Annotated in this window: 52 protein-coding genes and 1 pseudogene; 20 read left to right on the top strand and 33 right to left on the bottom strand. The window is 74.8% G+C overall.

The features are described 5' to 3' along the window. Positions 1 to 11 precede the first annotated feature (11 nt). The gene (locus ACFVVA_RS34665; RefSeq protein WP_359902610.1) at positions 12 to 218 is read left to right on the top strand and encodes an antitoxin; all 207 of its coding nucleotides are present in this window, start codon (positions 12 to 14) and stop codon (positions 216 to 218) included. Between the two features lie 71 nt (positions 219 to 289). Continuing rightward, complete coding sequence (locus ACFVVA_RS34660) at positions 290 to 982, top strand: lytic transglycosylase domain-containing protein (protein WP_387694709.1); 693 nt, start codon at positions 290 to 292, stop codon at positions 980 to 982. Positions 983 to 995: 13 nt separating this feature from the next. On the opposite strand, the gene galE is transcribed toward ACFVVA_RS34660, so the two are convergent. The 4 genes from galE to ACFVVA_RS34640 all read right to left on the bottom strand — a co-directional run bounded on the left by galE (position 996) and on the right by ACFVVA_RS34640 (position 4,916). Further along, the gene (galE, locus tag ACFVVA_RS34655; protein ID WP_359902616.1) at positions 996 to 2,012 is read right to left on the bottom strand and encodes a UDP-glucose 4-epimerase GalE; all 1,017 of its coding nucleotides are present in this window, start codon (positions 2,010 to 2,012) and stop codon (positions 996 to 998) included. A gap of 129 nt (positions 2,013 to 2,141) precedes the next feature. Continuing rightward, a complete protein-coding gene (locus ACFVVA_RS34650) occupies positions 2,142 to 2,765 on the bottom strand; it encodes a hypothetical protein (protein WP_387694708.1) in 624 nt (207 codons plus the stop codon). 848 nt (positions 2,766 to 3,613) lie between these two features. Beyond that, positions 3,614 to 4,099 carry a hypothetical protein gene (locus ACFVVA_RS34645; RefSeq protein ID WP_387694707.1) on the bottom strand — a complete coding sequence of 162 codons (486 nt, stop codon included), beginning with the start codon at positions 4,097 to 4,099 and terminating at the stop codon, positions 3,614 to 3,616. 52 nt (positions 4,100 to 4,151) lie between these two features. Continuing rightward, positions 4,152 to 4,916, bottom strand: coding sequence for a sigma 54 modulation/S30EA ribosomal C-terminal domain-containing protein (locus tag ACFVVA_RS34640; protein WP_387694706.1), 765 nt, complete (start codon positions 4,914 to 4,916; stop codon positions 4,152 to 4,154). A 342-nt stretch (positions 4,917 to 5,258) separates the two neighbouring features. On the opposite strand from ACFVVA_RS34640, the gene ACFVVA_RS34635 reads away from it, so the two are divergent. Beyond that, positions 5,259 to 7,853: a cytochrome P450 gene (locus ACFVVA_RS34635; protein WP_387694705.1), complete on the top strand. Its 2,595-nt coding sequence runs from the start codon at positions 5,259 to 5,261 to the stop codon at positions 7,851 to 7,853. A gap of 19 nt (positions 7,854 to 7,872) precedes the next feature. Here ACFVVA_RS34635 and ACFVVA_RS34630 read toward each other — a convergent pair whose 3' ends face one another. The 3 genes from ACFVVA_RS34630 to ACFVVA_RS34620 all read right to left on the bottom strand — a co-directional run bounded on the left by ACFVVA_RS34630 (position 7,873) and on the right by ACFVVA_RS34620 (position 9,136). Continuing rightward, a complete protein-coding gene (locus ACFVVA_RS34630; protein WP_387694704.1) occupies positions 7,873 to 8,004 on the bottom strand; it encodes a DUF6126 family protein in 132 nt (43 codons plus the stop codon). Positions 8,005 to 8,047: 43 nt separating this feature from the next. Continuing rightward, positions 8,048 to 8,389: an ArsR/SmtB family transcription factor gene (locus tag ACFVVA_RS34625; RefSeq protein WP_387694703.1), complete on the bottom strand. Its 342-nt coding sequence runs from the start codon at positions 8,387 to 8,389 to the stop codon at positions 8,048 to 8,050. Positions 8,390 to 8,674: 285 nt separating this feature from the next. Then, positions 8,675 to 9,136 (bottom strand): hypothetical protein, encoded by a 462-nt coding sequence (locus tag ACFVVA_RS34620; RefSeq protein WP_359902635.1) that lies wholly within the window; start codon positions 9,134 to 9,136, stop codon positions 8,675 to 8,677. Between the two features lie 221 nt (positions 9,137 to 9,357). Here ACFVVA_RS34620 and ACFVVA_RS34615 point away from each other — a divergent pair, with 221 nt between their 5' ends. Further along, the gene (locus tag ACFVVA_RS34615) at positions 9,358 to 10,086 is read left to right on the top strand and encodes a polysaccharide deacetylase family protein (RefSeq protein ID WP_387694702.1); all 729 of its coding nucleotides are present in this window, start codon (positions 9,358 to 9,360) and stop codon (positions 10,084 to 10,086) included. 135 nt (positions 10,087 to 10,221) lie between these two features. Here ACFVVA_RS34615 and ACFVVA_RS34610 read toward each other — a convergent pair whose 3' ends face one another. Next, positions 10,222 to 11,406, bottom strand: a complete 1,185-nt coding sequence (locus ACFVVA_RS34610) for a glycoside hydrolase family 3 N-terminal domain-containing protein (protein WP_387694701.1) — start codon at positions 11,404 to 11,406, stop codon at positions 10,222 to 10,224. A 115-nt stretch (positions 11,407 to 11,521) separates the two neighbouring features. Further along, on the bottom strand, positions 11,522 to 13,018 hold the full coding sequence (locus ACFVVA_RS34605; protein WP_387694700.1) for a PLP-dependent aminotransferase family protein: 1,497 nt from the start codon (positions 13,016 to 13,018) through the stop codon (positions 11,522 to 11,524). Between the two features lie 47 nt (positions 13,019 to 13,065). Here ACFVVA_RS34605 and ACFVVA_RS34600 point away from each other — a divergent pair, with 47 nt between their 5' ends. Next, positions 13,066 to 13,953: a methyltransferase domain-containing protein gene (locus tag ACFVVA_RS34600; RefSeq protein WP_387694699.1), complete on the top strand. Its 888-nt coding sequence runs from the start codon at positions 13,066 to 13,068 to the stop codon at positions 13,951 to 13,953. Between the two features lie 194 nt (positions 13,954 to 14,147). Here the strand turns inward: ACFVVA_RS34600 and ACFVVA_RS34595 are convergent, their stop codons facing one another. Further along, on the bottom strand, positions 14,148 to 14,645 hold the full coding sequence (locus ACFVVA_RS34595; RefSeq protein ID WP_387694698.1) for a MarR family winged helix-turn-helix transcriptional regulator: 498 nt from the start codon (positions 14,643 to 14,645) through the stop codon (positions 14,148 to 14,150). A 111-nt stretch (positions 14,646 to 14,756) separates the two neighbouring features. On the opposite strand from ACFVVA_RS34595, the gene ACFVVA_RS34590 reads away from it, so the two are divergent. From ACFVVA_RS34590 to ACFVVA_RS34580, 3 genes are all read left to right on the top strand, one after another. After that, positions 14,757 to 15,680 carry an EamA family transporter gene (locus ACFVVA_RS34590; protein ID WP_387694697.1) on the top strand — a complete coding sequence of 308 codons (924 nt, stop codon included), beginning with the start codon at positions 14,757 to 14,759 and terminating at the stop codon, positions 15,678 to 15,680. 86 nt (positions 15,681 to 15,766) lie between these two features. Beyond that, a complete protein-coding gene (locus ACFVVA_RS34585; RefSeq protein ID WP_387694696.1) occupies positions 15,767 to 16,408 on the top strand; it encodes an NAD(P)-dependent oxidoreductase in 642 nt (213 codons plus the stop codon). Positions 16,409 to 16,518: 110 nt separating this feature from the next. Then, entirely contained in the window at positions 16,519 to 18,126 is a 1,608-nt protein-coding gene (locus tag ACFVVA_RS34580; RefSeq protein WP_387694695.1) for an alpha/beta hydrolase, read from the top strand. 12 nt (positions 18,127 to 18,138) lie between these two features. Here the strand turns inward: ACFVVA_RS34580 and ACFVVA_RS34575 are convergent, their stop codons facing one another. Next, positions 18,139 to 18,447: a hypothetical protein gene (locus ACFVVA_RS34575; RefSeq protein ID WP_387694694.1), complete on the bottom strand. Its 309-nt coding sequence runs from the start codon at positions 18,445 to 18,447 to the stop codon at positions 18,139 to 18,141. A 16-nt stretch (positions 18,448 to 18,463) separates the two neighbouring features. Then, a complete protein-coding gene (locus tag ACFVVA_RS34570) occupies positions 18,464 to 18,847 on the bottom strand; it encodes a hypothetical protein (protein WP_359902661.1) in 384 nt (127 codons plus the stop codon). Positions 18,848 to 19,420: 573 nt separating this feature from the next. Here ACFVVA_RS34570 and ACFVVA_RS34565 point away from each other — a divergent pair. Then, a complete protein-coding gene (locus tag ACFVVA_RS34565) occupies positions 19,421 to 20,803 on the top strand; it encodes a lytic transglycosylase domain-containing protein (RefSeq protein ID WP_387694693.1) in 1,383 nt (460 codons plus the stop codon). Positions 20,804 to 21,075: 272 nt separating this feature from the next. On the opposite strand, the gene ACFVVA_RS34560 is transcribed toward ACFVVA_RS34565, so the two are convergent. Then, positions 21,076 to 21,585 carry a GbsR/MarR family transcriptional regulator gene (locus tag ACFVVA_RS34560; protein ID WP_387694692.1) on the bottom strand — a complete coding sequence of 170 codons (510 nt, stop codon included), beginning with the start codon at positions 21,583 to 21,585 and terminating at the stop codon, positions 21,076 to 21,078. A gap of 92 nt (positions 21,586 to 21,677) precedes the next feature. Between ACFVVA_RS34560 and ACFVVA_RS34555 the strand changes: the two genes are divergently transcribed. Further along, positions 21,678 to 22,622 carry an ABC transporter ATP-binding protein gene (locus ACFVVA_RS34555; protein WP_387694691.1) on the top strand — a complete coding sequence of 315 codons (945 nt, stop codon included), beginning with the start codon at positions 21,678 to 21,680 and terminating at the stop codon, positions 22,620 to 22,622. Further along, complete coding sequence (locus ACFVVA_RS34550) at positions 22,619 to 24,277, top strand: ABC transporter permease (RefSeq protein ID WP_387694690.1); 1,659 nt, start codon at positions 22,619 to 22,621, stop codon at positions 24,275 to 24,277. The genes ACFVVA_RS34555 and ACFVVA_RS34550 overlap by 4 nt, the downstream gene beginning before the upstream one ends. A gap of 89 nt (positions 24,278 to 24,366) precedes the next feature. Here the strand turns inward: ACFVVA_RS34550 and ACFVVA_RS34545 are convergent, their stop codons facing one another. After that, on the bottom strand, positions 24,367 to 24,954 hold the full coding sequence (locus ACFVVA_RS34545; RefSeq protein ID WP_359902675.1) for a TerD family protein: 588 nt from the start codon (positions 24,952 to 24,954) through the stop codon (positions 24,367 to 24,369). Between the two features lie 379 nt (positions 24,955 to 25,333). Between ACFVVA_RS34545 and ACFVVA_RS34540 the strand changes: the two genes are divergently transcribed. Beyond that, positions 25,334 to 27,589, top strand: coding sequence for a hypothetical protein (locus ACFVVA_RS34540; RefSeq protein ID WP_387694689.1), 2,256 nt, complete (start codon positions 25,334 to 25,336; stop codon positions 27,587 to 27,589). Here ACFVVA_RS34540 and ACFVVA_RS34535 read toward each other — a convergent pair. Further along, positions 27,586 to 28,701, bottom strand: coding sequence for a hypothetical protein (locus ACFVVA_RS34535; protein WP_387694688.1), 1,116 nt, complete (start codon positions 28,699 to 28,701; stop codon positions 27,586 to 27,588). The genes ACFVVA_RS34540 and ACFVVA_RS34535 overlap by 4 nt on opposite strands. A gap of 107 nt (positions 28,702 to 28,808) precedes the next feature. After that, on the bottom strand, positions 28,809 to 29,456 hold the full coding sequence (locus tag ACFVVA_RS34530; protein WP_387694687.1) for a class I SAM-dependent methyltransferase: 648 nt from the start codon (positions 29,454 to 29,456) through the stop codon (positions 28,809 to 28,811). Positions 29,457 to 29,794: 338 nt separating this feature from the next. On the opposite strand from ACFVVA_RS34530, the gene ACFVVA_RS34525 reads away from it, so the two are divergent. Continuing rightward, positions 29,795 to 32,155, top strand: coding sequence for a glycosyl hydrolase family 18 protein (locus ACFVVA_RS34525; protein ID WP_387694686.1), 2,361 nt, complete (start codon positions 29,795 to 29,797; stop codon positions 32,153 to 32,155). A 115-nt stretch (positions 32,156 to 32,270) separates the two neighbouring features. On the opposite strand, the gene yidD is transcribed toward ACFVVA_RS34525, so the two are convergent. Both yidD and ACFVVA_RS34515 read right to left on the bottom strand, forming a co-directional pair. Then, positions 32,271 to 32,816 carry a membrane protein insertion efficiency factor YidD gene (yidD, locus tag ACFVVA_RS34520; RefSeq protein WP_387694685.1) on the bottom strand — a complete coding sequence of 182 codons (546 nt, stop codon included), beginning with the start codon at positions 32,814 to 32,816 and terminating at the stop codon, positions 32,271 to 32,273. A gap of 146 nt (positions 32,817 to 32,962) precedes the next feature. Continuing rightward, the gene (locus tag ACFVVA_RS34515; protein WP_359902690.1) at positions 32,963 to 33,730 is read right to left on the bottom strand and encodes a hypothetical protein; all 768 of its coding nucleotides are present in this window, start codon (positions 33,728 to 33,730) and stop codon (positions 32,963 to 32,965) included. A gap of 224 nt (positions 33,731 to 33,954) precedes the next feature. Between ACFVVA_RS34515 and ACFVVA_RS34510 the strand changes: the two genes are divergently transcribed. After that, entirely contained in the window at positions 33,955 to 34,716 is a 762-nt protein-coding gene (locus ACFVVA_RS34510; RefSeq protein WP_387694684.1) for a hypothetical protein, read from the top strand. A 934-nt stretch (positions 34,717 to 35,650) separates the two neighbouring features. On the opposite strand, the gene ACFVVA_RS34505 is transcribed toward ACFVVA_RS34510, so the two are convergent. From ACFVVA_RS34505 to ACFVVA_RS34490, 4 genes are all read right to left on the bottom strand, one after another. Next, positions 35,651 to 37,057 carry a family 2B encapsulin nanocompartment shell protein gene (locus ACFVVA_RS34505; protein WP_387694683.1) on the bottom strand — a complete coding sequence of 469 codons (1,407 nt, stop codon included), beginning with the start codon at positions 37,055 to 37,057 and terminating at the stop codon, positions 35,651 to 35,653. Between the two features lie 579 nt (positions 37,058 to 37,636). Further along, entirely contained in the window at positions 37,637 to 38,152 is a 516-nt protein-coding gene (locus tag ACFVVA_RS34500; protein WP_387694682.1) for a hypothetical protein, read from the bottom strand. A gap of 160 nt (positions 38,153 to 38,312) precedes the next feature. Then, positions 38,313 to 39,767, bottom strand: a complete 1,455-nt coding sequence (locus ACFVVA_RS34495) for a PLP-dependent aminotransferase family protein (protein WP_387694681.1) — start codon at positions 39,765 to 39,767, stop codon at positions 38,313 to 38,315. 119 nt (positions 39,768 to 39,886) lie between these two features. Further along, positions 39,887 to 40,480: a universal stress protein gene (locus ACFVVA_RS34490; protein WP_380549216.1), complete on the bottom strand. Its 594-nt coding sequence runs from the start codon at positions 40,478 to 40,480 to the stop codon at positions 39,887 to 39,889. A 482-nt stretch (positions 40,481 to 40,962) separates the two neighbouring features. On the opposite strand from ACFVVA_RS34490, the gene ACFVVA_RS34485 reads away from it, so the two are divergent. Continuing rightward, positions 40,963 to 41,358, top strand: a complete 396-nt coding sequence (locus ACFVVA_RS34485) for a transglycosylase family protein (protein ID WP_387694680.1) — start codon at positions 40,963 to 40,965, stop codon at positions 41,356 to 41,358. Between the two features lie 122 nt (positions 41,359 to 41,480). On the opposite strand, the gene ACFVVA_RS34480 is transcribed toward ACFVVA_RS34485, so the two are convergent. Next, entirely contained in the window at positions 41,481 to 42,065 is a 585-nt protein-coding gene (locus tag ACFVVA_RS34480; protein ID WP_380549213.1) for a pyridoxamine 5'-phosphate oxidase family protein, read from the bottom strand. A 183-nt stretch (positions 42,066 to 42,248) separates the two neighbouring features. Here ACFVVA_RS34480 and ACFVVA_RS34475 point away from each other — a divergent pair, with 183 nt between their 5' ends. Next, positions 42,249 to 43,169, top strand: a complete 921-nt coding sequence (locus tag ACFVVA_RS34475) for a helix-turn-helix domain-containing protein (RefSeq protein WP_387694679.1) — start codon at positions 42,249 to 42,251, stop codon at positions 43,167 to 43,169. Between the two features lie 172 nt (positions 43,170 to 43,341). On the opposite strand, the gene ACFVVA_RS34470 is transcribed toward ACFVVA_RS34475, so the two are convergent. Beyond that, a complete protein-coding gene (locus ACFVVA_RS34470; RefSeq protein ID WP_380549250.1) occupies positions 43,342 to 43,755 on the bottom strand; it encodes a CBS domain-containing protein in 414 nt (137 codons plus the stop codon). Between the two features lie 274 nt (positions 43,756 to 44,029). Here ACFVVA_RS34470 and ACFVVA_RS34465 point away from each other — a divergent pair, with 274 nt between their 5' ends. From ACFVVA_RS34465 to ACFVVA_RS34455, 3 genes and pseudogenes are all read left to right on the top strand, one after another. After that, positions 44,030 to 44,470, top strand: a complete 441-nt coding sequence (locus ACFVVA_RS34465) for a VOC family protein (protein ID WP_387694678.1) — start codon at positions 44,030 to 44,032, stop codon at positions 44,468 to 44,470. 145 nt (positions 44,471 to 44,615) lie between these two features. Continuing rightward, positions 44,616 to 45,485 (top strand): annotated as a pseudogene (ligD, locus tag ACFVVA_RS34460) (non-homologous end-joining DNA ligase); the annotation flags it as partial. Positions 45,486 to 45,551: 66 nt separating this feature from the next. Beyond that, entirely contained in the window at positions 45,552 to 46,406 is an 855-nt protein-coding gene (locus ACFVVA_RS34455; protein ID WP_387694745.1) for a DNA ligase, read from the top strand. Positions 46,407 to 46,419: 13 nt separating this feature from the next. Here the strand turns inward: ACFVVA_RS34455 and ACFVVA_RS34450 are convergent, their stop codons facing one another. The 4 genes from ACFVVA_RS34450 to ACFVVA_RS34435 all read right to left on the bottom strand — a co-directional run bounded on the left by ACFVVA_RS34450 (position 46,420) and on the right by ACFVVA_RS34435 (position 48,273). Beyond that, positions 46,420 to 47,004 carry a type 1 glutamine amidotransferase domain-containing protein gene (locus ACFVVA_RS34450; protein WP_387694677.1) on the bottom strand — a complete coding sequence of 195 codons (585 nt, stop codon included), beginning with the start codon at positions 47,002 to 47,004 and terminating at the stop codon, positions 46,420 to 46,422. Positions 47,005 to 47,015: 11 nt separating this feature from the next. Next, on the bottom strand, positions 47,016 to 47,312 hold the full coding sequence (locus ACFVVA_RS34445; protein ID WP_387694676.1) for a PRC-barrel domain containing protein: 297 nt from the start codon (positions 47,310 to 47,312) through the stop codon (positions 47,016 to 47,018). 4 nt (positions 47,313 to 47,316) lie between these two features. Further along, positions 47,317 to 47,730, bottom strand: a complete 414-nt coding sequence (locus ACFVVA_RS34440) for a hypothetical protein (RefSeq protein WP_387694675.1) — start codon at positions 47,728 to 47,730, stop codon at positions 47,317 to 47,319. Between the two features lie 66 nt (positions 47,731 to 47,796). Then, complete coding sequence (locus ACFVVA_RS34435; protein WP_387694674.1) at positions 47,797 to 48,273, bottom strand: HAD family hydrolase; 477 nt, start codon at positions 48,271 to 48,273, stop codon at positions 47,797 to 47,799. 166 nt (positions 48,274 to 48,439) lie between these two features. On the opposite strand from ACFVVA_RS34435, the gene ACFVVA_RS34430 reads away from it, so the two are divergent. Further along, positions 48,440 to 49,144, top strand: coding sequence for a DUF4328 domain-containing protein (locus ACFVVA_RS34430; RefSeq protein ID WP_387694673.1), 705 nt, complete (start codon positions 48,440 to 48,442; stop codon positions 49,142 to 49,144). A 224-nt stretch (positions 49,145 to 49,368) separates the two neighbouring features. On the opposite strand, the gene ACFVVA_RS34425 is transcribed toward ACFVVA_RS34430, so the two are convergent. From ACFVVA_RS34425 to ACFVVA_RS34405, 5 genes are all read right to left on the bottom strand, one after another. Next, positions 49,369 to 49,968, bottom strand: coding sequence for a GNAT family N-acetyltransferase (locus tag ACFVVA_RS34425; RefSeq protein ID WP_387694672.1), 600 nt, complete (start codon positions 49,966 to 49,968; stop codon positions 49,369 to 49,371). Between the two features lie 106 nt (positions 49,969 to 50,074). Beyond that, positions 50,075 to 50,731: a TNT domain-containing protein gene (locus ACFVVA_RS34420; RefSeq protein ID WP_387694671.1), complete on the bottom strand. Its 657-nt coding sequence runs from the start codon at positions 50,729 to 50,731 to the stop codon at positions 50,075 to 50,077. Between the two features lie 238 nt (positions 50,732 to 50,969). Next, positions 50,970 to 52,313: a geranylgeranyl reductase family protein gene (locus ACFVVA_RS34415; RefSeq protein WP_387694670.1), complete on the bottom strand. Its 1,344-nt coding sequence runs from the start codon at positions 52,311 to 52,313 to the stop codon at positions 50,970 to 50,972. 605 nt (positions 52,314 to 52,918) lie between these two features. Next, the gene (locus ACFVVA_RS34410) at positions 52,919 to 54,019 is read right to left on the bottom strand and encodes a calcium:proton antiporter (protein ID WP_387694669.1); all 1,101 of its coding nucleotides are present in this window, start codon (positions 54,017 to 54,019) and stop codon (positions 52,919 to 52,921) included. Between the two features lie 91 nt (positions 54,020 to 54,110). Continuing rightward, positions 54,111 to 54,675: transglycosylase SLT domain-containing protein (locus ACFVVA_RS34405; protein ID WP_387694668.1), on the bottom strand; the 565-nt coding region annotated here is incomplete at its 5' end.

Below are 54,675 nucleotides of genomic sequence, written 5' to 3'. Positions count from 1 at the left end.
AGAGCGTCACCATGTTTGAGAGTCTGAAGAACCTCGCGGACAAGGCCACCGACCTCGCCCGCGAGCACGGCGACGTGATCGGGCAGGGCCTGGACAAGGTCGGCGACGCGATCGACGACCGCACGGACGGCAAGTACAGCGGGCAGATCGACACCGGCGTCGAGAAGGCGAAGGACTTCCTGCGCAACCTCGACGGCGACCAGAAGCCCGCCGAGTAACCTGCCGCAGGGAGCGATCAGCCGCACGGCGCTCGAACGGGCGCACGAGCGAACGGGGAGGGGCGGCAGCGGTGAGCGAGGAGAAGAAGGGGTCCGGCCGGGGACGCTGGCTGGTGATCGGCGTCGTGGTGGTGGCCGGACTGGGTCTCGTCCGCGGCAACGGCCACGACGGCGCGGCCTCCGCCGACCCCTCCCCGACCGCCGCCTCCGGCCCCTCCCCGGGCGCCGCACCGTCGGCCGGCTCCTCCGGTCCGCCGTCGAAACCCTCGAAGCCCTCGGGCCGCTACGACCCGGCCGACTACGCGGCGCCGGTCCGCCAGTACGCCGCCGAGGCCGGGGTCAACCCGCAGCTGCTGATGGCGATCCTCTACAACGAGGCGTACAAGCCGCACGACCCCGAACTCGAACGGGCCTGGCAGCGCGGCAAGCCGGACGCCTCGTTCGGCATCGCCAACATGCACCGGGCCGCCTTCGACGACACCAAGCCCGGCCGCCCGTTCGCCTCCCGGCAGTGGGAGGAACTCCCGGACGACCGGAACCTGGCCGTCCAGGCGGCCGCCTGGCACCTGCACGACCTCGCCGCGCAGCTGCCCGCCCGCCCGGGCGTGCCGCTCACCCGGGACGAGCTGGTCGCCCTCGGCTACAACGCGGGCGCGGGCAACATGCTGGCCTTCGCCCGGGGCGTCAAGATCGGCTCCCAGGCACAGTCCTACCTCGACCGGCTGCGCGACAACTGGTCGAAGTCCGGCGAGGCCGTGGCCTGACAGCCTCCGGCGGTCAGCTGACGCCGATCCGGGCGGACCAGACCCTCCGCCAGGCCAGCGCATCGGCGACCCCCTCGGCGATGCCGCGCCGCGGCTGCCAGCCGAGCAGGTCCCGTGCGGTGTCCACGACGGCGTAGCAGCCGATCACGTCCCCGGGCCGCGGGCCCGCCTCCCGCACCTCCAGGCCGGTGCCGACGGCCTGCTCGAAGGCGGCGATCAGTTCCCGCACGGTGGTCCCGTCCCCGGTGCCGACGTTGATCACCCGGTAGCGGTCCGCCACGCCCGGGGCGATCACCTCGTCGAACCGGAGCAGCGCCGCGACGTGCGCCTCGGCGAGGTCCTGGACGTGGACGTAGTCGCGGATGCCGGAGCCGTCGCGGGTCGCCCAGTCGGTGCCGGTCACGGTGAACGGGGTGCCCGTGGTGTGCGCCTCGATCAGCTTGCCGAGGGCGTGGGTGGGCCGGAGGTCCTGGAGGCCGGTGCGCAGCTGCGGGTCGGCGCCGATCGGGTTGAAGTAGCGCAGGGCGATGACCCGCTGGCGCTCGGCGCCCTCGCCCCGGGTCCAGTCCTGGAGGACCTGCTCCATCATCTGCTTGGTGCGCGCGTACGGGCTCCCGGCGTCGACCGGGCTGCTCTCGTCGACCCGGGCGTCGGGGGTGGGGGCGTAGATCGAGGCGGAGCTGCTGAAGACGACCCGGGTGCAGCCGTGGCGCTGGAGGGCCTCCAGGAGTTCGACGGTCTTGGCGACGTTCTCCCGGTAGTAGTACAGCGGTTTGGCCACCGACTCCGGTACGACGATCTTCGCGGCGCAGTGCACGGTGGCGTCGATGTCGGGGTGCTCGGCGAAGATCCGGTCGAGCAGGGCCGCGTCGGCGATGTCGCCCCGGTAGAAGACCCGGTCCGCGACGAATTCGGTCCGGCCCCGGGACAGGTCGTCCAGCACGACCGGGGTGATCCCCCGGTCGAGCAGGGCGGAGGCGACGGTGCTGCCGATGAAACCCGCGCCGCCGGTGATCAGGACCTTCTTCATGCGCGGACGCTCCCTTGCGGTCGTCCGGGCGCCCGGTGGCGCCCGGTGACCGGAAGGGACGTCGGTTCGCACCCGGCCGGTTCCACCGCGGGTGCGTCCCCGTTCCCGGGGCGGGCGGTGCCGGGCGGCTCAGCCGCGGTGACGGCGCAGCCAGAGCCCGGTGGCGACCAGGACGACGGCCGCGCAGGCGGTGCCGATGGCCGCCCAGGCGGTGGCGTCGGAGGTGGTCGCGTGGGCGGGGCCGGGCGAGGCCTCCCGGGCGGAGACGGGGGCGGCGGTGGTCCCCGTCGCGCCGGTGCTCTCCCGGAGCGGGGCGGGGGTCACCCCGGCGGACCGCGGCGCGGTTTCGGACAGCGCCGTGGGGGGCGCCGGGTCGGTGATCTCGACGGTGTCGACGTCGAGCTCGCGCTCGCCGTGCCCGAGGGCGGGGAAGGCGCAGTCCACCGTCACCCGCCAGTGCCCGACCGGGAGGGCCTCCCGGGTGGTGTACGTCCCCGGGCGGCCGGGGACGGTGACCAGGCGCCAGGGCCCGACGGTGCGGCCGTCGGAGGCCGTCGCGAGGAGCGTGCCGGCGAACTCCCCGGTCACCGGGTCGTGGTCGTTCTCCCAGGTGGCGACGGTGCTGACACGGCCGTTCTGCTGGCCGATGACGTCCAGGTGGACGCTGTCGCCGTGGGCGGCGGCGGGTACGGCCGCGGACAGCAGGGCCGCGGCGGTGAGGGCGAGGGCGGCGAAGTGGGGGCGGGTTCGCATACGGGAGGGTCCTCGGGGCGGTGTGGGGGGCAGGGACGCTGGGAACGGCCGGCGCCGGGAGCGGCTGCCGCTGGGTGGGCGGCGGCCGTTCCCGGCGCGACGGACCTGCCGGCCTGCGGGCCTCGCGGCGCGCGGGCGTCGGCGGCTCGGGTCGAAGGGTCGGCCGGCGTACGGGCCGACCGGTTTTACGGGCTCACGGGAACAGCCTTACCCCGAACGGCTCACGAGGTCTTCGACAGCGACCAGTTCTGGTAAGGGCTGCCGCTTCGGCTGTCGCGGCTCCGATGGCCGGCCACCGCGGCACCGCCGCGCTCCGGGCCCGGGCACCGGCGCGCCGGCGTCCGCGGTGAGGGCGGACCCGCCGCCGGCTTCGGCGGGTCGTCGCGTCCGGGCGGCCGCGTCGGCGCGCGACTGCCGTCCGGGGCGCCGGACCGGGCGGGCCGGGCGGGCGCGGCCCGTCGGATCAGGTCGGCGGAATTCGGCGCGATCTGGCTGATGGACACCTCATGGGGTGAGCCTGCGCTCCTGCGCCGGCGGAGCCCGCCGCCCGGGTGCCCCATCGCGTTCCCTCCTCGTGCGACGACGACCCGCGCGTCCCCGCGGTGGAGGGGGCCCGGGTCTTCCGACACTCCGGAGAGCGGGAGGGGCGACCGGGAATAACAGAAACCTCTTGCAGAATTCCCCGGACGGTTCGACGGCCAGGTTCGATCGCCCGGTTCGGCCGGACCGCGGCCGGACCGCGGCCGGGCACACCGGAGCCGCCCCGGACGGCGGCCGGTGCGCGGCGCCGGCATCCGGACGTGCCTGCACCGAGCGGAATATGACGAATCGTCAGACGGGCCGAAGGGTCAGGCCGCGGCCTTCACCGGCTCCACCCCGAAGGCCGCCACGCCCACCCCGGAGCGCACCGCCGCACCCACCCCCGGTCGCACCGCCGCCACCCCACCGGCGCCGCAGCCCCCGTGCAACCGGGCCAGCCCGGCCGCCAGGACGACCCGGTCCCCGGCGAGCCAGAGCCGCAGGGCCGCGGAGAGCGCGGCGCTGGCCGGCCCGGCCGCGGGACCGCCGGTCCGTACGAGCCGCTCGCCGAGCAGCGGCAGCAGGTCCGCGACCGGCGCGGGCAGCCACAGGGTGAGCGCGAAGGGTGCCGGCCTGGCCAGAACGCGCAGCAGCGGCAGGCCGCAGGCGTCGTCGTGCAGTGCGGGGATGACCTCCAGCAGCCCGTCCACCGCCACCTCGGAGACGTCGCCGCCGTGCCCGCGTGCGAGCTCGCGCAGCAGTGCCCGCTCGGCGGCGGTGATCCGGACGGTCAGCATGACCTCGTCGCAGTCCATGGTCCCGGCCCCTGTCGTGGAGAGTTCGTGGTGTGGTCGTTGCGTCGTGGTGTCAGTCCTGTGCCAACAGGGTTCCTGCCCCGATCCGGCCGTCCGATACCGGCGCTATCAGGCCGTAGTGGCCGTCGAAGCGGCGGTAGAGCACCCGCGCCCGGTGGTCGCCGGGGTCGGTCCAGCCGACGAACGGGCGACCGGTGAGCCAGAGCCGGCGGGCCGCCTCGGCGAGGTCGAGCGGGGGCATCGCACTGGTGCCCGCGGCGCACAACTCCAGCGTGCCGCCCGGCGAGCAGCGGTGGACCAGGCCGTCCCGGCCGGTGGCGGCGTCCGCGAAGAGGTGGAACCGCCGGTCGAGGGCGAGCAGTTCGAGCACGGCCTGCTCGGGGCTGCGGCGGGCGGGCACGACCGCCTTGTGCCGGGCGATCCGCCGCTGGGCGAGCGGGCGGTCGGCGAACTGCGGGCGGTAGGCGCTCTCGTACGCGGCGGCGAAGCCGATGTCGCCCTGCTCGCGCAGTCGGACGGCGCGGCCGGCCAGCGTGCCGAGCACCAGGTCGACGGACTCCCGTGCGGTGCCGGTGGCCAGTTGCACCCGGACATGTCCGACGCCCGTCAGGTCGACGTCCGCCTGGGCCAGTGCGGGCCGGGTCACCGACCGGTGGCGCGAGCGGGTCAGCCGCAGTCGCAGCGCGCGAGTGTCGGGGCCGAGCGCCGTGGCGGTGGCCAGCGCCCGGGCCCGGGCGTACTCGGCGTCCTCGCGGGGCAGCTCGCCGCGGATCTCCACCCGGACGTCGAGGGCCGGCCGGTGGCGCAGACGGGTCATCAGGTTCCTCCTTCTCCGCATCCATGCTGTCCCTCGCACGCCCGTGCGGCGAGGGTCCAAAGACCCTGCCTCGCAGGCAAGCCGCGGACCACCCGGACGGACGCATCCGCGCAGGTCAACACGGGGTTTCGAGCACGCACGAAAGGGTCGATCCACTCGGCCGTTGGAGTGATCCCCGCACATTCGGCGCAACGCTCGGGAAACCGGCGCGTTTGCTCAACGTGCGCCCTCCCGCCGGGGGCGCGCGCGGGGCCCGCGCTGGGCGGTCCCCCGGCTCCCGGCCGGCCCGCCGTTGCCGCCCGGCATCGCCCGCACCGGCCACTCTGGTTGAGAGGTAGTGTCATGTCCCTGCTGACCGAAACGCGGAAGCTGATCGTCCCCCCGAGAACCGTTCCCGGCCCGTCCCCGCTGGCCCGCTCCGCCGTCCCGCCGCTGGCCCCCGGCGCCCTGCCCGGCCTCGGGCACGCAGGCGCCCTGCTGCGCGACCCGCTCGGCTTCCTCGGTTCGCTCGCCCGCCACGGCGGGGTGGTCCGCATCCGGCTCGGACCACGCTCCGTCTGCGTGGTCACCGACGCCCGGCTGGTCCACACCCTGCTCGTGGCACTGGCCCACGACTGCCCGCGCGGGGCCGTCCAGGACACCCTCAGGACGGCCTTCGGCGACGGCCTGCTGATGTCCGAGGGCCAGGCCCACCGCGACCGCCGCCGGACCATCCAGCCGGCCTTCGGTCCGGACCGGATGGGCGAGTACCTGGCCGTGATGCAGCAGGTCACCGAGGAGCGGGCCGGACGCTGGCGCCCCGGGCAGGTCCTCGACGTGGCCAAGGAGATGAACCACCTGGCGCTGGAGATCGTCACCCGCACGCTGTTCGACGCCCGGCTCAGCGAGGACGCCACCGTCGCGTTCCACCGGGCGCTGCCGGACCTGGTGAAGGGCCAGATCGTCCAGTCCCTCTACCCGAACCCGGCGCTCGCCCGGCTGCCGCTGCCCGTCAACCGGCGCTTCGACGACGCCGTGCGGGTGCTCAACCGGGTGGTCGACCAGGCCGTCAACCGCCGCGCCGCAACCACGGGCCCCGGAGCGGGCCGGCGCACCCTGCCCGCCCTGCTGCGCGCCGCGACCGACCCGGCCACCGGGCGCCCGCTCACCGAGGCCGACGTGCGGTCCGAGGCGATCACCATGTTCGGCGCGGGCACCGAGACGGTCTCCACCACGCTCACCTGGCTGCTGGACGAGCTGCTGCGCCACCCCGAGGCGGAGGCCCGGATCCTCGCCGAGCTCGACGAGCACCTGCCCGCGGGCACCGTCCCCACCCCGGAGGCACTGGCCCGGCTCACCTACACCCGCAGCGTCGCCCAGGAGGTGGTGCGGCTGCACGCGCCGAACGCCTTCCTGATGCGCACCGCCCAGGTGCCGGTCGAACTCGGCCCGTACCGCGTCCCGGCCGGCACCGAGCTGCTGTACAGCCTCACCGCGCTGCACCGCGACCCGGTGCGCTACCCGGAGCCGATGAACTTCCGGCCCGAGCGCTGGCAGGACGGCGGCGGCTCCGGGCGGCCGTCCTTCCTGCCGTTCGGGGCGGGCAAGCACAAGTGCATCGGCGAGGCCTTCGCCTGGGCGGAACTGACCGTCGCGGCCGCGACGATCCTGCGCCGCTGGCGGCCGACGGCGGTGCTCGGCGCGCGGGCCCGCGAGGTGGTGTGGACGACGGTCCAGGCGCACGGCCTTCGAGTGCGGCTCGCGCCGCGCGGCGCGCGCTCCCCACGCGGGCGCACCGCGGCGGCCTCCCGAGAGGGCGATGCCGCGTCCTCACCGGGGGCCGCAGTGCCCTCCTCGCACGGTGAGCCGCCGCCGGTCCGGTGCCCCTTCACCGGCACCGCCTCCACGACCGGCCCCACGACCGGCCCCACGACCACCTCCACGACCGCTCCCACGGCCGCCCCCTCGGGTCCGGCCACCCCGGCCGGTCCGGCCTCCGCCGCGGGTCCGGCCGCTTCGGCGGGCGCCCGGCCGTCCGACGACCTGCGCCTCGCCGCCGACCGGCACGCCGACTGGGTGGTCCGCCGCGGCCTGCTCACCCCGTCGGAGCTGCCCCGCTACCGGGCCTACGGGCTGCAGAAGCTGATCGGCCACGCCTACCCCCGCGCCCGGGGCGCCGAACTCGACCTCCTGGTGGACATGCTGGGCTGGTTCACCATCCTGGACGACCGTTTCGACGGCCCGCCCGGCCGCCACCCCGCCGCGGCCCACGCCGTGGTCGACCCGCTGATCGCGGTCCTCGGCGGCACCCGCGGCGGGAGCCCGCCCGAGAGCCCGTCCGAGAGCCGCATGCTGGTCTCCTGGCGGGAGTTGTGGAAGCGGCAGACCGCTTCGACGTCCCCCGAGTGGCGGGCCCGGGCGGCCCGGGAGTGGCGGGCCTGCCTGGCCACCTTCCCCGCCGAGGCCGACCACCGCGCCCGCGGCACCGTGCCCGCCCTCGGCCTCGACCTCACCGACACCATGAAGCTGCGCCGGCACGGCAGTTGCCTCTACCCGTTCATGAACATACTGGAACGGGTCCACGGCGCCGACGCCCCGGCCGCACTGCACGCGGAGCCCGCGCTGCACCGGCTGCGCGCCAATACCGCCGACGCCGCCACACTGATCAACGACCTCTACTCACTGCGGCGCGAGGAGCGGCAGGCCGGGCCCGCGTTCAACACGGTACTCACCCTCCAGCGGGCCCACGGCTGGACCCGCGGCCGGGCGGTCCACGCGGTGCGCGCCCGGGTGGCCCGGCTGCAGCAGGAGAGCGAGGAGCTGCGCCGCGACCTGCTGCGCCGCCACCCGGCCGGGCGCTGGTACCTGGACGGCACCCGCGAGCTGGTCGCCGGCGTGCTGGCCTGGACCAGCACCAGCGACCGGTACCTGGTGCCGGACCACGGGCGGCGCCGGTGAGCCACCGGTTGCCGGTGCGCTACTTCCGGCCGCCGAGCGCGAACAGCAGCAGCACGAAACCGGCGAACAGGTGCGTGGCGAAGATGTAGATGCCCGCGCGGATCAGCATCGCCCTGCGGCGCCTCTTCTCGTCGCTCGTGCTGTCGCTCATGGTGGTGCTTCTCCTCGGATCGGGCGGACGGGCCGGGCGCGGCTCAGCGGAGCCGGCCACCGGAGGCGCGCAGCTCGGCGAGCAGCGCGCCCTGGTCGGTGATCAGCTCGGTCAGGATCCGGCGGGCCGCGCGCAGCAGCTCGGCGACGTCCGGGGTGCTGAGCGCGTACACCACGGTGTTGCCCTCACGGGTCGCCGTGACCAGCCGGGTGCGGCGCAGCACCGCGAGCTGCTGGGAGAGGTTGGACGGCTCGACCTCGATCTCGGCCAGCAGCTCGCGCACCGGCCGGGGGCCGTCCTGGAGCAGCTCCAGGACCCGGATCCGCACGGGGTGGCCGAGGGTGCGGAAGAACTCCGCCTTGGCCTGGTACAGCGGCACCGGCATCGTCCGCGCTCTCCCTCGGTTCCGGCTCGGTGGTTGTCCGGCCGGGCGGGAATCGATGCCGCGGCCGGTAGGCATCATCGCGACAGATGAAGATTTCTTCAAGTCGTCACAGTGCGTCGAGCGCCGGCAAGACCCCCGGCGGACCCTCGGCAGACCTCCGGTCCGCCCTCGGCGGGGCCGCCGCCCGGTGCTCCCCCCGACCGCCCGCAGACCGCACCGCGACATGCAGAAGCCGAGCCCGGGACGCTGCCAACTCCCGGGCTCGGCAGTCACGGTGACGCGCCGTCAGCAGACTACAGGCACATCCACCGTGGCCGGCACCTGGCCGCTCCAGAACCCCTCGACGTCAAAGGACACGTGCACGGTGGACCCGCACGGCACGGTGGTCGAGATGCCGTCGACCCGCACCGTGGACACCTGGAACACCGTGCGGCCGTTCACCGTGCCGAGCGAGGCGCCGCCGGTCACGTTGGCCGACAGGTGGGTCACCAGCTCCTTCGGCGCCGGCGGCCACGGGGTGCCCGGGGACGGCGGACCGGCCAGGCCGATCTTCCCGTAGATCGCGACGCCGTCGCCGGTCACGTCGGCGCAGGCGTACGTGGCCAGGCCCGCCTGGAGGCTGTAGGAGCCGCAGGTGGTGACGGTGGTGGTGGCGACGGCCGGGGCCGCGGCGAACGCGGGGACGGGGGCCGAGAGCAGGGCGGCGGCACCGACGGCGCCGGCGGCGATCCGGGCGATCCGGTTCATGGGTTCCTCCTTGGAGGGGACGGACGGACTGGGACAGGTGGTGTGGCACATATGACATTTCATAGGCCCACGACAGGAACTTTGCCATGCGATTCCTATGCGGTGACGCCGATTTACCCTTGGATACGAGGCCTCGTCCGAAAGCAGACCTTCGATGGCGCAATCACCCTCGAACGGCCGAACTTCCGTACCCTCCCAGGCAACGCCCACGTTGAGCCCGGATGAACCGCATCCGAACCGCCACCGGGACAGCCGCCGCGGCCCTCCTCGTCCTCCTCGCGCTGCTGGCCGCCGCGTCGCCGCCGGCCACGCTCATGGGCGCCGAGATCCGCCGCCTGCCCACCGCGGAACGCGTCCTCGCCCTCACCTTCAACGCCGCCTGGAACGAGACCGGGCTGGACACCGTCCTCGCCGTCCTGCGCGACCGCGACGCCCCCGCCACCTTCTTCCCGACCGGCGACTTCGCCGACCGCCATCCCCGCGCCGTCCGCGCGATCGCCGCCGCCGGGCACGGCCTCGGCAACCACTCCTACAGCCACCCCGACTTCTCCACCCTCGACGCCGACCGGGCCCGCGCCGAGGTGCGCCGCGCCGACACCGCGATCCGCCGCGCCGCCGGGACCGAACCGCTGCCGTTCTTCCGCTTCCCGTACAGCGCGACCACGCCGGAGGGCATCGCCACCGTCAACCGGCTCGGCTACGCCGACCTCGAATTCACCGCCGACACCAACGGCTACCTGGGCCCCGCCCACGGCATGACGGTCGACCGCGCGGTCGAGCGCGCGCTCGCCGCGCTCACCCCGGGCGCCGTCCTCCAACTGCACGTCGGCGCCTCGGAGGAGGACGGACCCGACACCTGCCTCGACGCCGAGGCACTGCCCCGCATCCTCGACGGCGCCCGCGCCCGCGGCTACCGCGTCATCGACCTGCGCACCCTGCTCGACCGGTGACCGGCCGGGGCCTTCCGTGCCCCGGCGCCACCCGCCCGGACGCGAGCCCGGGGAGCGGACCACCGCCGCCCCTGCCCGCCGACGCCACCCCGCCCCGCGGCGCCGTGCCGGACGGCACCGACCGGCCCCGTCGGCTCACCCCAGCGAGCCGCGCAGGGCGTCGACCCGGGCCACGGCCTCGGCGAAGGCGTGCCGGTCCAGGCGGCCGTCGTCCAGGGCGGCGGCCAGCGCCTCGGTGGCCTCCTCGCCCTGCCGGGGGTCCCGGGCGGAGCAGAGCAGCAGGTCCATCCCGGCCTCGGCGGCGGCCAGCGCCCGGTCGCCGGTGCCGCCGTACGGGGCGAGCGCCTCCGCCTCCATGGCGTCGGTGACGGTCACGCCGTCGAAGCCCAGCCGGCCGCGCAGCTCGCCCTGGATGATCGTGGACGAGAACCCGGCCGGGTGGTCCGGGTCCAGCGCCGGGTAGACCGCCCACGAGGCCATCACCAGCCGCACGCCCGCCGCGACGGCCGCCCGGTACGGGGCCTCGCCCCGGGAGCGGAGCTGCGACAGCGGGACGTTCAGGGTGACCGGACGCTCGTCGGTGTTCTCCCCCCGGGGCGCGGCGCCGAGGCCGGGGAAGTGCTTGGCGGTCGCGGCCACGCCGAGGCCCTGCTGGGCGGTGAGGAAGGCGCTGCCCAACTCCGCCACCTTGGCCGGATCCTGGCCGTAGGAGCGCTCGGGGTGGTCGATGAAGTTGTCCGGCTCGTCGTAGACGTCGAGCACCGGGGCGAGGTTGAGGTTCAGCCCGGCGTCGGCGAGGGTCCGGGCGGCGCCGGCCCCGGATTCGGCGGCCGCGGCGAGCGGGTCCGGCGCCAACCCGGTGCGGCGGGCGGAGAGTTCGGGCGCACCGGGCAGCCGGCGGACCTTGCCGCCCTCCTGGTCGGTCATCAGCAGCAGGGTGCGCGGGTGCGGCGCCTCGGCCGCGGCCTGTTTCAGTTCCGCGACCGACTCCGCGAGCTGCTCCGGACTCGTGACGTTCTCACCGAACAGGATCACCCCGGCGGCCCGGCCCTCCCGGATCGCCTGGAGCACCCCGGCCGGCGGCGTCGGGCCGGGGTACGACAGCACGATCCGCCGCCCGGCGAGCGCCCGCGCGTCCTCCTGCTTCTGGCCGGCCATCGCCGCACCCCTCTCGTTCGGAGCACCCGCAACGCCCGCAACGCCCGGAGTGCCCGGAGCGCCGTGCGGCCGGGCGGGCGCGCCGAGCGGCACCGGACCGAGCGCGATCCCCATCACGGCCAGCACCACCCCGAACTGGGCGACACTTCGGAACAGGGCCATCACGCCTCCCGGGCCGACATTTGACTTCGGCATGTCAACGTACCCAGGGGTGCGGCAGAGAACTCCCCTCTGCACCAGATTCATCCGATAATCAGTCTTAATATCCTCATCATCCTCACACCGGCGACGAACGGCGGACCAGCCGCCCCAGGACGGCGAGCCCCTCGGCGATCTCCGCCGTCGAACCCGCCGCGTACCCGAGCACCAGGCCCGGCGGGTACGGCAGCCGGGCGTGCCAGGACAGCGGCTGCACCTTGACCCCCTCGGCCAGGGCGGCGGCGGCCAGCTCGGTGTCGGTGCGCCCGGGTACCTCCGGAAGAGTCAGCATCAGATGGAGGCCCGCCGCCGCGCCGTGCACGGTGGCTCCCGGCAGATGGGTGCGGATGGCGGCGATCATCGCGTCCCGGCGGCGGCGGTGGCGGCGGCGCAGCAGCCGCAGATGGCGGTCGAGGTCGCCGGACTCCATCAGCCGGGCGAGCACCAACTGGGGCAGCACCGGGTTGCCGAGGTCGGCGAAACGCTTGGCGTCCAGGACGGCGTCCCGCAGCCGGGCCGGGACCAGCAGCCAACCGGTGCGCAGCGCCGGGGCGAGCAGCTTGGAGATGCTGCCCGCGTAACAGACCCGGTCCGGCAGGGCCGCGCGCAGGGCCGGAACGGGCGGCCGGTCGTAGCGGTGCTCGGCGTCGTAGTCGTCCTCGATGACCAGGCCGCCCTCCCCCGCCCAGCGCAGCAGTTCGCGCCGCCGGTCACCGCCCAGCACGACGCCGGTCGGGTACTGGTGGGCGGGGGTGAGCAGGACGGCCGGGGCGCCGGTGGCGCGCAGCGCGTCGACCCGGATGCCCTCGGCGTCGACCGGGACCGGCGGGGTGGCGGCGAGCCAGTGGGCGAGGTGCTGCCGGGCGCCGAGGGAGCCCGGGTCCTCGACCGCGACCTCGCCGATGCCGGCCCGACCGAGGGCCCGGCCGAGCAGCGCGAGCGCCTGGGCCGTGCCGGCGACGATCAGCACCTCGTCCGGGTCGGCGCGGATGCCCCGGTTGCGGGCCAGCCAGTGGGCGACGGCCCGGCGCAGGGCCGGGGTGCCGCGCAGGTCGCCGTAGCCGAGGTCGGCGGCGGCGAGGTCGTCGAGGACGGCGCGTTCGGCGCGCAGCCAGGCGGCGCGGGGGAAGGCCGCGAGGTCGGGCACGCCGGGGGTGAGGTCGATCCGGGCGGGGGTGCCGCGCAGCAGGTCGAAGACCTCGGGGTCGGGATCGGCCCGGAACAGCGCGGGCGCCGGGCAGGGCGGCTCCGCCGCGGGCGGCGCCCGGTGCGGCGCGGCGGGGGCCGCGACCACGACCGTGCCGCCCCGCCCGCGGCCGACGACCTGCCCCTCCTCGGCGAGGCGCTGGTAGGCGTCGGTCACCACACCGCGGGAGACGCCGAGTTCGGCCGCCAGCACGCGGCCGGCGGGCAGCCTGCTGCCGACCGGGAGCCGACCGTCGGCGACGGCCTCGCGCAGCCGGCGGGTCAGCCAGTCGGTGAGCCCGCCGGGCGGGGCATCGGCCGTGTCGAGCTGCAGGAAGTCGGCGCCGGCCTCTTTGGACCGGTCGGATGCCTCGGCTTTGGACCTGTTCACCGGACCATAGTGGCGGCGAGGGTGGGGCCATGACCACGGAAACACCCATGCTCACCCAAACACCCACGACCACGGGGACAGCGGCAACGGAGCGCCCCGACGACCGCCCTCACGACCACCCCGACGACCGCCCCGACTACGTCCACGGCTACTCGCGGACCGAGGCGCGGCGCCTCGGCGACCAGGCCGACACCCTCGCCGACCTGCTGCACACGGGCACCGCCTACCCGGCCGGCAGCCGGGTGCTGGAGGCGGGCTGCGGGGTGGGGGCGCAGACCGTGCACCTGCTGGCCGCCAACCCGGGGATCCGGCTGACGGCGGCAGACCTCTCGGCGGAGTCGCTGGCCCGGGCCCGCGCCCGGGTCGCCGAGCAGGCACCCACCGCGGACGTCACCTGGCACCACGGCGACCTGCACCGGCTGCCGTTCCCGGACGCCTCGTTCGACCACGTCTTCCTGTGCTTCGTGCTGGAGCACCTGCCCGACCCGACGGCCGGGCTGGCGGCGCTGCGCCGGGTGCTGCGGCCGGGCGGGACGATCACGGTGATCGAGGGGGACCACGGCTCGGCCTTCTTCCACCCGGAGAGCCCGGCGGCCCGGCGCACCGTCGACCACCTGGTCCGGCTGCAGGCCCGGGCGGGCGGCGACGGCCTGCTCGGCCGCCGCCTCCACCCGCTGCTGACCGCGGCCGGCTTCACCGGGGTGTCGGTCCGCCCGCGCACGGTCTACGCCGACGAGGCCGACCCGGCCCTGATGGAGGGGTTCACCCGGCGTACCTTCGTCGCGATGGTCGAGTCCGTCCGCGCGGACGCGGTGGCCGCCGGGCTGACCACCCCGGAGGATTTCGACCGGGGCATCGCGGAGCTGCGCCGCGCGGCCGGGCCGGGCGGGACGTTCCACTACGCCTTCTTCAAGGCGGTGGCGGTCAACCCGTAGTCGCCACGCAGGACGGGCCGAAGCGGGCTCGGGCCGGAGCGGAGCCCGCGGGCGGGGTCGTGGACGGGGGTCTCGACCGCACCCGCGGGAGCCACCGCCCCAGCGCCCCGACAAGCTGACGACCCACCGCCCGACCGATCCACCGGATACGGAGGCGGGCCGGACGGCACGGGCACCGGCCGGGCCGCTCGGAGCTACTCCGGGCTGTCCCCGAAGTCCGCCAGCAGGGTGCGCATCACCTCGACGAACGCCGCCCGCTGCGCCTCGTCGAGGCCCGCCAGCATCCGGTGCTCGGTGGCGAGGTGGTCGGGCAGCGCGCGGTCGATCAGGGCGTGCCCCTCGGGGGTGAGGGCGACCTCGCGGCTGCGGCCGTCCTGGTCGCTGCGGGTGCGGGTGACCAGGCCGCGGGCCTCCAGCCGGTCCAGCCGCTGGGTGATGGCACCGGAGGTGACCATCGAGGACTGCATCAGTCCGGAGGGGGTGAGGCGGTAGGGCGGGCCGCTGCGCTTGAGGGTGGCGAGCACGTCGAAGGAGGCGGCGTCCAGTCCGTGCTCGGCGAAGGTGCGGTTGAGTGCCGCGTCCACCAGCCGGTAGAGGCGTTTGAGCCGGCCGAACACCTCCATCGGGGAGACGTCCAGGTCGGGGCGCTCGGCACCCCATTGCGCGACGACGCGGTCCACATGATCTGCCACGGGTTCAGGGTAGGCGATCCCCATTGGATTCCTTAGTGGTGAGGTAACTGTGAGCCACATCACTCACCCGATGCGGTGAAGAATGCCTTAGCGCTGAGATACATTGCCTTAGTGCTAAGAAATCGCCTCGCCCTCGTCCTGCTGACGGCCCTCGCCCCGGCGGTCTGGGGCACGACCTACCTGGTCACCACCGAACTCCTGCCGCCAGGCCGCCCGCTGCTCGCCGCCGTCATCCGCTGCCTGCCCGCGGGACTGCTCCTCGTCGCCCTCACCCGCCGCCTGCCGCAGGGAAGTTGGTGGTGGCGTTCGCTGGTCCTCGGCGCCCTCAACATCGGGGTGTTCCAGGCCCTGCTCTTCATCGCCGCCTACCGTCTGCCCGGCGGCATCGCGGCCACCGTCGGCGCCGTCCAGCCACTGGTCACCGCCGGGCTCTCGGCCCTGGTCCTCGGCGACCGGCTCACCCTGCGCACCGTGCTGTCCGGCATCGCGGGCGTCGCGGGCGTCAGCCTGCTGGTGCTGCGGGCCAACGCCCAGCTGGACGCGATCGGGGTGCTCGCCGCGCTCGGCGGCGCCGTGGTGATGGCCGCCGGCATCGTCCTCTCCAAGCGCTGGGTCTCCCCCGCGCCGATGCTCGCCACCACCGGCTGGCAGCTCACGGCCGGCGGACTGCTGCTGGTGCCGGTCACGCTGCTCTCCGAGGGCGCGCCGCCGTCCCACTACACCCTCGCCAACGTGCTCGGCTACACCTACCTGTGCCTGATCGGCGCGGCCGTCACCTATGCGCTCTGGTTCCGGGGGCTGCGCGCGCTGCCGCCGACCTCGGTCTCCTTCCTCTCGCTGCTCAGCCCGGTGGTCGCCACCCTGCTCGGCTGGCTGGCGCTCGGCCAGGACCTCAGCCCGCTCCAGGCGTTCGGCGCGCTGGTCGTGCTCGGCTCACTGATCGCCGCCCAGACCCGACGGGCCAGCACCGCGCTCGAGCCGGCGCCCAGAACCGGGCCGGCGGACGCTCCGCGGCCCGTCCGCGAGAACGCCTGACCCCGTCCCACCGGCACCGTTCCCGCACCCACCGATCCCACCGTTCCCCACCACCACCGATCCCCACCACCTCCAGGGAGTACCCCATGCGCATCACCGTGTTCGGCGCCACCGGCAACGTCGGCAGCCGGGTCGTGGCCGAAGCCCTGGCCCGCGGCCACCAGGTCACCGCCGTCGTACGGGACCCGGCGAAGCCGCACGGCCTGCCGTCCGCCGCCGCCCTGGCCGTCGGCGACGCCCGCGACCCCGAGGACGTCGCCCGGATCGCGGCCGGACAGGACGTGGTGATCACCGCCACCCGTCCGCGGCCCGGCAGCGAACACGAACTGGCCGTCGCCACCAAGGGCCTGCTGGCCGGGATCGCCGGCACCGGCGTACGGCTGCTGGCCGTCGGCGGCGCGGGCAGCCTGCTCGTCCCGGGCGGCGGCGGGACCACCCTGGTCGACAGCCCCGGTTTCCCCGACGAGATCCGGCCGATCGCCCGGGCCTGCGACGAGCAGCTCGGCCTCTACCGTGCCGCCGGCCCGGACGTCGACTGGACCTACCTGAGCCCGGCCGCGCTCCTGGAACCCGGCGTGCGCACCGGCCGGTTCCGGACCGGCCACGACGACCTGCTGGTCGACGCCGAGGGCAACTCGGCGATCTCCATGGAGGACCTCGCCGTCGCACTCCTCGACGAGGCCGAACAGCCCGTCCACCGCCGGGCCCGGTTCACCGCCGCCTACTGAGCCCTCGACGGCCTGGAGCCCCCGCCACGGCGGGGGTGCACCCAGCACCACCCCGAAGACGGTAGTGGGGATGATCGATCATCAGGCCGGGGCCGGACAGGATCGTTCCCGTGACCGAGCCTGAGACCAAGACCAAGACCCCTGGCAAGAGCAAGACCGCAGCCCAGCGCGCCGAAGCCGCCCCGCCCCGCGTCCGGCGCACCCGTCGCGCCGCCCTGGCCGCGGCGGCCGCCGTCCTGGCCGGCCTGGCCGTGCCCTCCACCGCGGGCGCCGCCACCGGCCGCGACCCGGGCGACGCCGCCCCGGCGCCCGCCCGCTACACCCACCAGACCCTGAACTGGCAGCCCTGCGCCCGGCAGCCCGCCCTGGACTGCGCCACCATGACCGCCCCGCGCGACTGGCACCACCCCGGTGTCGGCGCCGATCTGACCATCGCCGTCTCCCGGCACCGCGCCACCGGCCCGGCCGAGCGCAAGGGCACCCTGCTGATGGCGGCCGGTGGCCCCGGCGGCACCGGCCTGCTGCGCCCGGCCAATCTGGCCGCCGGCGCCCCGGCGGTCGCCGCCGCGTACGACATCGTCGGCTTCGACCAGCGCGGGGTCGGCGAGAGCACCAAGGCGGTCTGCCAGACCGAGGCGGAGATGCAGGAGTTCCTGGCCGGCGACTACCGCGACCAGTCCCCCGCCGCGATCGACCGCGTCATCGCCAACTCCAGGAAACTGGCCGCCAGTTGCCAGGAGCGCAGCGGCGACCTGATCCCCTACCTGACCACCGAGCAGACCGCCCGCGACATCGACCTCTTCCGCGGTCTGCTCGGTGAGCGCAAACTCAGCTACTACGGTCCTTCCTACGCCTCGATGATCGGCGCCTACTACGCGACGCTCTTCCCGCGCCGGGTCGAACGGATGGTGCTGGACAGCAACATCGGCTTCGACGGCACCTGGGAGAAGTACGAGCTGGGCCAGCCGATGAGCTTCCAGCGCCGCTTCGACGAGGACTTCGTGCCCTGGCTCGCGGCGCGGGACACCACCTACCACTGGGGCTCGACGCCGGAGCAGGTGCGGGCGCACTGGGAGCAGCGGCGCGCCGCGCTGCACGATTCCCCCATCGTCGAGGGCTCGGTGACGATCGGCCCGAACCAGTTGGACAGCCTAGCCATGTCGGCGATCTACCGGGCGTCCGACTTCCCGGAGCTGGCCCGGATCCTGGCCGCCGTCGACAACTGGCAGGGCCTCGACCAGGCGACCAGGACGGCGGTCGCGAAGGTCTTCGCCAGCTACCTCTCCCCGGAGTTCCTCGCCGAGTACTTCGCCGTGACCTGCAACGACACCCCGTGGACCAGGGACCTGGACACCTGGATCGAGCGCGGCGCCGAGAACACCGCCCGCTGGCCGCTGGCCGGCGCCCGGACGCTCGCCTTCAGCGCGGTCTGCGCCGCGTGGCCGGTCGCCCCGGCGCCGGAGGTCAAGGTGACGGGCGCCCGTCTGCCGACCACGCTGATGCTCAACTCGGTGCACGATCCGGCGACGTACTACGAGGCGGCGCTCGGCGCCCATCGCGCGCTGCGCGGCTCCAGGCTGGTCACCGTCACCGGGAGCGGAGACCACGGCCAGTACCCCACGTCCAACACCTGCGTCAGCGGGGTGGTCGAGCGGTACCTGCTGGACGGCGAGGCGCCCGCTCGCGACCTCACCTGCGCCTCGCCGCAGGCCGGTTGACCAACCTGGTGCTCAACTCCCGGGCCGGGACCGCAGCCTGGACCGGAGCCAGGAGAGCCCGACCACCAGCCCGGCGAAGCCCCCGACGGCGAGCTTGATCCCGGCCTTGGCGACGATCCAGCCGATCCACGGCACGGACCAGCCCAGCCAGTGGAACACGGCCAGCAGCACCGCCGCACCGCACACCGCCGCGAGCACGGTGACCGCGACGGCCGCGGCCCGCGAGAGCTCCCGCGGGCCGTCGGCGCGCTCCCCCGCGGCCGTGTCGTCCGCCTCGCCGGCCGGGCTGTTCACCATCTCGTTCGTGTCCCCCACAGTCATGGGGCGATGATACGCGTCAGCGGCAGGCGTGGTGGGTGTCGCCGAGGTGCTCGCCGGTCTCGCCGTCGGGGAAGCTGACGGCCAGGGTGACGCGGTACTCGTGGACGTCCTCCCGGTGGCCCGGCACCCGTGCCCAGGCCAGCGAGTGCACCTCGGCCTCGGGGGCCTGCCGGCACCAGGCGGCGGCCTCCTCCAGGACGGTGGCGGCCGACCGCCCGGTGCACACCACGGCGGTGTACGCGGCGACCGCGACGTCCCCACCGGTACGGCGGGCGCGCGACACCGCCCGGACGGCCGCGGCGGCCTGGGTCAGGTCACGGGCCAGGTCGTCCACCACCCGAGGGGGCGCCGGCAGGACGACCGCTCCCTCGGCGAGGGTCTCCGGCAGGTTCGCGCTCACGGTCTGGACCTCCATCCGCATCATCACGCGGCACAGCATGCCGGGCGGTGATTCCTGGCATGCCCACTTTCACCAGAACGTCACCCGTCCAGGGCCGAGTCGGGGCGGCGCCCTGGCGCCCCGGCGCCCGCCCTGGTAGGGGGCGCCGGGCCGGGCGCCCGACGTTCCGGCAGGTCAGGAGGGCGGGCGGTGGGCGCCGCCGGGGAGCCCGAAACACCGGGCACGCACCACCCCTGTGCTCCGAACCGCCGTTCCGGCGCCCGGGAGCGCCCGTCCCACCGCAGTGGCCACTCGGTCAACTTTCCGCACCGAAAGGCGAGTTGGCACCGGATGGCGGAAGGGGAGGCGGCCGGCGAGGCAGCCCGGAACCGCGCGGCCCCCGGCCGCACCCCCGCTGAAGTGCCGAGTTAACCCCTCGGAGGGCCCCGATCCGCCTCCCGGTCACCCTGTCCCTGTCAGATCGTCGTGATACTAATCGTCCCGGTGGCGGGCCCGGCCCTCGGCCGGACGGGCACCATGACGACAGCTCAACCGTTCCGGGAAGGTCCGGGCGGCGACGGGGAGGGGTAGCGGATGACGGTGCGGATCGGCAAGGCCGAGGGCGGACGGAAGCTCCGGATCGGCAAGCGGCTCACGGGCACGGCGGCGGCCTTCGTCGCGCTGGCCGCGCTGACCGGTTCTCAGGTGACGGGCATCGGGCTCGCCCCGGTCGCGGTCGCCGACGCCGGTCCGGCGAACGGCGCCGACGGCCAGGGCGTCGGCCGTTCCCTTCCCGACGGCAGCCTCTCGACGGACGCCCCCGGCACCTTCGGCACCGGTGTCCCGGCCGACGGCGGCGGCACCGTCCAGCTCCCGCAGCCGCCCGGCGCGCTGCCCGGCGCGCCCTCGGCCGGCCCGTTCGCCGCCACCGGCCCCGCACTGCCCGCCACCGTCCTCGCCGCCTACCGCCAGGCCGAGGCCTCGCTGGCGCAGCGTTCGCCGGGCTGCCACCTGCCCTGGCAACTGCTCGCCGCGATCGGCCAGGTCGAGTCCGGCCAGGCCAACGGCGGCCGGGTGGACGCCGCCGGCACGACCCTGACACCGATCCTCGGCCCCGCGCTGGACGGCAACGGCTTCGCCGCGATATCCGACACCGACGGCGGCCGCTACGACGGCGACGCCCGCTGGGACCGCGCCGTCGGGCCGATGCAGTTCATCCCGTCCACCTGGGCCTCCTGGGGCGTGGACGCCAACGGCGACGGCAAGGCCGACCCGAACAACGTCTTCGACGCCGCCGAGACGGCCGGCCGCTACCTGTGCGCGGGCGGCCGCGACCTCGCCGACCCGGCGCAGCTCGACCGGGCGGTGCTCAGCTACAACAACTCGGGCGAGTACCTGCGGACGGTGCGCAACTGGATGGCGCACTACGGCAGCGGCACGGTGACCACCGTCCCGAACCGCCCCGGGTCCCCGGTCCCGCCCACCTCGCCGCCCACGCCGAACCCGCCGGGGCTCCCGAGCCTCCCCGGGGGCGGTGGCCCGACCACGACCGCGCCCAGTACGGACCCGCAGCCGACCGCGCCGGTCACGCCCGCCCCGGAGCCGTCGCCGAGCGCCCAGCCGACGACGACCCCGAGCGCCACCGCCACGCCCACGCCCGGCGGTTCGACCTCGCCCTCCGCGACGCCGACGACCACCCCGAGCGGCGGCACCTCGCCGACGGCGACCCCGACCGGCACTCCCACGGGCACTCCGACCGGTACGCCCACCACCTGCCCGGACCCGTCGGCCACGCCGACCGGCACGCCCACCCCGACGGGCTCCCCGTCGCCGACGGCCACGCCCACCGGCACCCCGACGGCAACGCCCCTCCCGGGCTGCCCCACCCCCGGCCCGACCGCGACCCAGACGCCGGGGGCGACCGTCGGCGCCACCCCCGGCCCCGCGTTCTCGCCGTCGGCGGCCCCGACGAAGTGACCCGAGGGGCGCGGTCCCTTCCCGGGAACCGCGCCCCACGGCTGGTCACGGGCGCCCCACGGCTCGTCACGGGCGGCCCCGCCCCGGCCTGTCACGACCTCCCGGCCCCGGCCCCGCCCGCGGAGTCGAGCACCGAGTAGCGCCGACCGACCGTCGGCGGCGCCCACCGGCGCCGGGGTGGATCCCCACCGGGCCGGTGGGCGCGGTCTTCCCGCCGCGAAACGCACCCCTGCTGACGCTCCGGCCCGTCGCTCCGCGTCCGGGCCGACCCGCTACCGCGTCCCGGCCGCGCGGTGCTCGCGCCAGCGGCCGAGCATCCCGTGCAGCTCGTCGATCATGAACTCGAAGAAGGCGGCGCTCTCCGCCAGCCGCTCCCCCGCCACGGTGCCGGCGCCGACGGTGGCCTCGCCGTCGCGCAGCACCCGGATCCAGCGCAGCATGTTCTCGTCGCGCCTGGTCAGCGACTCGAACCAGACGTCGTTGAGCACCCGGTAGCGGTCCCGCCGGGAGCCGGGCTCGCGCTCCTTGGCGACCAGGCCGATCTGGATCAGGTAGCGCATCGCGCCGGACACGGCCGCCGGGCTGATCCGCAGCCGTTCGGAGAGTTCGGCGGAGGTGAGCACTCCGCTCTCCTCCGCCATCAGGCAGGAGAAGATCCGGGACGGCATCCGGCCCATGCCCGCGACCACCAGCTCCGCGGCGAAGCGCTCGACGAAGTCCGACAGCGCCTTGTCCTCGCGCTCCTCCTCGGGCTCCCCCGGCCCCTTCGTTCCCTGCGCCACCCTGAGCCCCTTTCCGGTGATCACTCGTCCCTGTCGAACTTTAACGCTTCCCAATATTCACGTTTTTCTGAAACTACGATAGCTTCACAACCATGACCAAGGCCATCACCCTGTCCGGCCTCCGCAAGACCTTCGGCCGGACCACCGCACTGGACGGCCTCGACCTCACCGTCGAGACCGGCGAGGTCCACGGCTTCCTCGGGCCCAACGGATCCGGGAAGTCCACGACCATCCGCGTCCTGCTCGGCCTGCTGCGCGCCGACGGCGGCAGCGCCCGCATGCTCGGCAAGGACCCGTGGCACGACGCCGTCGAGCTGCACCGCCGCCTCGCCTACGTGCCCGGCGACGTCGAGCTCTGGCCCAACCTCACCGGCGGCGAGGCCATCGACCTGCTCTCCCGGCTGCGCGGCCGGGTCGACCGCCGCCGCCGCGACGAGCTGATCGAGCGCTTCGCCCTCGACCCGACCAAGAGGGGCCGCAGCTACTCCAAGGGCAACCGGCAGAAGGTCGCCATCGTCGCCGCGCTCGCCTCCGACGCCGAGCTGCTGCTGCTCGACGAGCCGACCTCCGGCCTCGACCCGCTGATGGAGGTGGTCTTCCAGGACGTCGTGCGCCGGGCCAAGGAGGACGGCCGCACCGTCCTGCTCTCCAGCCACATCCTGGACGAGGTGGAGAAGCTGGGCGACCGGGTCAGCATCGTCCGGCACGGCCGGGTCGTACAGAGCGGCACCCTCGACGAGCTGCGCCACCTCACCCGCACCACCGTCGAGGCCCGGACCCTGCGCCCGGTCCCCGGACTGGAGGCACTCACCGGCGTGCACGGCCTGCACACCGAGGGCGACCGGGTCCGGTTCTCCGTGGACGGCTCCCAACTCGACGCCGCCGTACGGCTCCTGAGCGCGGCCGGACTGCGCGGCCTGCTCAGCCACCCGCCCACGCTGGAGGAGCTCATGCTGCGCCACTACGGCGACGAGCCGGCCACCGACGGGCACCGCGCCGACGACGGGCACCGCGCCGACGGCGAGGCCCTGCGATGACCGCCACCGCCGCCGGACCGGCCACCGGCCGCGCCGCCGCCCCTCGCCGCACGGCGACCCCCACCACCCTGGCCGGCACCACCGCGCTGCTCCGCTTCGCCCTGCGCCGCGACCGGCTGCGGCTGTCCGCCTGGGTGCTCGGCCTCTGGCTGGTCACCCTGTCCACCGCCAACAGCGTCCACACCCTCTACCCGACCGCCGCCGACCGCGCCTCCATCGCCCACGGCTCGGACAACCCGGCGATGCTCGCGATGAGCGGACCGGCCCACTACCTGGCCGACTACACCTGGGGCGCCATGCTCGGCCACCGGATGCTCGGTCTGCTGGCCGTCCTGGCCGGACTGCTGAGCGTCCTCACCGTCACCCGGCACACCCGGGCCGAGGAGGAGAGCGGCCGCGCCGAACTGCTCCGCTCGGCCGCCGTCGGCCGGCACGCCCCGCTCGCCGCCGCCCTGGCCACCGCCGCCGTCGCCGACCTCGCGCTCGGCCTGCTGCTCGCGGCCGGCCTGCCCGCGCTGGGCGTCCCCGGCCTCACCGCCGCCGGATCGGCGCTGTACGGCGCCGCGACCGCCCTCGCCGGGCTGCTGTTCGCCGCGGTGGCCGCCGTCACCGTCCAGCTCGGCGCGCACGCCCGGACCGCGTCCGGGCTCGCCCTCGCCGTGCTCGGCGGCGCGTACGCGCTGCGCGCCGCCGGGGACGCCGGCTCGGGCGCGCTCTCCTGGGCCTCCCCGATCGGCTGGCTGCAGCGCAGCTACCCCTTCGTGGACGACCGCTGGTGGCCGCTGCTGCCCGCGCTCGCCCTGGCCGCCGCGACCGCCGCCGCCGGGTTCGCGCTCAGCAGCCGCCGCGACCACGGCGCCGGCCTGCGCGCCGCCCGTCCCGGCCCCGCCACCGGCAGCCCGGCCCTGGGCACCCCGTTCGGCCTGGCGCTGCGCCTGCACCGCGGTCTGCTCGGCGGCTTCGCGGCCGCCCTGCTGCTGGTCGGCGCGATGTACGGCTCGCTGCTCGGCGACGCCGACTCGATGCTGGGGGACGTCGACCGGATCCGGGAGGTGCTGGAGCGGCTCGGCGGACACACCCTCGCCGACTCCTACGCCGCGCTGACCATGCTGGTGGTCGCCGTGCTCGGCGGCGTCCACGCGGTGCTGGCCACGCTGCGCCCGCGTGCCGAGGAGAGCGCCGGACGGGCGGTGCCGGTGCTGGCCACCGGCGTGTCACGGTCTGCCTGGCTGGGCGGGCACCTGGCGGCGGCCCTGCTGGGCTCCACCGCCGTCCTGCTGGCGGCGGGCGTGGGCTTCGGCCTGGCCGGGGCGCTGTCCAGCGGCGACGGGGGCGCGTTCCTGCGGCTGACCGGCGCGGCACTGGCCTTCGCGCCCGCCCAGTGGGTGACGGTGGGTTTCGCCGCCGTGGTGTACGGCTGGCTGCCCCGGGCCACGCCGCTGGCCTGGCTGGTGCCCGGGTACGCCTTCGTGATCGGCTACCTGGGCCCGCTGCTCGACCTCCCCGCGGGCCTGGAGCGGCTCTCCCCGTACGGCCGGGTGCCCCGGCTCCCGGCGGCCGCGATGGACTGGACGCCGCTCGCCGTGCTCACCCTGGTCGCGGCCGCCCTGATCGCCCTGGCCCTGGCCGGGTTCCGGCGCCGCGACATCGACTGACGCCGGGGTGGCGGCGGGGCTCCGGCCCGACAGGGCGTCAGGACGGCAGGGCGCCGGAACGCCGGGGAGCCGGAACCCGCCACGGGCGATCAGAGGTGCTTGACCAGCTCCGGCATCAGGTCCTGGAAGGTCCGCCCACTGGCCGGCTGGCCGATCGCGGCCATCTGCCAGCCGGTCTCCGTGCGCTGCACCTTCGCCATGATCTGCGCGGTGTACGGGCCGCCGCCGGTGAGCGTGTAGCGCGCCAGCTCGACACCGGTGGTCTCGTCCACGAGCCGGCAGAACGCCGCCTCGACCTCCTGGAAGGTCTGCCCGGTGAAGGAGTTGACGGTGAAGACGATCTGGTCGACCTCGGCGGAGACGGTGGTCAGGTTGACCGTGATCGACTCGTCGTCGGTCGCGTCACCCGCGCCGCCGACCAGGTTGTCCCCGCTGTGCCGGACCGAACCGTCGTTGCTGTTGAGGTGTTGGAAGAACACCACGTCCACCGGCCGCCCCTGGGCGAACAGCACCGCCGAGGCGTCCAGGTCGATCTCCCGGCCGGCGGCGAGCAGCTTGGCGAGGAAGCCCTTGCGCTCCGCCGCCTTCCAGCCGAGGCCCATCCGGACCAGGCTCAGCTGCCCACCCCCCGGCTTCTCCAGGCTGATCTTCTGCCCCTTGGCCAGCGAAACGCTCATCGCGTCCTCCTCCGTTCTGCCACCGTCCGTGCCGCGAATCTACAGCACTGTAGAGAATTTATGATCATCGACGGTGCCCTGCGAGCACCTGTACCCCGTACTCCCCCGGACCTCACCCCGACAACGGTCCGCACACTGAGGGAACCGGCGGTCCGACGTCTGGCGTAGCCGTGGACCGCGACCGGACGGCCGGGGCGGCACACGGTCTAGGGTCGGCCCCGGGACGGCGCCCGGCAGCACCGACGCGCCGTCCACGCGCCGATCGCGGTGCCCACGCCCCACCGTGCCCACGACGGAGAAGTACCCACGACTCGCAGTGCTCACGACCGTTCCCGGGCCGTGCCGAAGCGCGCCGCCCGCTCTCGCTGGGGGGACCACCATGCCCGAGCAGCACGAAGGAACCGAACGGCACGACGGAACCGAACAGCACGCGACACCGCGGCGACCGGAGGGATCCCGCCTCGGCCGGCGCCGGCTGCTCCGGGCCGGCCTCGGCGCCGGCGGCGCGCTGGCCACCGTCCGGCTGCTGCCCGGCGGCACGGCCTGGGCCGCCCCGGCACGGGACCACGAATTCGGCACGGCGCAGTACGACGGTCTCTGGCCGTCCTCCCACGCCGGGCTGCGCGCCGGAACCGCCGCACAGACCTGGCCGGACTGGACCCGCTACGCCCGCATCGCCGACGGCACCTTCAACGAGCCCGCCGACATGCAGAGCGCCGTGGACGCCCTCAAGGCGCAGGAGGTCAGCGTCATCGAGCTGGACACCCTGCTCTCCGACTGGCTCACCGACGCCCAGTTCGCCGCCCACATGGCCGAGGTGAAGCAGTTCACCGGCCTGGCCCACGCGGCCGGCCTCAAGGTCGTCATGTACTACCCGTCGCTGGAACTGATCTCCCCCGGCGGGGAGAAGGGCCGCTCCTTCTACAAGAACGACCAGGGCAAGAACTGGGTCCAGCGCGACCTCGCCGGCAAGCCCAACGTGTTCTACGGCAGCGTGGTGGTCTGGGTCGACCCGGGCGACGAGAGCGTCTGGCTCAGCCCCAACTCGCCCTGGCGGGACTACTACCTCAACCGGATCAAGGGCGTGGCCGCGACCGGCGTGGACGGCATCTGGCCGGACGTCCCGATCTACTTCGACGGTGTGCTCTCCTGGTGCGACGCCTCCACCTGGGGCGCGGCCGCGTTCAAGGCCGACACCGGCCTCGCCCTGCCCAAGGCCGCGAACTTCGCCGACCCGGTCTTCCGCCGCTACGTCGAGTGGCGCCACCGCAACCTGCTCCGCTTCCAGCTGGACATCGCCGACGCCGGCCGCTCGGTCAACCCCGACCTGGTCACCTTCGTCGAGACCGTGTCGATGGACTACCGCTACGCCACCTCGATCGGCCTGGACGGCGGCTACCTGCGCCAGGCCCCCGGCGCCGTCAGCCAGGTCTGGGAGGTGGACATCCTCGGCAACTACGACGGCATGCGGCACGCCACCGCCGCCGACTGGGTCTGCCTGATCTCCATGTACAAGTACGCCCGCGCCGCCAGCGGCACCAAGCCGGCCTGGGCGTTCTCCTACGGCTGGCAGGCCGACGACGCCTCGCTGGTGATGTCCCAGCTGATCGCGGCCGGCTGCAACCCGTACGAGGTGAAGACCCCGTTCAAGAACGACACTGTGGACGCCGCGATGCGCACCCGGATGTACCGCTTCGTGCGCACCAACCAGACCAGGCTCTACGACCCGGTGTCGATCGCGCGGGTCGGCGTCTACCACTCCGCGCCGTCCCGGGACTACGTGTCCCCCGGCGAGGGCAACGGGATGTACGTCAACGCCACGGCCCCGGCCGGGATCGCCGACTGGTGGGGCGGCGACGACCCGGGGATGAGCTGCGCCTCGCTGCCCTGGCTCGGCGAGTTCCGGGGCACCGTCAAGGCGCTGGTCTACGCCCACGTCCCGTTCGACACGGTGCCCAGCCCCGGCCTGACCGCCGACGACCTGGCCCGGTTCAAGGTCCTGCTGCTGCCCAACCTCCAGGCGGTCTCGGACTCCGAGGCGGCGCTGCTGCGCGGGTTCGTCGCGGCCGGCGGGACGATCGTGATCACCGGTCCGGCGCCCACCGCGCTCGACGAACTGGGCGGCCAGCGCACCGAGTTCGCACTATCCGACGTGCTCGGCCTGCGCAGGGCCGACCCGCTGCCCGCCACCCGGCAGAACTCCTACGGCAGCGGCAGCTGCTGGTACGTCAAGGCGCTGCCCGGGCTGAGCTACCTGACCAAGACCGACCAGGCCTCGGCGGACCAACTGCTCACCGCCGTCCGCCAGTCCGCCCCGCCGGAGGTCACCCTCGCCGGGGACCGCCGGATCTTCCTGGACGCCCGACGGCTCGGCAGCGACACCGTCGTCCACCTGGTGAACTTCACCAACTTCGGCGACACCCCGGCGGCGTTCCGCAGCGCGCCCGCCAACTGCACGCTCTCCTGGGCCCTCCCGGCCGGGGCGAGCGTCTCCGCCGTCACCGTCGCGAGTCCGGACGGCACCGACCCGGCGCCCAAGGCCGTCCCGTACACCGTCACCGGCGGAACGGTCAGCGTGCCGCTGACCGTCGCGCAGTACTCGGTGGTGACGATCACCGTCGGCCAGGCCGTCTAGCGAACCGGCGCCGGGATGCGCCAGAGGGCGGCGGGGCCGGCCTCGCCGCCCGGGGCGGACTCGAAGGCGATCCACCGCCCGTCCGGGGACCAGCTCGGCGCGCCGTCGTAGGCGCCGTCGTCGCGGGTCACCCGGACGGGAGTGCCGCCGGCCGCCTCCAGCACGAAGACCTGGGCGTTCGGCAGGTCGCCCAGGGTGGAGGAGAAGACCAGGTAGCGGCCGTCCGGGGACCAGCTGGGGTCGGTGTGCTCGCCCGGCGCCCCGGTGACCCGCCGCAGTCCGCCGCCGTCCGGGTCCACCGTCCACAGCGACCAGTCCTCGCGGCCCGCGCTCCGCCGCTGGAAGACGATCCGGTCGCCCGTCGGGGACCAGTTCGGCTGTCGGTTGTCGGTGCCGGTGCCCCGGCCGTCCACCAGCAGGACGGGAGCCCCGCCACCGCGGCGGACCTTCCAGAGCGAGTCCTGTTGTTCGGCCGCGCCGCCCGGCACGGCGGCGTGCTCCGGCTCCCGGCTCTGCTGGAAGACGATCCACTCGCCGTCCGGGGAGAAGCTCGGCTCGCTGTAGCCGCTGCCGTCGGCGTGCCCGGTCACCCGTTCGGGGGCGCCGCCCGGCCGCATCAGCCAGATCTCGTCGTGCCCGGACTCCCGGTCGGTGGCGAAGGCGAAGGCGTCGGCGGCCGCGTTCCAGCTGGCGCCCGGGAGGTTGACGGCCGCCCGGTCGGGGTCCGCCAGCACCGTGCGCGGGGCGCCGCCGTCCAGCGGCAGGACGCCGAGGGCGGCGTCGCCCTGGTTGTAGCCCCCGCTGAACTCGGTCAGCAGGACGGAGCGGCCGTCCGGGGCGAAGGCCGGGTTCTGCGCGCTGCGGCCGCCCCCGGCGCGGTAGAGCAGCTGGGCGCCGTCGGCGCGGCGCTCGGCACCGGCCGGGGGCGCACTGTCCGAGGGCGCGGCGGTCGAGGGCACGGCGGCCGACGGCGGGCCGGTCGTCGAGGCGCCGGCCGGTCCGGGCCCCGGCCGCTCCTCGTCGGCGGAGCCGGAGCCCGGACCCGCACCACTGCAACCGGTCAGCAGCAGCGCGGCGGCGGCCACGGCCGCCGGAAGCACGCGATTCCTCATGCCTCACACGCTAGTTGACGCTTCGTCAGCCGTCGTACGCCGCCGGGCGGACCGGGCTCCGCCGGACGGCAGGTGCCGCCGGCCTCCCCCGGGCCCGCGGCCGGGCGTCACCCGGCGCCGCGCTCCAGCCGCACCAGCGCGTCCACCGCGACCCGTCCGCCCGCGCCGGCCCCACCGCCCTTGTGCCCGGGCTCGCCGCCGACCGTGCGGTGCACCCGCTCGGCCCGGACGGGGCGCAGCCCGCGGTCGGCGAGGTCGGCCAGGACGTCCTCGGGGGTGAAGAGCACGGCCGGGTCCTGCGGGCCGCCGACGCCCTCGGTGAGGTTGCTCAGGTCGTGCCCGATGACGAGCAGGGTGCCGCCGGGGGCGAGCGCGTCGGCGGCGCGGCGCAGCGCGGCCCGGCGGCCCGAGGCCGGGATCTGGAGGTAGGCGACCAGGACGAGGTCGTAGCCGGCAGCGGGGGCATCGAAGGCACGGGCGTCGCCGTGGCGCCAGGTGAGCCGGTCGGCGACCTCGTCGGGCAGGTCGGCGGTGAGCCGTTCGGCGCGCTCCAGGGCGACGGCGGAGAAGTCCAGTCCGGTGACCTCCCAGCCCTGGGCGGCCAGCCAGATGGCGTTGCGGCCCTCTCCGGCGGCGAGGTCGAGGGCGTGGCCGGGGGTGCGGCCGGTCAGTTCACGGACCACCCACTGGTTGGGCGCCGCGCCCCACACCAGCTCGCTCGCGGCGTAGCGGTCGTCCCAGTCCTGGCTGTCCATCGCGCCTCCTGCGTTCGACGGGCCTGCTCGTACCGGCCAACCTACCGGGCCCGCGCCACCCCGGCCGCCGCTGTCCGGAGCCGCCACCGCCGCTGTCCGGGGCCGCCGCCGCCGGGGCCGGAGGCGGTCCAGCGGGCGGACACCCTTGACGGCGAATATTGGTCCAGTCCAATCTGTTCAGTCGTGACGTGCACGGGCCGGCCGCCCGTCGTGTCCGCGCACCGCTCGTCAGCACGTGTCACCAGCCCGCGCGCCCCCACCGCGCCCGGGCCGGCTCCCCTCGGCCCGTCCGGGCCACCGCACCGCCGGAACCCCCACACATCCGGAGGACCCACCGCATGCACGATCGCGTCATGCCCGCACGGCCCGCCAACCCCGCCGGGGAGCGTGCCGACCGCCGGGCCGCCCAGCGCAGACGGGCCACCGCGCTGGCCCTGGCCGCCACCCTGACCACCAGCGGCGCCGCCATCGCCCTGACCTTCGGCTCCGCCTCGGCCGCCCCGGTCAACCTGCTGGCCAACGGCGACTTCGAGACCGGCACCCTGGCCGGCTGGACCTGCTCCAACGGGTCCGTCGTCACCACCCCGGTGCACGGCGGGAGCCGCGCGCTCAGCGGCGCCGCCTCGGCCGCCGACACCGCGCAGTGCCAGCAGACCGTCGCCGTCCAGCCGAACACCACGTACACCCTGGCCGGCTGGGTCCAGGGCAGCTACGTCTACCTGGGCGCCACCGGCACCGGCGTCAACTCCTCGGCCTGGACGCCGGGCGGGACCGGCTGGAACCAGCTGAGCACCACCTTCACCACCGGTGCCACCACGACCTCCGTCGCGGTCTTCACCCACGGCTGGTACGGCACCGGCACGTACTACGCGGACGACCTCACTCTGACCGGCCCGGCCGGGCCCACCGCGACCGCCAGCCCCACGGCCACCGCCAGTCCGACCGCCACGGCCAGCCCGACCGCGACCGCGAGCCCCACGGCGACCGGCAGCCCGACCGCCACCGGCAGCCCGACGGCGACCAACAGCCCGACCGGCACCCCCACGACCACCACCCCGACCCCGACGGCCACCGCGAGCGGCCCGGCCGGGGACGGCAAGGTCACCACCCCGACCGGCTTCGCGGTCACCAGGACGACGTCCAACGCGGTGGTGCTCACCTGGCAGCCCTCCACCCTCACCAGCGGTGACGGCGCCGTCGCCTACAAGGTGTGGTCCAACGGCCAGCTCGTCGCCACCTCGATGGGCACCTCCGTCGCGGTCAGCTCGCTGCTGCCGGGCAAGAGCTACACCTTCAGCGTCCAGGGCTACTCCGGCAGCCACGCCTCCGCCCAGTCCGCCCCCGTGAGCACCACGACCGCGGCCGCCCCGGCCCAGCAGCCGGTCCGCTCGGCCTACTTCGACCAGTGGGGCGTCTACGAGAACGCGTACAACGCGAAGAACGTCGACACCAGTGGCGCGGCGGCCAAGCTGGACGTCGTCCACTACGCGTTCGCCAACATCGACCCCACGAAGTTCACCTGCTTCCAGGCGGTGAAGGCCTCCGACTCGGCCAACGAGTCCAACCCGAACGCCGGTGACGGCGCGGGCGACGCCTACGCCGACTACCAGGCCGACTACGGCGCCGGCACCAGTGTGGACGGCAGCAGCGACACCTGGGAGCAGCCGCTCAAGGGCAACTTCAACCAGCTCCGGCAGCTGAAGGCCAAGTACCCGAACCTGCGCTTCACCATCTCGATCGGCGGCTGGACGTACTCCAAGTACTTCTCCGACGCGGCGGCCACCGACTCCTCCCGCAAGGCCTTCGTCTCCTCCTGCGTCGACATGTTCCTCAAGGGGAACCTGCCGACCGGCGTGGCCGGTGACGCCTCCGGCGGCCCGGCCTCGGCGGCGGGCCTCTTCGACGGCGTCGACCTCGACTGGGAGTACCCGGGCTCGGCCGGCGGCCACACCGGCAACCACTACTCCGCGGCCGACAAGCAGAACTACACCCTGCTGCTCAAGGAGTTCCGCACCCAGCTGGACACCCTCGGCGCCGCCCAGGGCAAGCGGTACCTGCTGACCGCCGCGCTGCCCAGCGGCCAGGACAAGGTCGCCCAGCTGGAGACCGACAAGATCGGCGCCTACCTGGACTACGCCGACGTGATGTCCTACGACATGCACGGCGCGTGGGACGCCACCGGCCCGACCAACCACCAGGACCCGCTGCACGACAGCCCGGCCGACCCGACCACGCCGATCACCCCGGGCACCCGCAAGTACAACGTGGACACCACGATCGCCGCGTACACCACCGGCCTGCCCGAGTACGGCATCCCCGGCGGCTTCCCGGCGAACAAGATCGTGCTGGGCATCCCGTTCTACTGGCGCGGCTGGACCGGCGTCCCGGCCGGCTCCAACTACGGCCTGTACCAGAGCGCGACCGGTCCGACGGCGAAGAAGCCGCTGAGCCAGGAGGCCGGCCTGGCCGCCTGGAAGGAGCTCAACCCGACCGCGGCGCAGACCCACTGGGACCCGGTCACCGAGAGCAGCTGGGTCTACGACGGCACCAACTTCTGGACCGGCGACACTCCGCAGGCCGTCCAGGCGCGCGGGGCCTACGCCAAGAGCAAGGGCCTGGGCGGGCTGTTCGCCTTCTCCCTGGAGAACGACGACGCCTCCGGCACGATGCTCAACTCGATGGACAGCAGCCTGCGCTGACGCTCCGTCGGCCAAAAGTGCATGAGTGCATGAGCGCATGAGCGGCGGCCCGCGCGGAAACTCCGCGCGGGCCGTCCGTGCCTCCGCGCCCCGACCGCCCGGGAGCCGGCGCGGCTCAGCGCGGCGGCACCGGGTCCGTTCCGCCGGCGCCCGGGCGGCAGCGCAGCAGCCGTCCCGCCGTCAGCCGGGCCCCGCGCAGCGCGCCGTGCCGGTGCAGCGCCTGCACCGCGTAGGTCGAGCAGGACGGCGTGTACGGGCAGCAGGCCGGACGCCGGGGGCTGACCTCGGTGCGGTAGTGCCGCACCGCGCCGTACAGCACTCCGGCCGCGAACCCGCGCGGGGCGGGGGCCGACGGGTCGGCCGTCCGGCGTCCGCGCGCGCCGGTGAGGGCGAACCGGACGCCGGAGACCATCATCACCGGGATCAGGGCGATCAGGCAGGGATCGGCGAACTCGCAGCAGCCGTCGAGGCAGCAGTCTGCACCCTCGTCCCGGAGGTGCTTGCGCCGCCGGGCCTTGGCCTCGTCGTCCGGGCGGTAGCGCTTCCGGTACTCCTCCCACATCCGGCGCTGCTTCTTCCGCCGGAGCCGTTCCGAGGTGGGCAGCCACAACCAGGCGCGCTCCGGGCGGGCCGGCGGGTAGTGGGCACCGAGATCCGGCATCGGGTCGGACACTGCTGAGAATCCCCTTGTTCCTTCCGCCGGGGCCGGCCCCCGACGATCCGGGCCAGATTATCCGAAGATCACCTGGCCGGATCCCGGCGGAGGCCGAGCCGACACCGAGCCGGCACCGAGCGGATTCCGCCTGCTCAGCCGCCGAGGTTGAGCGAGGGGAAGAGGTCCTCGAACGGCTGGGTGGTCACCGACACGCTCCGGGAGAACGGATTGTCGAAGTCCCAGATCATGAACAGCAGGAAGGCGATCAGCACGCTGAAGCAGAGCGCCAGGGTCAACTCCCGCGGCGTGCGCCGGATCTGCAGCGCGAACAGCATGCCGACGGTGACCACCGCACCGCCGATCAGACCGAGCCAGACCACCCCGGGCATCGTCGGCCCGGCGTTCTGCCCGCGCGAATTGCGGGCCTCCGAAGCCTCGCTGACCCGGTCCATGATCGGCTGGTAGGACTGCGACTCCAGGTCGGAGGCGGGCGCCCGGGTGGCCACGTCGTTCTGGAGCTTCTGGAGCAGCTGGTCGCCCTTCTCGGTGATCGCCCCGTTCTCCTTCATGTAGTCCCACTCGGTGTTCACGACGTACGAGACGTAGGCGTCCACGTCGGCCCGGACCTGGTCCCGGAACTCCACCGGGTAGATCACCGCGCGGTCGCTCACCTCGCGCAGCGACTGCGCCTCGCGGAACAGGTCGTCCTGTGCGGCGCCGCGCGCCTCCCAGACACCCGCGATGGCGAGACCGAGGACGATCGCGTAGACCACCCCGATCATCATCGTGATGTACTCGATGACGTCCGGGGTCTCGTCGGTGCTCTCCTCGATCGGTCGGCGCTGCCTGAGCACCACCACCGCCACGACGACGGCGCAGGCCGACGCCATGGCGATGATCAACGCCACCCACTCGGACATGGGAACTCCCTTCTCTGGCTTGGCTTGTGACGGACAGGAAAAGGTTCAGGGGGACGGCCCCGGGCCGACCGGGCCCGGGGCGGGGCAGCAGGGGCGGGGCCGCCACCGGCCGGGAGCCGGTCGGCGGACCGCCGGGAGACGGTCAGGACGGACCCGAGCGGCCACCGCGTCCGCGGCCACCGCGACCCGGCCGCAGGGCAGCCGCCGCGATCACGGCGGGGACCATGATCATCAGCATCGTGGTGGTCATCGAGATGCCCTGGTGGCGCCGGACCATGGGCGCGGGCTTCGTCGCCGGGGCGTGGAACACCGGTCGCGCCGACGGGGTCGGCCACAGCGGGCTCGGACGCACCGCGCTCGGCGAGGCCGCGGGGCTGGGCGCGGCCGGGCTCGGGGCCGCCGACACGGGGGCCACGGGGGCCGGAACGGGCACAGCGGGCACGGGGGCGGGCGGAGCCGGCGCCGGAGCGGGCGGCGGCGCGGGGACCGACGGCGGTGCGGGGGCCGGCGACGCCGGGGGCGCGGGTGACGCGGGTGCCGGGGTGGGGGCCGGAGTCGGACCGGGCGACGACGGGGTCGGCGTGGGCACGGTCGGTGACGGCGTGGGGGCCGGACTCGGGCTGGGCGTCGAACTCGGGCTCGGGCTCGGACTCGGCGATGGACTCGGGCTCGGAGTCGCACTCGGGCTGGGAGTCGGGCTGGGGCTCGGCGACGGGCTGGGGCTCGGCGACGGCGACGGCGACGGCGTCGGCGTGGGGCTCGGAGTCGGCGTGGGGCTCGGCGACGGCGTCGGAGTGGGCGACGGCGTCGGGGTGGGTGTCGGCGACGGCGTCGGGGTCAGCGTGGGAGTCGGGGTCGGCGTACGCGTCGGTGTGGGCGTGGGGGTGAGCGTGGGCGTCGGCGTACGCGTCAGCGTGGCTGTCGGGGTCGGCGTACGCGTCGGCGTGGGGGTGGGCGTCGGGCTGGGGCAGGGATGCGGGTGGTGATGGTGGTGGCGCCAGCCGTGGTCCCCCCACCAATCGTCCCCCCACCAGTCGTCGTCGGACCAGTCGTCCCCCCACCAGTCGTCGTCGTGGTCGTCACCGCCGTGCCCCGGCCCGACCTGCCCGGGCCCGGCCTGCCCCTCGACCGGCCGCCCGGGCTCGCTGCGCAACCCCGTCGGGCGCGGGGGCGAGGAGAAGGGCGTCGACGGGAAGGGCATCGAGGGGGTGGGAAGCGCGGTCGTGGGCGGCAGGAAGAAGGGCGGCGCGGTGGGCTTCGAAGTCGGCTTCGGGCTGGGCTTCGAGGTGGGCTTGGGGCTGGGTTTGGGCGGGTGGCAGGGGTGGTGCCCGTGCGGCGGCCTGGGCCCGTGGTGCCCCGGACCACCGGCGCCCGGCGCGACGCCGACCTGGACGTCCACGTCCACGTCCACGCCGACGGTCACCTGCCCGCCCGGCCGTACCGACAGTGACACGTCGGTCTCGTCGCACACGCAGACGTCCACCGCCGGACCGCGCGGGGGCCGGCCGGACTGCCCCGCGCCGGAGGCGGTCGCTCCGCCGACCAGCGCGCAGACCGCGACCACGCAGGCCGCCGCGCCGATCAGCCGCACCCGTCGCCCGGGCGCCGCGCCCCCACCGCCGCCGGGCGGTATCCGGCGGATCTGCCGACGCTGGGGCATGGGCTCCACACACCTCTCGGGTCGTCCGGGGAGGACGGAACGGCTCGGGCCGACCGACCTCAGGGGAATGGGCGGAACGGTCAAGACGGGGAGAAAGATCAGATACGGTCGTATTCCTGACGGACATTCCATCGGGTACGACCAGAAGTGATCAGACATGGTCAGGCGGACGGCCCGCCTTCGGGGGGCGGGCCGTCCGTCATCAGGTCAAACGATCTTCGAGTCGGCCGGTTACGGCCCGCGCAAGCTGTTCCGTGCGCTCAGCTGCGGCGGTGCGCGATCTCCACGTTCTCCAGCACGCCGACCGCGTCCGGCACCAGGATGGCGGTCGAGTAGTAGGCGCTGACCAGGTACGAGATGATCGCCTTCTCGTCGATGCCCATGAAGCGGACCGACAGCGACGGCTGGTACTCGTCCGGGATGCCGGTCTGGTGCAGGCCGATGACGCCCTGGTTGTCCTCACCGGTACGGATCACCAGGATCGAGCTGGTGTTCTCCTTGGTGACCGGGATCTTGTTGCACGGCAGGATCGGCACCCCGCGCCAGGCCGGCACCTGCTGCCCGCCGAGGTCGACATGGGTGGGGTACAGCCCACGGGCGTTGAACTCCCGGCCGATCGCGGCGATGGTCCGCGGGTGGGCGAGCAGGTAGTCGGGGTCACGGCGACGGTTGAGCAGCTCGTCCAGGTCGTCCGGGGTGGGCGGGCCGGAGTGGGTCTGGATCCGCTGGTCGAAGTCGGCGTTGTTGAGCAGGCCGAACTCCGGGTTGTTGACGATCTCGTGCTCCTGGCGCTCGCGCAGGGCCTCGATCGTCAGCCGCAGCTGGTGCTCGGTCTGGTTCATCGGCTGGTTGTACAGGTCCGCGACGCGGGTGTGGACCTTCAGGACGGTCTGCGCGACGCTCAGCTCGTACTCACGGGGCTTGAGCTCGTAGTCCACGAAGGCGCCGGGCAGCTCGAACTCGCCGCGGTGGCCGGCCGACATGGCGATCTCGGCCTCGCCGCGCTCGTTCTGCGCCTGGAGCGGCAGGGCCAGGAAGGCCTGGAGGTGCTCCTGGAGGCTGGGCGCGTTGTCCCGGATGGCGGCGAAGTCCGCCCGGGTCAGCGTCAGGGCGACACCGGCGGTGGCGGTCTTGGCGGTGAACTCCCAGGTGGCGTCCGGGTTCAGCAGCCCGTCCTCGCCGAAGCGGTCGCCGTCGCCGGCCACGCCGACCACGGTGTCGTCGCCGTACTTGCCGGTGCCGATCTTGTTGACCTTGCCGTGCGCGATCAGGAAGATCTTGTCGGCAGCGTCCCCCTGGGTGGCGAGCACCTCGCCGGGGCCGAAGTCCCGCTGCTGGCAGCGGTCGGCCAGGGCGGTGAGGACGTCCTCGTCCTCGTAGCCGCGCAGCAGCGCCAGCTCGCCCAGCTCCGCCGGGATCACCCGGACCTGGGAGCCGGTCTTGATGAACTCCACCACCCCGTTGCCGACGGCGTAGGTGAGCCGGCGGTTGACGCGGTAGGCGCCACCGGCCGCCTGGACCCAGGGAAGCACCTTGAGCAGCCAGCGGGAGGTGATCTCCTGCATCTGCGGTGCGGACTTGGTCGTGGTGGCAAGGTTCCGGGCAGCGGCTGTCGCGAGGCTCTGCTGCTTGGCCTGCACTGCCTCCGGGCTCGTGTCCACGGTCATCGGCAGGGATCTCCATTCCTGTGATCGGGTCACGCGTCCAGGGGCATACCGGCCCGTCCTGGCGCATGCCATGACGGATCATCAGATCCGCTTACTGGTGGGGGCGTTGGTGTTTCACGCGAAAGGCGGCCGCCGTCTCCGGGCGGCCCATCCGGAACCCTAGATCACCAGGACCCGACCGGGCCCGCACGGAGGCCCACTACCCCCCGATAGGGTGAATCTCACCCGGTCCGCCCCCACAGTCACATAAACTCCGGGAACATCCGTTCGCCCCTGCGATCCCCGTGCTGCCAACGGCTTTCCAGCCCCGGCCCGGGCCCTGCCGAACGGCCCGGAGGCCACCGCCGGACGTCAACCCGGCGCACCGTCCCGGCGTCGGCGCGGAGCGCGCGAACCACCCCGGCAACGCGACGGTCCCGGGGACGTGGACGTCTCCGGAAACGCGAAGGGCCCGTCAGGTGCCGGCACGGGGGAAGCCGGCACCTGACGGGTGAACGGGGGGCGCGAAGGGCGGGGTCCGCACCGGGGAGGCCCGGGCGCCCGCGACGGGCTGCCGATGACGCCGACGGTCCCGCCGGGTCAGGCGCAGGCGACCTGGGTACCGGGGATGCCGATGATCCCCGAGTTGTTGGTCTCTCCGCCGTTGTACTCGTAGTACAGGTAGGAGTAGAAGTCGATCCGGGTGTTCGGGCCGCAGGCCGAATCCGGGGCGACGGCGTACGTCACCGTGAAGGCGCTGCTGGCGCCCGGGGCGAGCGGAACGCTGTAGCGGGCGATGCCACCGTGGACGTTGTCGCTGCACCCGTTGGTCTGGGTGCCGCAGGCGGTCGCGGTGAACTTGAGCCCGTTCTCCAGACTGGTGGCGTAGGTCTCCTGGACACTCTGGTAGACGAACTGGATCGGGGTGTCGTACGGGTTGGTGAGCGTCAGGGAGAGCGTGAACTCGCCGCCCCGGACGGTCGTCTGCTTGTCGGAGACGGCCGTGAGGGGCAGCTGGGTGTCGGCCCGGGCGACGGGGGCGGCGGCGAGGAGCAGACCGACGACGAGGGCCGGACACGCGGCGAGCGCGGCGCGACTCGGATGTGTTCTGCGCATGACCAAGGAGCGTAGGCCTCGCCTCCGCCGGGGTTGCGTTCCTCGGCCCCGGTCCGTACCGACGCAGGAGCGGCGGACGGACACCGCGCACCTGCCGCCCGCGTTCCGCCCCCACGGGTGTGCCCGGGGCCCTATGCTTCGCCGCCCCTCCCCCGCCCCGTCACCCGCAGGGCGGCAGGATGTCGCAGAGCGCGCCGAGCGCCGCCGGGTAGGCGTGGTCCGGCGGCGTGGCGTAGCCGACCACCAGTCCGTCGACGGCGGGCATCGCCTCCTCGCCGATCGCCGGGTGGCGGTAGTCGGCGAGCCCCTCGACGGCCAGGCCCCGGTAGGCGGCGGCCTTGAGCACCGAGCGCTCGGTGCCCGGCTCCAGCCGCAGCACCGCGTGCAGGCCGGCCGCTATGCCGGAGACCTCGATGTGCGGAGCGCGGGCGGCCAGTGCGGCCACCAGCTGGTCGCGGCGGTCCCGGTAGCGGCGGCGCATCCGGCGCACGTGCCGGTCGTAGCCGCCGGAGTCGATGAAATCGGCGAGGGTGAGCTGGTCCAGGGCGCTGGCCCAGCCCTCGCGTTCACCCTTGGCGGCGAGCACCCGGTCCACCAGGTGGTCGGGCAGCACCATCCAGCCGAGCCGCAGCGCGGGGGTCAGGCTCTTGCTGGCACTGCCGAGGTAGACCACCCGTTCGGGATCGAGCCCCTGAAGGGCGCCGACCGGCTGGCGGTCGTACCGGAACTCCCCGTCGTAGTCGTCCTCCAGGAGCAGCCCGCCGTGCCCGCGCGCCCAGTCGACCACGGCCGCGCGGCGGCCCGGGTGCAGCGGGCCGCCGGTCGGGAACTGGTGGGCGGGGGTGAGCAGGGCCGTCCGGATCTCCGGATACCGGGCCAACTCACCCGTCCGGGCGCCCAGTTCGTCGATCGACAACGGAACGGTGGCAACGCCCGCGGCGGCCAGCAGCCCGCGATGGAAGCCCAGCCCGTACGCCTCGACGGCCAGCGGGCCGTGCTCGGCGGGCGGCAGGACGGGTGCGGCGCCGTCGAAGAGCAGCCGCAGCGCGTGGGCGAAGCCGGAGCAGACCACGATCCGGTCGGGGTCGGTGCGCACCCCCCGGGCGCGGGCGAGGTAGTCGGCGAGGACGGTGCGCAGCTCGCGCCGACCTTGGGGATCGCCGGGCCCGAAGGCCTCGTTGGGGGCGCCGGTGAGGGCCCGGCGGGCGGCGGCGAGCCAGGCGGTGCGCGGAAAGGAGGCGGCGTCGGGCTGTCCCTGCCGCAGGTCGTGGGTGGGGCCGGGGCGGCGGACGGGCCGGCGGGCTCTGGTGCGCGGGACGGGTTCGGCGCGTTCGGCCACGGTGGTCCCGGAGCCCTGGCGGGCGGTCAGCCAGCCCTCGGCCACGAGTTCGGCGTAGGCCTCGGCGGCGGTGTTGCGGGCCAGGCCGAGGTCGGTGGCGAGGGCGCGGTAGGGCGGCAGCCGGGTGCCGGGTGCCAGTCTGCCGCTGCGGATCGCCTCACGCAGCGCCGCCATCAGCGCGGCGCGCCGCCCCCCGGTGGCGGGGAGGTCGAGGTGCAGGTCGTTGCCGGTCGAGTGGGCGGGCTCGGAGGGGTACGTGCCCCGCGTGTCCGTCATGGTCACGCACCCTACCGGCCGCCACCCCGGCCCTCCTCGGGCGGCTGCCCGGCCGCGGGCCGGGGCGATCGCCCCGAGGGTCTGTCGTCAAACCCCCGCCTGCGGGGCGGCGACAGACCCTACGGCACGACGGTGACCGGCCAGCGGCCGGCCTTGACCAGCCGGACGGCCACCGAGCCGATCACCTTGTGCCCCGCCTGCTCGGAGACGCCGACCACCACGGCGTCGGCGCGCAGTTCGTCCGCGAGCTTGGCGAGGCCGCCGTACGGGTCGCCGCGCATGGTCAGGAAGCGCCACTCCACCTTCCACACCTCGCGCACCCGGTGCTCGGCCTCGCGCAGCGCGGCCAGCAGTTCCTCGGCGATCTCCTGGGTGGTCTCCTCCACCGCGGCCCCGGCCAGGGCGGTCGCGGCGCCGAGGATCGGCTGGATGTACGCCACCGCGAGGACGGCGCCCTGCCGGCGGGCCAGTCCGGCGGCGTAGGCGGTGGCTCGCCAGGAGGAGTCGGAGCCGTCCAGGCCGGCCAGGATCACGCCGGGACCGTCGGTGCCCAGCTCGAAGCCGGCGGGTGCGGCCGCGGCCTCGTGCCCCGGGGGGCCGGTCGGCGCCCCGGCCGCGGCGGCCCCCCGCGCGCCGGCGTCCGCCGCCCCACCCGTACCGGCGGCCGCCTCTCCCGCGTCCGCCGTGTCCGCTGCATCGCTCTCGTTGCTCATGGAAATGAGGCTATGCCCGCCACCGGGAGTGACGGCGGCGGGCTCTCCGGGTGAGGGCTGTGGCCCGGGCCACCCGGGGCGGTGGTCGGGGCCCCGAATCCGGCACCGGCGGCTGGCCGACCGTCACGCGCTGTCGACCGTGTGCGCGGCCTCACAGCGGTTCCGTGGGGGGTTCGGAGTGGTGCGGGCCACTTCCCCGGCCTATTTGATCTTGGAAATAGGGGCAAATCGGGCGAAATCACTACAATTCCTTGATCCTTACGCCCGGTAACAGCCCTCTGACATGGCTAAACCTTCGAATCCTTGAAACCGCCACGACCACCCCCGTAACTTCGAACCCGTTGCACCGAGCGATCCGCTCCGGCCGGGCCAACCGCCCCCGGGCAGGACGGTGCAGAACCACGCGAGTGACGTGTCCCCGAAACCGACGGCCTTCCGAGGGTCTGGTTCCGCGCGCTCGCGAACCCTCCGAAAGGAACTCCATGACCTTCCGCAACGAGACCGCCGCTGCCGCCACCACCGCCACCCCGAAGCGCCGCAACCGCGTCCGGATGGCTCTGATGGCCGGGGCGCTCACCGCCCTGCCCGCGGCCGGCCTCGTCGCGGCCACCAGCGCCTCCGCCGCGCCGGCCACGGTCTGGGACAAGGTCGCCGCCTGTGAGGCGACCGGCAACTGGGCCGTCAACTCCGGCAACGGCTTCTACGGCGGCCTGCAGTTCACCTCCAGCACCTGGGCCGCCTTCGGTGGCACCGCCTACGCCCCGCAGGCCCACCAGGCCACCAAGGCGCAGCAGATCGCCGTCGGCGAGAAGGTGCTCGCCGCCCAGGGCCCCGGCGCCTGGCCGGTCTGCTCCGCCAAGGCCGGTCTGACCAAGTAGGACCGCACGCCACGAGGCCGCCGCACCCCGCCCCGGGGTGCGGCGGCCTCGTCGTGCCCGGGGCCTCGTCGTGCCCGGGGCCCGCGGGATCGGGGCCCGCAGGATCGGGGCAGCCGTGCCGGTCAGGACGGCCGGGGCGGGAGCGGCAGCGGGACGGCCGGCAGGCCGTCGATGCTGGTGCCGACCAACGGCTTGCGCTCGCAGTAGGCGCCGAACTCCTCCTCGTCCTTGCGGTCGAAGTACTGGGCGTGCAGGTCGCGGTCGGCGCGGTAGTCCATGAACGGCACCGCGTACCCGCAGGAGTCGCTGACCCGCTCGGCCTCGACCAGCACGATCGCCCGCAGACCGGAGCCGTCCGCGGCCGGGTCGAAGTGGCGCAGCAGTCCGGCGAACCGCGGGTCGTCCCGGAAGACCGGCTCGCCGCGCCCGTGCACCCGCACCACGGTCGGCGGGCCCTCGAAGGCGCACCACATCAGGGTGATCCGGCCGTTCTCCCGCAGGTGGGCGACGGTCTCGGCCTGTGAGCCGCCGAAGTCCAGATAGGCGAGGGTGAGTTCGTCGATCACCACGAGCGTCCCGGCGCGGCCCTTGGGCGAGAGGTTGACGTGCCCGTCGGCGGCCAGCGGGGCGGTGGCGACGAAGTAGACCGGCTGGCGCTCGATGAAACCGCGCAGCCGGCCGTCGATGCGTTCGTACTGCTTTCCCATGGGCGCAAGTGTGCCCGCATCCCGACTGGTGGGAAAGAAGGTTCCGGCCCCTGAGACGGCCGCTCGCGCGGCCCGGGCCGCCCGAAGCCGACCGACCGCCGTCCGCGCCCTCCAAAGGCCGCCCGACGGCGCCTACGATGGTTCGGGTACCTGTCACCCGCCAGGCCGAGCACGGGAGTTGCGATGACCCGGAGCACCCTCCCCACCACCGCGCCCGGGACGGTCCTCGGCACCCCCGCCGCGCCGCTGCGCCCGTACGTCCTCGGCTACCGCGGCTACCGGCTGGCCCTGCGCCGGCCGCTCCGGCGGCTGGAGGTGCCGACGGACGTGGTCACCGTGGCCCTCGCCTTCGAAGGCACGATGAGCCTCACCGACGCCGTCTCCCCCGAGCCCGCCACCGCCTTCGGCTCGGTCGCGGCCGGGCTGCGCCGCACCGCGACGATCGCCGAACACGCGGGCGTGCTGCACGGTTTGGCCGTCTCGCTCACTCCGCAGGGCGCCTTCCGGGCGTTCGGTCCGCTGGCCGGCGAGCTCGGCGGGCACTGGGCCGAGGCCGGGGACGTGCTGGGCCCGCGGCTGCGGGCGCTGACCGACCGGCTGGCCCACGCCCCGAGCTGGCCGGCCCGGTTCGCCATGCTGGACGGCTACTTCGGTGCGCTGTTCGCGTACGGGCCGGACTGGGACCCGTCCGTGCACTGGGTCTGGCGGCAGCTGCGGCACACCCACGGGCTGGTGCCGATCGGCGCCCTGGTCGAGGGCACCGGCTGGAGCCGCCGCAGGCTGGAGCTGCGCTTCCGCGAGCACCTCGGGCTGGCCCCCAAGCAGGCGGCCGGCATCCTCCGGCTCCAGCACACCCTCCACGTCCTGACCGCCCACGAGGAGCGGATCGCCGGGGCGCGAACCACCGGCGCCGACCTGGCCACGCTCTGCGGCTACTACGACCAGTCCCACCTCGACCGGACCTTCCGCGCCATGGTCGGCCGCTCGCCGAGCGCGTTCCTGGCGTCCCGGCGCACCGCCGCCGCCCTGCCCGAGCCCGCCGGCCGGGTCACCGACCGGGTCACCGGGCGGGTGACCAGCACCCTCCTGGATGCCGGAGGCTGAGGCGCACGCCTGCGCACGGCGCGTGGTCTCCGAAAGTGCGCGGCCGCCGACGGTGCGCATTTGTACAAGACGAACCGGTGCCCCGCACGGCACGCTCGAAGGGCCCGGCCGGTACGGGGGACCGGCCGGTCACGGGGGCGGGCAGGCACGGGGCACGCGGGGTGTCAGCCGGTCACTGCTTCATGTAGACGCTGTCCATGAACTCGATGATCTGCTGGTCGGTCAGCCGCTGGCCGTCGCGGTGCCCCATCGCCAGGTCGGCCTCGCTGATCATGCCGACCAGCCGGTCCCCGTCGATCACCGGGATGCGCCGGATCTGGTGCTGCTCCATCTTGCGCAGCACCGCCTCCATGCTGTCCTCGGCGCGCACGCAGTGCAGGTGGCCGGAGAGCTCCATGGCCGTCATGGTGGCCGGGTCCTTGCCCTCCGCGATACATCGCAGCACGATGTCGCGGTCGGTGATGATGCCCTTCAGCTTCTGGTCGTCGCCGCAGATCGGCAGCGCGCCCACGTTCTTGTCGCGCATCATCCGCGCGGCCTCGGCCAGTGTCTGGTGGGCACCGACGCACTGGGCGCCGGTGTGCATGATGTCTCGGGCAGTGGTGGTCACGGGGACTCCTTCGTCGGTGGTTCCCCCCACTGGTCCCCCCGCATCCCCCCGGCGGCGCTCCCGGGCTCCCGCCGTCGGAGCGGAACGGGTGTGACCGCGCCCTCACCATAAGCAACCCCGCCCCCGCCCGCGACCCCGGGCCGGGGAGACCGGTTCCGAAACGTCCGAGGCGGGGCGCCGGGTACGGCCGCAGAGTGGGAGGCGGAACGACCGGCACGACGACCCACGCTTCCCGAGGAGTGAGTGAGCCATGGACGCCACCGAGGCCCCCGCCCCGCAGGTCTGGCCCAGCCTGCGCGCCACCGACGCCCGGGCCCTGATCCGCTTCCTGGTCGAGGCCTTCGGCTTCCAGGAGGTCGTCACCTACGGCGAGGGCGACGTCGTCGCGCACGCCGAACTCGCCTGGCCCGAGGGCGGCGGCGTGATGCTCGGCTCCGAGCGCGGGACGCCCGAGGGCGCCGAGCCCTGGCCGGGCCGGCCGGGCGGCTTCACCGCGTACGTGGTCACCGCCGATCCGGACGCCGTGCACGCCCGTGCGGTGGCCGCCGGGGCCCGGATCACCACCGGGCTGTACGAAACCGACTACGGCTCACGGGACTTCGCCGCCGCCGACCCGGAGGGCAACCGCTGGTACTTCGGCACCTACCCGGGCGCGCCCCGACCGCCCGCCGGGCGGACGACGGGAGTCTGAGGGCAGACCCCGGGAGCCCTCGGGGCGGCCGCCGCCGAACGGGGGCAGACTGGCTGCGGGGGCACCCCACCGGAGGCGCCGGAGACAGCGGAGGCACCTGGGACACCGGAGGCGCTGGAGGCATCGGAGGCGGAGCGTGCCGCAGATGACGGTGGACGGGCGCACCCTCGCCCTCTCCCACCTCGACAAGGTGTACTACCCGCGCACCGGCACGCCCAAGGGCGAGGTGCTGCGCTACTACGCCGCCGTGCACACCGCCCTGCTCCCGCACCTGCGCGACCGCCCGGTCTCCTTCCTGCGCTGCCCGGACGGTGTCGAGGCGGAGGTGTTCGTCGCCAAGAACCCGCCGCCCGGCACCCCGGGCTGGGTGCGCACGGTCGACGTGCCGAGCAACACCGGCGAGCTGCGGCAGGTGGTGCTGGAGGACGGCGCGGCGCTGCTGGCGGTCGCCAACCTGGGCTGCCTGGAGCTGCACGTCCCGCAGTGGCACGCGGCCGCACCCGCCCTCGCCGACCGGCTGGTGCTGGACCTCGACCCCGGCGAGGGCGCCGACGTGCTCACCTGCCGCACGGTCGCCCTGCTGCTGCGGGAGCGGCTCGCGGCGGACGGTCTGGCGGCCTGGGTGAAGACCTCCGGCTCCAAGGGCCTGCACCTGCTGGTCCCGATCGAGCCCACGCCGAGCACCCGGGTCTCCGGGTACGCGAAGGCGCTGGCGGCCGCCCTGGAGGCCGAGCACCCGGAGCTGGTGGTGCACACCATGGCCAAGGCCCGGCGCCGGGGGCGGGTGCTGGTCGACTGGTCGCAGAACAACGCCAAGAAGACCACCGCGGCGCCGTACACCCTGCGGGCCCGGCCGCTGCCGACCGTCTCCACCCCGCTGGCCTGGGCGGAACTGGAACGGGCCGCCGAGGAGCGGGACCTGGTCTTCACGCTCGCCGAGGTGCCCGGCCGGCTGGCCGCGCACGGCGACCTGCTCGCGCCGCTGCTGGACCCGGAGCGGGCCCGGCCGCTGCCCGGTGCGCCCTCGGCGGCCGGAGCGCCGCCGCCGGTGCGCCAGGTGCTGCACCCGCCCGTCGAGGTGATGCGCCCGGCCGCCGTGACCGCCGTCCCGCCCGCCGACGGCCTGGGCGGCGGGGGCGTGCAGTACGAACTGAAGCTGGACGGCTTCCGCTGCGTCGCCTTCGCCCGGGGCGGGCGGCCCGCGTACCTCCAGTCCCGTAGCGGCCGCGACCTCGCCGCCGAGTTCCCGCCGATCGCCGCCGCCGTCGCCCGGCTGCCGGAGGGGCTGGTGCTGGACGCCGAGCTGGTCGCCTGGCGCGGCGGCCGGTTCGCCTTCGGCGAGCTGCTGCGCACCCGCCGGGCCCGCGCCGCCGCCCCCGAGGTGGCACTCGGGCTGATCGCCTTCGACCTGCTGGCGCTGCCCGGCCGCGACGTCCGCGGGCTGCCGCTCACCGACCGCCGTCGGCTGCTGCTCGCCGCCCTCGCCGACGTCCCGCCGCCGATCCGGCCGGTGATGGCCACGACGGACCGGGCGGAGGCGCTGGAGTGGATGGAGCGGCTCGCCGACACCGGGGTGGAGGGCCTGGTCTGCAAGGCCGCCGGCGCCGCGTACCGGCCGCGCGGCGCGGGCCGGGTCTGGGTCAAGTTCCGCCGCGGCGACACCCTGGACGCCACCGTCGGCGCCGTCACCGGCCCGGCCGACCACCCGCACGCGCTGGTCCTGCGGCTCGACGACGGCCGGGTGTTCCTGACCGCCCCGCGGCTCACCCCGGTCCAGTCCGGCGAGGTCGCCGAGGTCGTCCGCCCCCTGCTCGGCCCGCCCGGCACCGACCCCGAGCACGGCCCGGTCCACCCCCTGACCTCCCCCCTGCGCGCCGAGGTCACCCTCACCGGCCGCCCGCCCACCGCGACCTTCGTCCGCCTCCGGGGCGACTGACGTCGGACCGCGCTCACGTCCCGCGCTTCGCCGACGCGTGGGCGAACTCCGTGACGAAGGCGTCGTCGAACAGCGGCAGGTCGGCGGGCCTGCGGCTGGTGACGAGCGGGCCGGGGCCGTCGTGGCAGACGTGCACCGGCTCGTCCACCCAGTGCGCGCCGGCGTTGACCAGGTCGGTGCGCAGGCTGGGCCAGGAGGTGAGGGTGCGGCCGCGTACGGCGTCGGCCTCGATGAGTGTCCAGGCCGCGTGGCAGATCGCCGCGACCGGCCGGCCGGCGGCGCCGAAGGCGTGCACGAAGTCGACCGCCGGGCGCTCCAGGCGCAGCCGGTCGGGGTTGGCGACGCCGCCGGGGAGGACCAGCCCGTCGTAGTCGGCCGGGTCGGCCTCGGCGACCAGGGCGTCGACGGCGAAGGTGTCGCCCTCGGCGTGGTGCCGGACGGTCCGGACCCGCCCCTCGGCGGTGGACAGCAGCCGCGGGGTGCCGCCGGACTCGGCGACCGCCTGCCACGGGTCGGTCAGTTCGACCTGCTCGGCCCCGTACGGCGCGACCAGGAACGCGATCGTCCGGCCGGTGAGCGTGGTGGACGGCCAGCCCATGGCGCGGTCGCTCAGCCCGGGTGCGGGGCGGTCAGGTCGACGGCCACGGGCGGAGCGGTGCTGAGCCGGGCGCGCGGGCAGTCGAGGTGGACGGCGCGGTCGAGGTGGTCGAGCCGGGCGATCAGTCCCGCCGCGACGAGCACCCGGGCGCCCGGCACCCAGGGCTCGGCGTCGACCAGCAGGTGGTCCCCGGCGTCCTGTTCGACCCGGCCGACCGGGCCGTCGGTGGCGTGCACCTCGTACCCGACCAGCGTGAGGTCGGCGGCGGGATGGGAGCCCGGGCGGTACTCCCACAGGTCGGTGGTCATGGCGTCACGCCTCCGGCCGGTCCCAGGGGCGCCGCTCGCGGCGCTCCCGGCGTTCCCGGAACTCCGTCGGGTCCGCCGGTGCGACACCGCTGCGGGCCTCGCGCCGGCGGCGCAGCAGTTCGGAGGCGGCGACCGCGGCCCCCACCGTCGCCGCCCAGACCACCCCGAGCGCGACCAGTACGGCGGTGGCCGGTGTCCGGGCGCCCACGCCGAAGCAGATCGCCGTCATCACCAGGGCGGTCAGCGTCACCCCCGCCGTGACCCTGCGCCCGACCCCGCGGAGCACGCGCCGGACCCGGCTCGGCGCTTTGGCGCCCATCGTGCTCAGCTTCCGGTCGAGCCGTGCGTCCTGCCGCAGATCGGACTCGATCTCCTCGAGGAGCCGCCGCTCCCATCCGCTCAACGCGGGTCCGTCCATCTCGGTCACCTCCGACACTTCCGGTGACGTGCTCGCACCCGGCGGGTTGCCCGGTACGGGCCGGCACTAACCGTTGCGGGCACCGCCTGTTCCGGCGCCGACGGGCCCGAAGGCCCGGGGGCGGGCGAGCAGGCTGTCGTCCAGGACGCCCAGCAGGGCGGCGGCGTCGCGGTGGACCTCGGCCGCGCCCGCCGCCCGCAGCTCCGGGCCGGTGTCCCGGCCGGCCGTCAGGGCGACGCACGGCACCCCGGCCCGCCGCACGGCCCGTACCTCGCGCACGCTCCCGGCGACGGCCACGGCGTGCCAGGGCCTGCCGTCCACCAGGTCGAGCGCGGCTCTCACCGGATCGCCCCCGGGATCGGCCACGGTGAGCGCCGGAGCCCCGGCGGGACCGGGGCCGGTCAGCACCACCGTCCACCCCCGGGTGGCGCACTCGCGCAGCAACTCGGCACCGCCGGGCAGGGTGGGCTGCCACCAGTCGGTACCGAAGAGAGCCGCCGAGACCACCGTCATGACCACCGCTTCCGTTCGCGGGCGACGCACCGAATGCTCCCTTCCAGGTTAGGTCGCTCCCCCGCCGCGCGCGCAGCCTGCGCCCGGACCCCCGGGAAACCTTCCGGCGGTCCGGAAAAGTGGCTGGCCGCGGGTGATCGTTTGGCCCTAGGGTGTCGCTCCGTCACATTGGTCCAGTCCTGGAGCCCGATCCCCGATGCCTTCGCCCGCCGTGTACCGCTCGCCGAGATCGAGCGCCACCGTCGCCACCGTTCTGCTCGCCGTGAGTGCCGCCACGACCCTCGCCTCGCTCGGTGCGGGCTTCCTCCTGTACGGGGAGGCCGGCGATCTCGCCAACGGCGCCGAGACCGACGGATCCGCGCTGATGGACACGGCACAGCTCTACGACAACATCGGCTACCTCCAGGTGGTGGCCCTGGCCGCGTCCGCGGTCACGTTCGTCACCTGGTTCCACCGGGTCCGGGTGAACGCCGAGGTCTTCGACCCGCGCGGGCACCGGTTCAAGCGCGGCTGGGCGATCGGCGCCTGGTTCACCCCCGTGGTCGCGCTCTGGTTCCCCCGCCAGATCGCGGGCGACATCTGGCAGGCCGGTGCCCGGCCGGACGCCTCTGGCGTGCGCCCGCAGCTCCCGCAGACGCTGCTCAACCTCTGGTGGGCCGCCTTCTGGGCCTCCAACGTGACCGGCCGGGTCGGCTCCCAGTACCTCTCCTCGGCCTCGGCGCAGTACGCGGACGGCTACCAGCAGGCCGTCGGCTGGCTGATCGCCTCCGACCTGCTGTCGGTGGTGGCCGCCGTCCTCGCCGTCCTGGTGGTCCAGAGGCTGACCACCATGCAGGAGGAGCGCTTCACCGAGGCTGCCGTCCCCGCGTTCGGGCTCCACGGCGGCACCGTCCGGGGCTGAGCCCGCTAGGCCCTCTCTTTCGGATCACGTCGGACCAGTGGGCGTCGTTGGAGTGCGTGCATCGGCGGTGCGGAGGAGGGAGTCCATGCGGAGCATCGGCGACCGACGACAAGCCGGCGAGGTGCGTGCTCCGGCGGCGACCGCCTGGCGTGATCCGAAAGAGAGGGCCTAGGTCGGCCGGGGCCCGCGGGCGGGGCCTCGGCCGGGGCCCGCGGGCGTGGTGCTCAGTCCGTGAACGGGTCGGAGGCCAGCCGGGCGTGCAGGTGCTCGTCGGTGTAGACGCCCCCGCCGTAGGTGTAGGAGGCGCGCAGGGTGCCCTCGTACGGGAAGCCGGCCCGCGCCGCGACCCGGCAGGAGTCCTCGTTGCCGACGGCGTGGTAGAGCTCGATGCGGCGGGCGTCGGCCTGCTCCACCGCCCAGCGGGTGGCGGCGGTGGCGGCCCGGGTGGCCAGGCCCCGGCCGCGGGCGGCGGCGAGCAGCCAGTAGCCGACCATGACGACGCCGTCGTCCCGGTTGGTCCACACCAGGTAGGCGTTGCCGCACAGGCGGCCGTCGACGGCGTCGACGACGGCGAAGGGGGCCGCGGTGCCGTCGGCCCAGCGGGCCTCGCAGCGGTCGAGGTAGGCCTCGACGTCGACCGGGCCGGAGCCGCCGAGCGGGGTCCAGCGGGCGACGGCCGGGTCGGCCGCGGCGGCGGCCAGGGCGGGCACGATGCCGCCGGGCACGTCGAGGCCGTGCCCGAACGGGCGCAACAGGGCGTCGCCGAGGTCGATGACGGCGGGGCGGAAGACCCGCGGGTCGGTGGCGGGATCGCTGATGGTCATCCCGTCTTCCTATCCCCGGCACCCCCGGGCCCGCCAGCGAATTTCCCGGGGCCCGGGCCCGCGGCCGCTCCGTACGGGTCGGGGCGGCCGCGGGCCCGGAGCGGGGTCAGATCCGGGCCAGGTAGCCGTTCTCGACCAGCCAGAGCACGTTCGGCCTGGCCGGGCCGCCGGGCAGCAGGGCGCCGTCGAGCTGGTACTGGAGGCCCCAGCCGGGCTGGTTGAACCACGGCGCGATCGGGCCGGCGTGCACCGTGAAGGCCTTGACCACCTTGTAGTCGTGGTAGTTGCAGGCGGCCGGCGGGTTGCTGTCCAGGCTCTGCGGCGGGAGCGCGCGGTTGGCGTAGGGCAGGCCCTCGGGGGCGAGGTAGGCGCCGTACTCGCTGCCGTAGCGGTCGATGTTCTGGTTCGGGTACAGCGTGAGCTCGAACTCGATCGGGCTGCCGTCGGGCAGGGTGACGTAGCCGTCGGCCGGCGGGTAGATCCAGCCGCCCTTGCCGCCGTTGCCGGCCGGGTCGTAGTACTGGGCCAGGAAGGTCTGGTCGCTCGCGCCGCCGGTGCGCTGGTAGCCGGCGAGCTGGCGGCCGACCGGGCCGGTGGTCGGGAGGTCGGCGGGGCCGAGGCGGGCGTCGTCGTGGCGGAAGGCGGCGGAGCACTGGTCGGAGGGGGTGGCCGCCGGGGCCGCGAGGGCGGCGGGGGTGCTCACGGCGGTGAGGGCGGCGGCCGCGGCGAGCGGCGCGACGAGCAGGCGAAGGCGAAGGCGCACGGTGTCTCCGTCGAACGGGTCAGCGGTCGAAAAGGGAGCCACGGAGGGGCCGTTGTGCTCACCCTCCGTGGCTGGTTCGACACCAGGCAATCGGTCTTCTGATCATTCGTCAATATGATCCGTACGACTGCTCGTTCGACTGCGCTGATTCCGCCGAACCCGGGACAGCGGGGCCGCCCGTCCAGGAGGATGGGCGGTCCGGCGCCACCGGGTCACCTGCTCGGGTCGCCTCCCCGGGTCACTTCCCCGGGGCGACCCGCCCGAGCAGGTGGAGCAGCCGGTCGAGGGCGTCCTTGGAGTTCGGCTCGGTCAGATTGACCATCAGCCGGAACGCCACCTTCAGCAGCGCCGGGTGGCCGAGCCCGGCGGCCCCGGCCGCGCCGAGCAGCTTCGGGCGGCCCAGCAGGTCGGCGGCCAGGCGGCCGAGCGCGAAGTAGCCGGCGTACGCGGAGCGCAGCGCCTGCGGGTAGGCGCGCAGGGCGAGTTCGCGGCCGCGGTCGGTGCGGCGGGCGAGGGCCTGGACGATGGTCTCGGCGGCGAACCGGCCGGACTCCATCGCGTAGGCGATGCCCTCGCCGGTGCCCGGGCTGACCGTGCCGCCCGCGTCGCCGACCAGCAGCAGGCCGTCGGCGTAGTGGGGCCGGCGATTGAGGCCCATCGGCAGGGCGGCGCCGCGGATCGGCTCGGTGACCCCGTCGGGGGTGTAGCCGTACTCCGGGGACAGGCCGTCGCACCAGCGGCGCAGCAGTTCCCGCCAGTCCACCTCGGTCCCGGCGGTGTCGAGGACCCCGAGGCCGACGTTGGCGGTGCCGTCGCCCATGCCGAACACCCAGGCGTAGCCGGGCAGCAGGCCCCGGGCCGGGTCGTCGGGGTCGCGCAGGTCGAGCCAGGCCTCCAGGTAGCGGTCGTCGTGGCGCGGGGTGGTGAAGTACGTCCGGTACGCGACGCCCACCGCGCGGTCGGTACGGCGGTAGCGCTTCATCGCCACCGACAGCCGGGTGGAGTTGCCGTCGGCGGCGACCACGACCGGGGCCCGGTAGGCGACCGGCCGGCGCTCCTCCCCCGACCTGGCGGTGACGCCGGTGATCCGGCCGGTCCGCTCGTCCAGCAGCGGGCCCGTCACAGTGACGCGTTCGACCAGCCGGGCACCGGCCGAGGCGGCCTTGCGGGCGAGCAGTTCGTCGAAGTCGGCACGGCGCCGGACCAGCCCGTACCCGGGGTAGGCGGAGAGCTCGGGCCAGTCGAACTCCAGCGAGCGGCGCCCGGAGATCAGCCGCAGGCCCCGGTTGTGCAGCCAGCCGGCGCCCTCGGAGACGTCGATGCCGAGGTCGGTCAGCTGCTTGACGGCGCGCGGGGTGAGGCCGTCGCCGCAGACCTTCTCGCGCGGGAAGGCGGACTTCTCCAGCAGCAGGACGTCCAGCCCGGTCCGGGCGAGGTGGGCGGCGGCGGTGGAGCCCGCCGGTCCGGCGCCGACCACGATGACGTCGGCGCTCTCCGCGGCCCGGACGGCCTCCTCGTCCCTGTCGGTCTCCTCGGGCCGGACGGTCCGCTCGGGCCGGACGGTCTGCTCTGGGCCGGGCATCGCACTCTCCCACGGGTCGGATCGGCTGTACTCGCGACGGATTCCTCGGACTGGGCGGTTCCGGACGGACGATAGAGAACCCCGGCACCCGCCCGCCGCCCCGACACGCAGGCCGCCGCCGCGAACCGGTCAATACCGGCCACCACGGCCGTCCGGGTTCACCCACCGGACCGGGGAGCGGAGTCGACCGCTCGGGCCGCACGGGCCGCACGGCACCATGACGAGCGGGTGATCGAGTACCTGCGGGGCGCCGCGGCCGGGCCGCGGCGCCACTGAGCCCCTGGCCCGCGAGCAGCTGCGGGACCAGGGGCTCCTTGTCGTTCCACGGTGCGCACCCCCTGGCCAGGGGGTTCACCGGCGGTCGCACCGGATTCGACGAGGGGCCCCGGCCACGGGGGCGGCCCAGGGACCCTCACCCGGTACCACGGCCGCCGCCGCTCCCCGGGTTCACCCACGGCCCCGCCAGCCCTGCTGGCCACACCAGCCGCACCGGGCCCACGCGGTCCACGCGGTCCGCGCGGTCCGGCCCCGGGAACGCCGGAAGCCCCTGGCCGCACGGGGGAACGGGCCAGGGGCTTCCACTCCGGACTACGGACGGCGGGCCCTCACGGGTTCAACGCCAGCACCACGTACCCCGCCAGCACCGCCAGGTGCACCGCGCCCTGGAGCGGGGTCGCCCGGCGCGGGATGACCGTCAGGGTCAGCAGGATGATCGTCAGGGTCAGCAGCACCATGTGCGCCGGGTCGAGGCCGAGGACGAGGGGGCCGGAGAGCCAGCTGGAGGCGATCGCGACCGCCGGGATGGTCAGGCCGATACTGGCGAGCGCCGAGCCGAGGGCGAGGTTGAGGCTGGTCTGCACCCGGTTGCGGACGGCCGCGCGAAGCGCCGCGATGGTCTCCGGCAGCAACACCATCAGGGCGATCACCACGCCGACGACCGCGTGCGGGAGCCCGGCGTCGTCCACCGCCTTCTCGATGGTCGGCGACACGCCCTTGGCCAGGCCCACCACCGCCACCAGGGCGACGGCGAGCAGCAGCAGGCTGATCCCGGCGGCCCGGACGGTCGGCGGGGAGGCGTGCTCCTCCTCGTCCAGCACCCGGCCCTCGGGGGTGACGGGCAGGAAGTAGTCCCGGTGCCGGACGGTCTGGGTGGCCACGAACAGCCCGTACACCACCAGTGAGGCGGTGGCCGCGAAGGTGAGCTGGGTGGTGGAGAACTGCGGGCCGGGCGAGCTGGTGGTGAAGGTCGGCAGCACGAGGCTGAGGGTCGCGAGGGTGGCGATGCAGGCGACCGCGGCGCCGGTGCCCTCGGCGTTGAACACCGCGGTCCGGTACTTGACGGCGGCGACCACGATGGACAGTCCGAGGATGCCGTTGCAGGTGATCATCACGGCGGCGAAGACGGTGTCCCGGGCCAGCGTGGAGGACTTGTCCCCGCCGTCGGCCATCAGCGTCACGATCAGCGCGACCTCGATCACGGTGACCGCCACCGCGAGGACCAGTGACCCGAACGGCTCCCCCGACCAGTGTGCGATGACCTCGGCGTGGTGCACGGCGGACAGTACGGCGCCCACCAGGAAGCAGGCGACCACCGCCACCACCCAGCCGGGCAGTTCCTTGTGCCAGGTCAGGGCGAGGACGAGGAACGACACCACCGGAACGACGACGGTCCATTGCGCGACGGCCGCGCGGAGCTTCGTGATCATGCCGCCGAGGATCCCAGACCGGAGGCCCGTCACCCGGGTGCCCGCGCCGGGATTCGTAGGGATGTGGCATAACTCATCCCCTTTCGCGCCATTACCCTCCGTAGTCGCGAAGGTACTGAAGCACTTTGTCGACATGGCGCCGCACCCGTTCCGGCACGCCCCCGGCGGCCACCACGCTCTTGTCACTGGTGCGGTAGGCCGCCGCGACCAGGGCGGGCAGGTCGCGGGTGAGGCCGCGGTGCTTTATCTGCTGGTCGAGCCAGCAGACGTAGTTGCCCATCGCGGCGATCGCGTCGCCAGGGTCCCAGTACGACTTGGCGCCGGGGTGGGTGGCTGCCTTGCCCCAGGCCTCGAAGACCGAGGGCGTCCACATCGCGATGCCGTACTCGCCGGTCTCCGGGCGGGCCGCGTTCGGGTCGAAGCCGCTCTCGGCCCTCAGCATGGCGGCCAGCAGCACCGGGGTGACCTCCGGCTCGGGGCAGCGCCGCGCCGCGGTCTCGATCATTCCCCGGTAGGCCGGCGGGACGTCCGAGCCGGCCGGGATCGCACCGGGCAGCGGGGGCACCGCGCGGTGGGCGGCGCCCGGCCCGCCCGGCTCCGGTCCGCCGGCCAGCGCGAGGACGCCGAGCCCGCTGGCCAGCAGGCCCGCGCCGGCC

Origin of the sequence: Kitasatospora sp. NPDC058048 (genome assembly GCF_042885555.1) — a bacterium.
In the GTDB taxonomy this organism is placed as follows: Bacteria; Actinomycetota; Actinomycetes; order Streptomycetales; family Streptomycetaceae; genus Kitasatospora; species Kitasatospora lactacystinica.
This window is presented reverse-complemented; position numbering and strand designations above follow the sequence as displayed.

What these genes read in the sequence shown, in the direction of transcription:
- ACFVVA_RS34530 (WP_387694687.1), bottom strand. Translation starts at nt 29,456, where the DNA reads ATGGACAGCCAGGACTGGGACGACCGCTACGCCGCGAGCGAGCTGGTG.
- ACFVVA_RS34515 (WP_359902690.1), bottom strand. Translation starts at nt 33,730, where the DNA reads ATGTCCGAGTGGGTGGCGTTGATCATCGCCATGGCGTCGGCCTGCGCC.
- ACFVVA_RS34610 (WP_387694701.1), bottom strand. Translation starts at nt 11,406, where the DNA reads ATGGCCCTGTTCCGAAGTGTCGCCCAGTTCGGGGTGGTGCTGGCCGTG.
- galE (WP_359902616.1), bottom strand. Translation starts at nt 2,012, where the DNA reads ATGAAGAAGGTCCTGATCACCGGCGGCGCGGGTTTCATCGGCAGCACC.
- ACFVVA_RS34635 (WP_387694705.1), top strand. Translation starts at nt 5,259, where the DNA reads ATGTCCCTGCTGACCGAAACGCGGAAGCTGATCGTCCCCCCGAGAACC.
- ACFVVA_RS34490 (WP_380549216.1), bottom strand. Translation starts at nt 40,480, where the DNA reads ATGAGCAACGAGAGCGATGCAGCGGACACGGCGGACGCGGGAGAGGCG.
- ACFVVA_RS34665 (WP_359902610.1), top strand. Translation starts at nt 12, where the DNA reads ATGTTTGAGAGTCTGAAGAACCTCGCGGACAAGGCCACCGACCTCGCC.
- ACFVVA_RS34425 (WP_387694672.1), bottom strand. Translation starts at nt 49,968, where the DNA reads ATGACCATCAGCGATCCCGCCACCGACCCGCGGGTCTTCCGCCCCGCC.
- ACFVVA_RS34535 (WP_387694688.1), bottom strand. Translation starts at nt 28,701, where the DNA reads ATGAGGAATCGCGTGCTTCCGGCGGCCGTGGCCGCCGCCGCGCTGCTG.
- ACFVVA_RS34645 (WP_387694707.1), bottom strand. Translation starts at nt 4,099, where the DNA reads ATGGACTGCGACGAGGTCATGCTGACCGTCCGGATCACCGCCGCCGAG.
- ACFVVA_RS34465 (WP_387694678.1), top strand. Translation starts at nt 44,030, where the DNA reads ATGGACGCCACCGAGGCCCCCGCCCCGCAGGTCTGGCCCAGCCTGCGC.
- ACFVVA_RS34480 (WP_380549213.1), bottom strand. Translation starts at nt 42,065, where the DNA reads ATGGGAAAGCAGTACGAACGCATCGACGGCCGGCTGCGCGGTTTCATC.
- ACFVVA_RS34640 (WP_387694706.1), bottom strand. Translation starts at nt 4,916, where the DNA reads ATGACCCGTCTGCGCCACCGGCCGGCCCTCGACGTCCGGGTGGAGATC.
- ACFVVA_RS34470 (WP_380549250.1), bottom strand. Translation starts at nt 43,755, where the DNA reads ATGCACACCGGCGCCCAGTGCGTCGGTGCCCACCAGACACTGGCCGAG.
- ACFVVA_RS34415 (WP_387694670.1), bottom strand. Translation starts at nt 52,313, where the DNA reads ATGCCCGGCCCAGAGCAGACCGTCCGGCCCGAGCGGACCGTCCGGCCC.
- ACFVVA_RS34525 (WP_387694686.1), top strand. Translation starts at nt 29,795, where the DNA reads ATGCACGATCGCGTCATGCCCGCACGGCCCGCCAACCCCGCCGGGGAG.
- yidD (WP_387694685.1), bottom strand. Translation starts at nt 32,816, where the DNA reads ATGCCGGATCTCGGTGCCCACTACCCGCCGGCCCGCCCGGAGCGCGCC.
- ACFVVA_RS34600 (WP_387694699.1), top strand. Translation starts at nt 13,066, where the DNA reads ATGCTCACCCAAACACCCACGACCACGGGGACAGCGGCAACGGAGCGC.
- ACFVVA_RS34510 (WP_387694684.1), top strand. Translation starts at nt 33,955, where the DNA reads ATGATCATCAGCATCGTGGTGGTCATCGAGATGCCCTGGTGGCGCCGG.
- ACFVVA_RS34475 (WP_387694679.1), top strand. Translation starts at nt 42,249, where the DNA reads ATGACCCGGAGCACCCTCCCCACCACCGCGCCCGGGACGGTCCTCGGC.
- ACFVVA_RS34545 (WP_359902675.1), bottom strand. Translation starts at nt 24,954, where the DNA reads ATGAGCGTTTCGCTGGCCAAGGGGCAGAAGATCAGCCTGGAGAAGCCG.
- ACFVVA_RS34620 (WP_359902635.1), bottom strand. Translation starts at nt 9,136, where the DNA reads ATGAACCGGATCGCCCGGATCGCCGCCGGCGCCGTCGGTGCCGCCGCC.
- ACFVVA_RS34630 (WP_387694704.1), bottom strand. Translation starts at nt 8,004, where the DNA reads ATGAGCGACAGCACGAGCGACGAGAAGAGGCGCCGCAGGGCGATGCTG.
- ACFVVA_RS34485 (WP_387694680.1), top strand. Translation starts at nt 40,963, where the DNA reads ATGACCTTCCGCAACGAGACCGCCGCTGCCGCCACCACCGCCACCCCG.
- ACFVVA_RS34625 (WP_387694703.1), bottom strand. Translation starts at nt 8,389, where the DNA reads ATGCCGGTGCCGCTGTACCAGGCCAAGGCGGAGTTCTTCCGCACCCTC.
- ACFVVA_RS34450 (WP_387694677.1), bottom strand. Translation starts at nt 47,004, where the DNA reads ATGGGCTGGCCGTCCACCACGCTCACCGGCCGGACGATCGCGTTCCTG.
- ACFVVA_RS34575 (WP_387694694.1), bottom strand. Translation starts at nt 18,447, where the DNA reads ATGACTGTGGGGGACACGAACGAGATGGTGAACAGCCCGGCCGGCGAG.
- ACFVVA_RS34500 (WP_387694682.1), bottom strand. Translation starts at nt 38,152, where the DNA reads ATGCGCAGAACACATCCGAGTCGCGCCGCGCTCGCCGCGTGTCCGGCC.
- ACFVVA_RS34445 (WP_387694676.1), bottom strand. Translation starts at nt 47,312, where the DNA reads ATGACCACCGACCTGTGGGAGTACCGCCCGGGCTCCCATCCCGCCGCC.
- ACFVVA_RS34565 (WP_387694693.1), top strand. Translation starts at nt 19,421, where the DNA reads ATGACGGTGCGGATCGGCAAGGCCGAGGGCGGACGGAAGCTCCGGATC.
- ACFVVA_RS34555 (WP_387694691.1), top strand. Translation starts at nt 21,678, where the DNA reads ATGACCAAGGCCATCACCCTGTCCGGCCTCCGCAAGACCTTCGGCCGG.
- ACFVVA_RS34540 (WP_387694689.1), top strand. Translation starts at nt 25,334, where the DNA reads ATGCCCGAGCAGCACGAAGGAACCGAACGGCACGACGGAACCGAACAG.
- ACFVVA_RS34585 (WP_387694696.1), top strand. Translation starts at nt 15,767, where the DNA reads ATGCGCATCACCGTGTTCGGCGCCACCGGCAACGTCGGCAGCCGGGTC.
- ACFVVA_RS34650 (WP_387694708.1), bottom strand. Translation starts at nt 2,765, where the DNA reads ATGCGAACCCGCCCCCACTTCGCCGCCCTCGCCCTCACCGCCGCGGCC.
- ACFVVA_RS34495 (WP_387694681.1), bottom strand. Translation starts at nt 39,767, where the DNA reads ATGACGGACACGCGGGGCACGTACCCCTCCGAGCCCGCCCACTCGACC.
- ACFVVA_RS34550 (WP_387694690.1), top strand. Translation starts at nt 22,619, where the DNA reads ATGACCGCCACCGCCGCCGGACCGGCCACCGGCCGCGCCGCCGCCCCT.
- ACFVVA_RS34410 (WP_387694669.1), bottom strand. Translation starts at nt 54,019, where the DNA reads ATGATCACGAAGCTCCGCGCGGCCGTCGCGCAATGGACCGTCGTCGTT.
- ACFVVA_RS34455 (WP_387694745.1), top strand. Translation starts at nt 45,552, where the DNA reads ATGCGCCCGGCCGCCGTGACCGCCGTCCCGCCCGCCGACGGCCTGGGC.
- ACFVVA_RS34430 (WP_387694673.1), top strand. Translation starts at nt 48,440, where the DNA reads ATGCCTTCGCCCGCCGTGTACCGCTCGCCGAGATCGAGCGCCACCGTC.
- ACFVVA_RS34505 (WP_387694683.1), bottom strand. Translation starts at nt 37,057, where the DNA reads ATGACCGTGGACACGAGCCCGGAGGCAGTGCAGGCCAAGCAGCAGAGC.
- ACFVVA_RS34440 (WP_387694675.1), bottom strand. Translation starts at nt 47,730, where the DNA reads ATGGACGGACCCGCGTTGAGCGGATGGGAGCGGCGGCTCCTCGAGGAG.
- ACFVVA_RS34615 (WP_387694702.1), top strand. Translation starts at nt 9,358, where the DNA reads ATGAACCGCATCCGAACCGCCACCGGGACAGCCGCCGCGGCCCTCCTC.